The 56687-nt window shown below is 66.4% G+C and carries 54 protein-coding genes and 2 tRNA genes (2 of these 56 cut by a window edge); 24 read left to right on the top strand and 32 right to left on the bottom strand.

Going from position 1 to position 56687, the window contains the following annotated elements:
* The 5 genes from ACVOMH_RS12760 to ACVOMH_RS12780 form a co-directional block, all read left to right on the top strand.
* On the top strand, positions 1-260 hold the 3' end of the coding sequence (locus tag ACVOMH_RS12760) for a tetratricopeptide repeat protein (protein ID WP_481552200.1). Its footprint begins 784 nt before the window's first position; 260 of the gene's 1044 nt are visible here — the last part of the coding sequence; the start codon falls outside the window, past its left edge; its stop codon occupies positions 258-260.
* A 56-nt stretch (positions 261-316) separates the two neighbouring features.
* On the top strand, positions 317-1447 hold the full coding sequence (gene metX / locus ACVOMH_RS12765; RefSeq protein WP_481552201.1) for a homoserine O-acetyltransferase MetX: 1131 nt from the start codon (positions 317-319) through the stop codon (positions 1445-1447).
* A 109-nt stretch (positions 1448-1556) separates the two neighbouring features.
* Positions 1557-2414, top strand: coding sequence for a DNA ligase (locus ACVOMH_RS12770; protein WP_481524546.1), 858 nt, complete (start codon positions 1557-1559; stop codon positions 2412-2414).
* 63 nt (positions 2415-2477) lie between these two features.
* Positions 2478-3077, top strand: coding sequence for a DUF1294 domain-containing protein (locus ACVOMH_RS12775; protein WP_481524545.1), 600 nt, complete (start codon positions 2478-2480; stop codon positions 3075-3077).
* Between the two features lie 88 nt (positions 3078-3165).
* Positions 3166-3606 carry a hypothetical protein gene (locus ACVOMH_RS12780; protein ID WP_481552202.1) on the top strand — a complete coding sequence of 147 codons (441 nt, stop codon included), beginning with the start codon at positions 3166-3168 and terminating at the stop codon, positions 3604-3606.
* Here ACVOMH_RS12780 and cydC read toward each other — a convergent pair.
* Together cydC and cydD are read right to left on the bottom strand one after the other, a co-directional pair.
* Entirely contained in the window at positions 3487-5175 is a 1689-nt protein-coding gene (cydC, locus tag ACVOMH_RS12785) for a thiol reductant ABC exporter subunit CydC (RefSeq protein WP_481552203.1), read from the bottom strand. The two genes, ACVOMH_RS12780 and cydC, sit on opposite strands and share 120 nt — an antisense overlap.
* Entirely contained in the window at positions 5172-6887 is a 1716-nt protein-coding gene (cydD, locus tag ACVOMH_RS12790; protein WP_481552204.1) for a thiol reductant ABC exporter subunit CydD, read from the bottom strand. The genes cydC and cydD overlap by 4 nt, the downstream gene beginning before the upstream one ends.
* Positions 6888-7089: 202 nt before the next feature.
* Between cydD and ACVOMH_RS12795 the strand changes: the two genes are divergently transcribed.
* The 6 genes from ACVOMH_RS12795 to ACVOMH_RS12820 all read left to right on the top strand — a co-directional run bounded on the left by ACVOMH_RS12795 (position 7090) and on the right by ACVOMH_RS12820 (position 11656).
* Complete coding sequence (locus ACVOMH_RS12795) at positions 7090-8676, top strand: cytochrome ubiquinol oxidase subunit I (RefSeq protein WP_057505978.1); 1587 nt, start codon at positions 7090-7092, stop codon at positions 8674-8676.
* 15 nt (positions 8677-8691) lie between these two features.
* The gene (cydB, locus tag ACVOMH_RS12800) at positions 8692-9843 is read left to right on the top strand and encodes a cytochrome d ubiquinol oxidase subunit II (protein ID WP_481524541.1); all 1152 of its coding nucleotides are present in this window, start codon (positions 8692-8694) and stop codon (positions 9841-9843) included.
* 31 nt (positions 9844-9874) lie between these two features.
* Positions 9875-9985 carry a cytochrome bd-I oxidase subunit CydX gene (gene cydX, locus ACVOMH_RS12805; RefSeq protein WP_054659029.1) on the top strand — a complete coding sequence of 37 codons (111 nt, stop codon included), beginning with the start codon at positions 9875-9877 and terminating at the stop codon, positions 9983-9985.
* Positions 9986-10045: 60 nt separating this feature from the next.
* A tRNA-Pro gene (locus ACVOMH_RS12810) sits at positions 10046-10122 on the top strand.
* A 160-nt stretch (positions 10123-10282) separates the two neighbouring features.
* Positions 10283-10359: transfer RNA gene (locus tag ACVOMH_RS12815), tRNA-Pro, on the top strand.
* 88 nt (positions 10360-10447) lie between these two features.
* Entirely contained in the window at positions 10448-11656 is a 1209-nt protein-coding gene (locus ACVOMH_RS12820) for a CynX/NimT family MFS transporter (protein ID WP_481552205.1), read from the top strand.
* A gap of 54 nt (positions 11657-11710) precedes the next feature.
* Here ACVOMH_RS12820 and ACVOMH_RS12825 read toward each other — a convergent pair whose 3' ends face one another.
* The 11 genes from ACVOMH_RS12825 to ACVOMH_RS12875 form a co-directional block, all read right to left on the bottom strand.
* Positions 11711-12967: a glutamate-5-semialdehyde dehydrogenase gene (locus ACVOMH_RS12825; RefSeq protein ID WP_481552206.1), complete on the bottom strand. Its 1257-nt coding sequence runs from the start codon at positions 12965-12967 to the stop codon at positions 11711-11713.
* Positions 12968-13000: 33 nt separating this feature from the next.
* Positions 13001-14173, bottom strand: coding sequence for a glutamate 5-kinase (gene proB, locus ACVOMH_RS12830; RefSeq protein WP_057505977.1), 1173 nt, complete (start codon positions 14171-14173; stop codon positions 13001-13003).
* Positions 14154-14411, bottom strand: coding sequence for a YciI family protein (locus tag ACVOMH_RS12835; RefSeq protein WP_054661045.1), 258 nt, complete (start codon positions 14409-14411; stop codon positions 14154-14156). The genes proB and ACVOMH_RS12835 overlap by 20 nt, the downstream gene beginning before the upstream one ends.
* A gap of 107 nt (positions 14412-14518) precedes the next feature.
* On the bottom strand, positions 14519-15817 hold the full coding sequence (locus ACVOMH_RS12840) for an argininosuccinate lyase (RefSeq protein WP_057505976.1): 1299 nt from the start codon (positions 15815-15817) through the stop codon (positions 14519-14521).
* 29 nt (positions 15818-15846) lie between these two features.
* Positions 15847-16800, bottom strand: coding sequence for an N-acetyl-gamma-glutamyl-phosphate reductase (argC, locus tag ACVOMH_RS12845; RefSeq protein ID WP_481552207.1), 954 nt, complete (start codon positions 16798-16800; stop codon positions 15847-15849).
* Positions 16797-17405, bottom strand: a complete 609-nt coding sequence (locus ACVOMH_RS12850) for a GNAT family N-acetyltransferase (RefSeq protein ID WP_481524535.1) — start codon at positions 17403-17405, stop codon at positions 16797-16799. Before ACVOMH_RS12850 ends, argC begins: the two co-directional genes overlap by 4 nt.
* A gap of 3 nt (positions 17406-17408) precedes the next feature.
* Positions 17409-18737: an acetylglutamate kinase gene (locus ACVOMH_RS12855; protein WP_481552208.1), complete on the bottom strand. Its 1329-nt coding sequence runs from the start codon at positions 18735-18737 to the stop codon at positions 17409-17411.
* Between the two features lie 68 nt (positions 18738-18805).
* Positions 18806-19903: an acetylornithine deacetylase gene (locus tag ACVOMH_RS12860; RefSeq protein ID WP_481552209.1), complete on the bottom strand. Its 1098-nt coding sequence runs from the start codon at positions 19901-19903 to the stop codon at positions 18806-18808.
* Between the two features lie 93 nt (positions 19904-19996).
* Entirely contained in the window at positions 19997-21193 is a 1197-nt protein-coding gene (locus tag ACVOMH_RS12865) for an argininosuccinate synthase (RefSeq protein WP_054657559.1), read from the bottom strand.
* A gap of 73 nt (positions 21194-21266) precedes the next feature.
* Complete coding sequence (locus ACVOMH_RS12870) at positions 21267-22274, bottom strand: N-acetylornithine carbamoyltransferase (RefSeq protein WP_054657561.1); 1008 nt, start codon at positions 22272-22274, stop codon at positions 21267-21269.
* 303 nt (positions 22275-22577) lie between these two features.
* A complete protein-coding gene (locus tag ACVOMH_RS12875) occupies positions 22578-23144 on the bottom strand; it encodes a hypothetical protein (protein ID WP_481552210.1) in 567 nt (188 codons plus the stop codon).
* A gap of 163 nt (positions 23145-23307) precedes the next feature.
* Here ACVOMH_RS12875 and cysS point away from each other — a divergent pair, with 163 nt between their 5' ends.
* The 3 genes from cysS to ACVOMH_RS12890 are packed head-to-tail and all read left to right on the top strand — an operon-like array spanning position 23308 to position 26393.
* A complete protein-coding gene (gene cysS / locus ACVOMH_RS12880) occupies positions 23308-24675 on the top strand; it encodes a cysteine--tRNA ligase (protein WP_481524531.1) in 1368 nt (455 codons plus the stop codon).
* Between the two features lie 39 nt (positions 24676-24714).
* Entirely contained in the window at positions 24715-25155 is a 441-nt protein-coding gene (locus ACVOMH_RS12885; RefSeq protein ID WP_481524530.1) for a SufE family protein, read from the top strand.
* Positions 25152-26393 (top strand): MFS transporter, encoded by a 1242-nt coding sequence (locus ACVOMH_RS12890; protein WP_481552211.1) that lies wholly within the window; start codon positions 25152-25154, stop codon positions 26391-26393. Before ACVOMH_RS12885 ends, ACVOMH_RS12890 begins: the two co-directional genes overlap by 4 nt.
* Before the next feature lie 3 nt (positions 26394-26396).
* On the opposite strand, the gene ACVOMH_RS12895 is transcribed toward ACVOMH_RS12890, so the two are convergent.
* Together ACVOMH_RS12895 and dksA are read right to left on the bottom strand one after the other, a co-directional pair.
* Positions 26397-26855, bottom strand: coding sequence for a nucleoside deaminase (locus tag ACVOMH_RS12895; RefSeq protein ID WP_054657569.1), 459 nt, complete (start codon positions 26853-26855; stop codon positions 26397-26399).
* 69 nt (positions 26856-26924) lie between these two features.
* Entirely contained in the window at positions 26925-28091 is a 1167-nt protein-coding gene (dksA, locus tag ACVOMH_RS12900) for an RNA polymerase-binding protein DksA (RefSeq protein WP_481552212.1), read from the bottom strand.
* A gap of 277 nt (positions 28092-28368) precedes the next feature.
* Between dksA and yidD the strand changes: the two genes are divergently transcribed.
* From yidD to ACVOMH_RS12915, 3 genes are read left to right on the top strand one after another with little or no spacing between them, the layout of a single operon-like run.
* Entirely contained in the window at positions 28369-28623 is a 255-nt protein-coding gene (gene yidD / locus ACVOMH_RS12905; RefSeq protein WP_481524526.1) for a membrane protein insertion efficiency factor YidD, read from the top strand.
* A 1-nt stretch (position 28624) separates the two neighbouring features.
* Positions 28625-29971, top strand: a complete 1347-nt coding sequence (locus tag ACVOMH_RS12910; RefSeq protein ID WP_481552213.1) for a dihydroorotase — start codon at positions 28625-28627, stop codon at positions 29969-29971.
* Complete coding sequence (locus ACVOMH_RS12915) at positions 29971-30822, top strand: M23 family metallopeptidase (RefSeq protein WP_481552214.1); 852 nt, start codon at positions 29971-29973, stop codon at positions 30820-30822. The genes ACVOMH_RS12910 and ACVOMH_RS12915 overlap by 1 nt, the downstream gene beginning before the upstream one ends.
* Positions 30823-30930: 108 nt before the next feature.
* On the opposite strand, the gene ACVOMH_RS12920 is transcribed toward ACVOMH_RS12915, so the two are convergent.
* From ACVOMH_RS12920 to efp, 5 genes are all read right to left on the bottom strand, one after another.
* Complete coding sequence (locus ACVOMH_RS12920; protein WP_481552215.1) at positions 30931-31614, bottom strand: phytoene/squalene synthase family protein; 684 nt, start codon at positions 31612-31614, stop codon at positions 30931-30933.
* Between the two features lie 21 nt (positions 31615-31635).
* Positions 31636-32325: a phosphoglycolate phosphatase gene (locus ACVOMH_RS12925; RefSeq protein ID WP_481552216.1), complete on the bottom strand. Its 690-nt coding sequence runs from the start codon at positions 32323-32325 to the stop codon at positions 31636-31638.
* Positions 32322-33044 carry a bifunctional 2-polyprenyl-6-hydroxyphenol methylase/3-demethylubiquinol 3-O-methyltransferase UbiG gene (gene ubiG, locus ACVOMH_RS12930; RefSeq protein ID WP_481524522.1) on the bottom strand — a complete coding sequence of 241 codons (723 nt, stop codon included), beginning with the start codon at positions 33042-33044 and terminating at the stop codon, positions 32322-32324. The genes ACVOMH_RS12925 and ubiG overlap by 4 nt, the downstream gene beginning before the upstream one ends.
* A 43-nt stretch (positions 33045-33087) precedes the next feature.
* Entirely contained in the window at positions 33088-34425 is a 1338-nt protein-coding gene (locus ACVOMH_RS12935; RefSeq protein ID WP_481552217.1) for a TRZ/ATZ family hydrolase, read from the bottom strand.
* A 118-nt stretch (positions 34426-34543) separates the two neighbouring features.
* Positions 34544-35110: an elongation factor P gene (gene efp, locus ACVOMH_RS12940; RefSeq protein WP_054658693.1), complete on the bottom strand. Its 567-nt coding sequence runs from the start codon at positions 35108-35110 to the stop codon at positions 34544-34546.
* A gap of 100 nt (positions 35111-35210) precedes the next feature.
* On the opposite strand from efp, the gene epmB reads away from it, so the two are divergent.
* Complete coding sequence (epmB, locus tag ACVOMH_RS12945) at positions 35211-36239, top strand: EF-P beta-lysylation protein EpmB (protein WP_481552218.1); 1029 nt, start codon at positions 35211-35213, stop codon at positions 36237-36239.
* Between the two features lies 1 nt (position 36240).
* On the opposite strand, the gene ACVOMH_RS12950 is transcribed toward epmB, so the two are convergent.
* From ACVOMH_RS12950 to ACVOMH_RS12960, 3 genes are read right to left on the bottom strand one after another with little or no spacing between them, the layout of a single operon-like run.
* Entirely contained in the window at positions 36241-38385 is a 2145-nt protein-coding gene (locus tag ACVOMH_RS12950; RefSeq protein WP_481552219.1) for a putative bifunctional diguanylate cyclase/phosphodiesterase, read from the bottom strand.
* Positions 38382-39308: a phosphate/phosphite/phosphonate ABC transporter substrate-binding protein gene (locus ACVOMH_RS12955; RefSeq protein ID WP_481552220.1), complete on the bottom strand. Its 927-nt coding sequence runs from the start codon at positions 39306-39308 to the stop codon at positions 38382-38384. Before ACVOMH_RS12955 ends, ACVOMH_RS12950 begins: the two co-directional genes overlap by 4 nt.
* A gap of 52 nt (positions 39309-39360) precedes the next feature.
* On the bottom strand, positions 39361-40131 hold the full coding sequence (locus ACVOMH_RS12960; protein ID WP_481552221.1) for an RNA methyltransferase: 771 nt from the start codon (positions 40129-40131) through the stop codon (positions 39361-39363).
* Positions 40132-40249: 118 nt separating this feature from the next.
* On the opposite strand from ACVOMH_RS12960, the gene ACVOMH_RS12965 reads away from it, so the two are divergent.
* Positions 40250-41077 (top strand): inositol monophosphatase family protein, encoded by an 828-nt coding sequence (locus ACVOMH_RS12965; RefSeq protein ID WP_054658991.1) that lies wholly within the window; start codon positions 40250-40252, stop codon positions 41075-41077.
* Positions 41078-41285: 208 nt separating this feature from the next.
* On the opposite strand, the gene htpX is transcribed toward ACVOMH_RS12965, so the two are convergent.
* Positions 41286-42152 (bottom strand): protease HtpX, encoded by an 867-nt coding sequence (gene htpX, locus ACVOMH_RS12970; protein ID WP_054658990.1) that lies wholly within the window; start codon positions 42150-42152, stop codon positions 41286-41288.
* Positions 42153-42244: 92 nt separating this feature from the next.
* Here htpX and gluQRS point away from each other — a divergent pair, with 92 nt between their 5' ends.
* The 3 genes from gluQRS (at position 42245) to phaR (ending at position 44594) form a co-directional block, all read left to right on the top strand.
* On the top strand, positions 42245-43132 hold the full coding sequence (gene gluQRS / locus ACVOMH_RS12975; RefSeq protein WP_481552222.1) for a tRNA glutamyl-Q(34) synthetase GluQRS: 888 nt from the start codon (positions 42245-42247) through the stop codon (positions 43130-43132).
* 56 nt (positions 43133-43188) lie between these two features.
* On the top strand, positions 43189-43929 hold the full coding sequence (phbB, locus tag ACVOMH_RS12980; protein WP_054658988.1) for a beta-ketoacyl-ACP reductase: 741 nt from the start codon (positions 43189-43191) through the stop codon (positions 43927-43929).
* Positions 43930-44075: 146 nt separating this feature from the next.
* Positions 44076-44594, top strand: a complete 519-nt coding sequence (phaR, locus tag ACVOMH_RS12985) for a polyhydroxyalkanoate synthesis repressor PhaR (protein WP_054658987.1) — start codon at positions 44076-44078, stop codon at positions 44592-44594.
* 58 nt (positions 44595-44652) lie between these two features.
* On the opposite strand, the gene ACVOMH_RS12990 is transcribed toward phaR, so the two are convergent.
* The 6 genes from ACVOMH_RS12990 to ACVOMH_RS13015 all read right to left on the bottom strand — a co-directional run bounded on the left by ACVOMH_RS12990 (position 44653) and on the right by ACVOMH_RS13015 (position 52237).
* A complete protein-coding gene (locus tag ACVOMH_RS12990) occupies positions 44653-45606 on the bottom strand; it encodes a TraB/GumN family protein (protein WP_481552223.1) in 954 nt (317 codons plus the stop codon).
* Positions 45603-46544, bottom strand: a complete 942-nt coding sequence (locus ACVOMH_RS12995; RefSeq protein ID WP_481552224.1) for a DUF1684 domain-containing protein — start codon at positions 46542-46544, stop codon at positions 45603-45605. The genes ACVOMH_RS12990 and ACVOMH_RS12995 overlap by 4 nt, the downstream gene beginning before the upstream one ends.
* Positions 46545-46546: 2 nt before the next feature.
* Positions 46547-48409, bottom strand: a complete 1863-nt coding sequence (mutL, locus tag ACVOMH_RS13000; protein ID WP_481552225.1) for a DNA mismatch repair endonuclease MutL — start codon at positions 48407-48409, stop codon at positions 46547-46549.
* Positions 48410-48613: 204 nt separating this feature from the next.
* The gene (locus tag ACVOMH_RS13005) at positions 48614-50176 is read right to left on the bottom strand and encodes an N-acetylmuramoyl-L-alanine amidase (protein WP_481552226.1); all 1563 of its coding nucleotides are present in this window, start codon (positions 50174-50176) and stop codon (positions 48614-48616) included.
* A 79-nt stretch (positions 50177-50255) separates the two neighbouring features.
* Positions 50256-50735 (bottom strand): tRNA (adenosine(37)-N6)-threonylcarbamoyltransferase complex ATPase subunit type 1 TsaE, encoded by a 480-nt coding sequence (gene tsaE, locus ACVOMH_RS13010; protein WP_481552227.1) that lies wholly within the window; start codon positions 50733-50735, stop codon positions 50256-50258.
* 8 nt (positions 50736-50743) lie between these two features.
* Positions 50744-52237, bottom strand: a complete 1494-nt coding sequence (locus ACVOMH_RS13015) for an NAD(P)H-hydrate dehydratase (protein WP_481552228.1) — start codon at positions 52235-52237, stop codon at positions 50744-50746.
* Positions 52238-52260: 23 nt separating this feature from the next.
* Here ACVOMH_RS13015 and queG point away from each other — a divergent pair, with 23 nt between their 5' ends.
* The gene (queG, locus tag ACVOMH_RS13020; RefSeq protein WP_481552229.1) at positions 52261-53349 is read left to right on the top strand and encodes a tRNA epoxyqueuosine(34) reductase QueG; all 1089 of its coding nucleotides are present in this window, start codon (positions 52261-52263) and stop codon (positions 53347-53349) included.
* Positions 53350-53408: 59 nt separating this feature from the next.
* Entirely contained in the window at positions 53409-54755 is a 1347-nt protein-coding gene (gene xseA, locus ACVOMH_RS13025) for an exodeoxyribonuclease VII large subunit (RefSeq protein ID WP_481552230.1), read from the top strand.
* A 77-nt stretch (positions 54756-54832) separates the two neighbouring features.
* Here the strand turns inward: xseA and ACVOMH_RS13030 are convergent, their stop codons facing one another.
* Positions 54833-55747 (bottom strand): M48 family metallopeptidase, encoded by a 915-nt coding sequence (locus tag ACVOMH_RS13030; protein ID WP_481552231.1) that lies wholly within the window; start codon positions 55745-55747, stop codon positions 54833-54835.
* Between the two features lie 66 nt (positions 55748-55813).
* Positions 55814-56687 carry the 3' portion of a formylglycine-generating enzyme family protein gene (locus ACVOMH_RS13035; RefSeq protein ID WP_481552232.1) on the bottom strand. Its footprint extends 986 nt past the window's final position, so only the last 874 of its 1860 coding nucleotides appear in the window; the start codon falls outside the window, past its right edge; the stop codon is at positions 55814-55816.

Below are 56687 nucleotides of genomic sequence, written 5' to 3' on the forward strand. Positions count from 1 at the left end.
TGCCGGTGGCGGTGGAGCGCCACCCGGCCCCACAACAACCGCTGACCGTGGTCCTGGACGACACCGACAGCCCGATGCCGACTGCAAAGCTGTCGTCGCTGACGGAAGTGGAGGTATTCGCGCGGCTGTCACAAAGCGGCACCGCAATCCGCCAAAACGGCGATATCGAATCGGCACCGGTGATCGTCACGTTGCCGGCCGACGCCCCGGTGGACCTGCTGCTCGACCTCCCCTCGCACGGAGCGGGCATAGGCAGATAACCCGGGGTCATGTCGCGCATCCAAGACACGGACGCCAAGCCCGGTAAAATCAGCCGATGACCGAATTCATTCCGCCCGGCAGCCGCTTCCATCCGCTGCCCTCGCCCTTTCCGATGAAGCGCGGTGGCCAGCTGCACGGCGCCCGGATCGCCTTTGAAACCTGGGGCACACTGGCCGCAGATGCCGGCAACGCCGTACTGATCGTCACCGGCCTGTCTCCCGATGCCCACGCCGCCAGCAACCCGGCCAATCCAGCCACCGGCTGGTGGGAGCCGATGCTCGGCCCGGGCAAGCCGATCGACACCGACCGCTGGTACGTGATCTGCGTCAACTCGCTGGGCAGCTGCAAGGGCTCCACCGGCCCGGCCTCGCTCAATCCCGCCACCGGCCAGCGCTATGGCTTGTCCTTTCCCGAGCTGTCGATCGAAGACATCGCCAATGCCGCGGCGGAGGTGGTCAAATCCCTCGGCATCACCCGGCTGGCCTGCCTGATCGGCAACTCCATGGGCGGCATGACCGCGCTGGCCCTGCTGCTGCTGCACCCGGGCATCGCCCGTTCGCACATCAACATTTCCGGCAGCGCGCAGGCCCTGCCGTTCTCCATCGCGATCCGCTCGCTGCAGCGCGAAGCCATCCGCCTGGATCCGGCCTGGAATGGCGGTGATTACAATGAAGCGCACTACCCGGAGTCGGGTATGCGCATGGCCCGCAAGCTGGGCGTGATCACCTACCGCTCTGCGCTGGAGTGGGACGGCCGCTTTGGCCGGGTAAGGCTGGACTCGGAGGATCCCGGCCACAGCGACGATGACCCGTTCGGGCTGGAATTCCAGGTGGAAAGCTACCTGGAGGGACACGCGCGCCGTTTCGTCCGCCATTTCGACCCGAACTGCTACCTCTATCTGGGCCGGTCGATGGACTGGTTCGACCTGGCCGAGTACGCCGACGGCGACGTGCTGGCCGGGCTGGCGAAGATCCAGGTGCCGTGCGCCCTGGCCATCGGCGCCAACACCGACATCCTGTTCCCGGTGCAACAGCAGCAGCAGATCGCCGACGGCCTGCGGGCCGGTGGGGCACAGGCACAGTTCATCGGGATGGAATCGCCGCAGGGCCACGATGCGTTCCTGGTCGACTACGACCGCTTCGGCCCGGCCGTACGCGGTTTCCTGGATACGCTGCCGGCCGCCTGACCGACAGCACTGAGCCGGCGATTCCTACACACGCGTCGGCCTGGCGCCGATAGCCACCGCCTTGATCACGCTCCACTGTGGCAGTCCTCGCCCTTCCCCCGGGACCGCCATGGCTCGACTGCTCCTTCTGCTGTTATGCGCCTGTCTGCTGCCTGCTGACGCCCGCGCCGGCACTGCCCCGCCCTTGATGCTGGCCGGGCAGTGGCGCGACGGCACCGATCCGGCGCCATACTGGATCAGTGAAAAGCTCGACGGCGTGCGCGCCCGCTGGGATGGCAAGGCCTTGTGGACGCGTGCCGGCAACCGCATCAGCGCTCCGCCCGGATTCACCCGCGGCTGGCCGCAACAGCCACTGGATGGCGAACTGTGGATCGCCCGCGGCCGTTTCGACGAGGTCAGCGCCATCATCCGCACCACCCCGGCCCGTCCACAGGAGTGGCGTGCGATCCGCTTCATGGCCTTCGACCTGCCCGCGCACCCGGGTACGTTCTCGCAACGGCTGGCGGCGCTGCAGGTGCTGGTTCGGGCCACAGACAGACCCGGCCTCGCATTGATCCCGCAGCAGAGGATGGCCAACACCGCCCACCTGCAGCGCCTGCTGCAATCGGTGGTTGCCGCCGACGGCGAGGGTCTGATGCTCCACCACCAGAACAACCGCTACCTGCCCGGCCGCAGCGAAGGCCTGCTCAAGCTCAAGCCATGGCAGGACGCCGAAGCCTGGGTGGTCGGGCATGTGCCCGGCAAGGGCAAGTACAGCGGCATGCTCGGCGCATTGCTGGTACAGCGCAGCGACGGCGCCCGCTTCCGCATCGGCAGCGGGCTGAAGGATGCGCAGCGCGCCAATCCGCCCGGCATCGGCACCCTGGTGACCTACCGTTACAACGGCTACACCGCCACCGGCCTGCCGCGCTTCGCGCGCTTCCTGCGGGTGCGCGACGAGGCACCACCGCCCGAGCCGGGGCGTTGAGCGCTTCACAACACCTCGCCGCTGCGATCCAATACCGGCACTGCTACTCGTGCGATACAACGGATGCGCTATCAAGGACGGCTGCAGGACTGGAATGACGACAAGGGCTTTGGTTTCGTCAGCCCCAACGGGGGCGGCGAACGCGCCTTCGTCCATATCAAGGCCTTCGAACGCGGCACACCGCGCCCGCTGGAAGGCCAGCTGATCAGTTACCAGCCCAAGCGCGACGAGCGTGGGCGTCTGGCGGCCACCGCCATCCGCTTCGCCGCTACCGGTAGACCCCCTGCAGCGCCGAAGCAGTCAGCCCGGCGCCTGCCCCGCACCGCCCTGGGCTTGATTGCCCTGTCGATACCGGTGCTGGGCGGGGTAACCCGACTGCTTCCCGGTTGGATCGCCGGGACCATCGTGGGCCTGAGCCTGCTGGCGCTGGCGTTCTATGCCTACGACAAAAGTGCCGCGCAACGCGGCGACCAGCGCACCCCGGAAAGCACCTTGCACCTGATCGCCCTGTTCGGCGGCTGGCCCGGCGCGCTGCTGGCGCAGGGACTGTTCCGCCACAAATCCAGCAAGCGCAGTTTCCAGCAGGTGTTCTGGGTAACGGTGGGGCTCCATCTGACCGCGCTGGCTGCAGTATTCAGCGGCTGGCTGCCCAGCCTCGTTTGAGCCACGGCGCAGCGCCCTGCTATCGTTCACCGGCCTCACCCAGGCAACACCCGGTTCTACATCCCCTCTTCCGTGGAGACAGAGGTATATGCAGGACGCAACGAACGTACTCAAGCATCGGACCGACACCATCGTGCTGCTGGGCATGGTGCTGGCATTGACCCTCCACTGGTCACTGCTGCCACTGGCGCTCATCGCCTTCGGCATCATGGACCTGCGCCGCAACGAAACGCTGGCTGCCATTTCCATTGGCTGCGGCGCGCTGCTGCTTTTGGGTGGCATCGGCTACGCACTGGGCAAACAGGCCGCATTGCGCGACAACCTGCTCTGCCAGCAAACCCCACCGCAATGCCCGAGGGCCCCGGCCCTCACCGTTTTCGAATCGGCTTTCCGCAGCGCCCCGCCGTACTCAGCGCGCGGGGACTTCGGCGTTGGTCAGCGGCTGCAGTTGTCCGTGCTGAAGACGGTATTCCCGGTGCACCACGCCATCGGGCAACGGATCATGGGTGATCATCAGCAAACTGCGTGAGCCCAGCGCGGCGGCCAGATCAAGCAACAACGCGTGCGCGGTGTCCACGTCCAATCCTTCGGTGGGCTCATCGAGCACCATCAGCGGCGTATCGCGCAGCAGCGCGCGGGCCAGCGCCAGACGGCGCGCCTGACCGGCCGACATGGTCGCACCGTTTTCGCCGACCCACGCTGACAGCCCCCCCTGCTGCTGCGCCCAGGCGCTCAGCCGTACCTGTTCCAGCACCGACCACATTGCCGCGTCATCGGCCTGTGGATCGCCCAATCGCAGGTTCTCGCTGATGGAGCCGGCAAATACCGGCGCGCCCTGCGGCAACCAGGCCACCTTTCGATGCCACGCCTCCTGGGCGACATCGCGCAGATCCACGCCGCCGTAGCGCACGGCCCCTTGGCGAGGGTCCCACAGGCGCAGCAGCAACGCCGACAACGTGGTCTTGCCACACCCACTGTCGCCGCGGATGGCCACACGCTCACCCGGCCGCAGTCGCAACTCCACCCCGTCGAGCAACTGCCGGGACTCCCCGGGCCAATGGAAAACCACCTGTTCGAAGGACACCTCTGCCGGCGTGTCCGGCAAAGCCCGGGGCTGGGCGGGATCTTCCACCGCCGGGGCCTGGTCCACGATCTGACGCAGGCGCTGGCCGGCCACGCGTGCCGACTGCAGCGACTGCCAGGCCAGACTGCTGCCCGCGGCCACTTCCAGCAAGGCCAAGGTGAGGAACACCAGCGCCGCAGCCAGCGGCCCGCTCACCTGACCGCCCTCGAATGCGTGCAGCGCCAGCCACAGCATCGCCAGCAGCCCCACTCCGGCGCAGGCCGAATGCAGCACATTGCCAGCGATCAAGCGACGACGACGACGCCGGTCGCGAGCGGCAACCTGCAGTGCGGCGGCATCCACACGTGCGATCCAATCCCCCTGCGCCTGCAGCGCGGTCAGATCCGCCACACCTTCCAGCCCTTCGTACGCCAGCGTGCGCAACGACGCCCGCGTCTGCGCGCGTTCCATTTCGCCATGCTCACCATGGCGCACGGCCAGCACCGGCACGCCGATCCCGATCGCCCCCGCGATGGCGACCAGCAACATGGCCGCCGGCCAGTAGATCAGCGCTGCCGCGACGACGCTGGCCAGCACGATGCCGAGCAGCGCCAGCAGCGGTCCGGCAGCCCGCACCATCACTCCATCCACTTCGCTGATGTCTGAAACCAGCCGGGCCAGCAGTTCGCCGGTACGGCTGCCGCCCAGCCGCGCCGGCGCCAGCGGCAAGGCGCGACGGAAGAACCACACACGCAGATCGCGGGCGATACGCAGCGTCACATCGTGACCGACCAGTTTTTCGAAATAGCGCGATACGATCCGCGCCATCGTCAGCCCGCGGATACCCGCCGACGGCGAGAAAAAGTTGAAGGTGGCGCCCATCCCCGCCACACCGGCCAGCGCCGCACCGGTGAGGAAACCACCGGACAACCCGAGCAGGCCGACGCCGGCCAGCATCGTGGTCAGCAGCAGCACTACCGCCAGCAGCAAACGCCAGCGATGCCGGGCGAACACCTCTCGCATGCTGTCGTTCATGCCTGCACCTGCGCGGGTACGGCACGATCGGGGTGCAAACGCACCACCGCATCGGCCCAGCGCATCGCCGCCGCGCTGTGGGTCGCCATCACCACGGTGCGTCCACGTGCATGGATGGCCAGCGCCTGCAACAGGGCGGCTTCGGTTTCAGGATCAAGAAATGCGGTGGGCTCATCAAGCAGCAGCAGATCCGGATCGCGCAACAACAGGCGCGCCAGACCGATGCGTCGGGCCTCCCCCCCGGACAGGCCGAAGCCGCGCTCACCGATCACCGTGTCCAGCCCGTGTGGCAGCTCCCGGGCAAAACGCATGACCTGCGCCGCTTCGGCCGCCGCCTGCAGACGGGCATCGCTGGCGGTCGGGTCGGCCAGCCGCAGGTTGTCCGCAATCGAGCCATGGAACAGGTACGGACGCTGCCCCGCATAGCCCACCCGCATCTGGCCGCGGCGCAGGATGCGTCCTTCGCGCGGTGGCAGCCAGCCCGCCAGCGCTTCGAGCAAGGTGCTTTTGCCGCAGCCGGAGGGCCCCACCAGAGCAAGATGCTGGCCCTGGTCGATGCTCAGCGAGAACCCGGACATCACGTCGTGGCGCGCGCCTTGCGGTCGCAGCTTCAGGTTCTGCAGCGTCAGCAACGGGGCGTGCAACTGGACCGGCTCGGGCGGCAGCGCAGGTTCCGAGGGCACCGGGGCAACCGGCAAGTCGTCCTGCAACAGCCGCTCCACCTCGGCCGCGGCCGCCAGCGCGTTGGCACGGTCGTGGTAATGCGCGGCCAGGCGCCGCAAGGGGGCGTAGAACTCCGGGGCCAGCAGCAGGCAGAACATGCCGGTTCCCAGCGTCGGCACCGTAGCGTGCAACGACATCAGGCCCAGATAACTGAGCCCCAGATACAGCGCCACCATCGCCACACTGACCGAGGCGAAAAATTCCAGCACGGTGGAAGACAGAAACGCGATCCGCAGGACTTTCATGGTGCGCTCGCGCACGCCCTCGGCCGCCACGGCGATGCCGCCGAGCTCGGCGTCGCCACGCCCATACAGGCGCAGCAGGCCCAGCCCCTTGATGCGGTCGGCGAAGTGGCCACTCATCCGCGCCAGTTCTCCCAGTTGCGCGCGACCGGCCGCCTCGGCGCCCCAGCCCACCAGCATCATGAAAAACGGAACCAGCGGCGCGGTACACACCAGGATCACCGCCACCACCCAGTCCACCCAGCCCACGGCCAGTACGATCAGCAGCGGCACCACCACCACTTCCGTACGGACCGGTTGGAAACCGGCGTAGTAGCCTTCGATGGCATCGCCGTGACTGAGCAGCAGCTCACTCAGCTCACCGGTGCGCTGCCGGCGCAACCACAAGGGACCCCGTTCCATCAGACGCCTGTACACTTTTTCCCGAAGCGCCAGCCTGGCCGCGTCCGCCACATCGCCGGCCGCGCTCTGGGCCAGCCCCCCGAGCAGACTGCGGAACAGCAGGACCAGCGCCAGCAGGCCGAACACCGCGGCGGTCTGCGCCAGCGGACGATGCTCCACCACGATGCTCTGGATCAGCCAGGCGATGGCCGCCGCCTGTCCGATCAGCAGGGCGCCGGAGGCACAGATCGCGAACGCGGCCAGCCGCTGCCGCGAACGGGCGCCTTCGGCCAGTCCGGCCAGCCACTGCTGTTGCTGACGACGCTGCTGACGCTGCGCCTCAGCAGGATGTGTACTCTCACTCAAGACCGGCAACCTGCCTGAAAAAAACCTGTCCGATTGTAGACACGCCTTGCACCCACTGCCGGAGGCCTACCTTCGCCGCTGCATCACCACGCCACATTGATTCAGATCAAGGCAGGCGACAGTATGAACAGGGAGTATCACACATCGTAGAACCCCCCTCCTGACATAACATGATGCCCATATCCCACGAGGTAGAACGGCCATGATCGACTCGACCGTCGTAGAGCTGTCGCGGCTGCAATTTGCGCTGACCGCGATGTACCACTTCCTGTTCGTCCCACTCACGCTGGGTCTTTCCTTCATGATCGCGATCATGGAAAGCGTGTACGTCATGACCGGCAAGGAGGTCTGGCGGCGCATGACCCTGTTCTGGGGCGTGCTGTTCGGCATCAACTTCGCCATGGGTGTCGGTACCGGCATCGTGATGGAGTTCCAGTTCGGCATGAACTGGTCCTATTACAGCCACTACGTGGGTGACATCTTCGGTGCGCCGCTGGCGATCGAAGGATTGATGGCCTTCTTCCTCGAAGCCACCTTCATCGGCCTGTTCTTCTTCGGCTGGAACCGGCTGACCAAGGTGCAGCATCTGGCGGTGACCTGGCTGATGGCGCTGGGCACCAACCTGTCGGCACTGTGGATCCTGATCGCCAACGGCTGGATGCAGTACCCGGTGGGTGCGGTGTTCAACCCGGAAACGATGCGCATGGAGGTGGTGGATTTTGCCGCCGTGCTGCTCAACCCGGTGGCGCAGGCCAAGTTCGTGCACACCGTGTCGGCCGGCTACGTCACCGGCGCGATGTTCGTGATGTCGATCTCGGCATTCTTCATGCTGCGCGGCAAGCACCGCGATCTGGCCCGCCGCTCGTTTGCCGTCGCGGCCGCCTTCGGCCTGCTGGCCTCGATCTCGGTCGCCGTGCTGGGTGACGAATCCGGTTACGCCACCGCGGAAAACCAGAAGATGAAGCTGGCCGCCATTGAAGGCATGTGGCACACCTATCCGGCACCGGCGCCGTTCACCGCATTCGGCATTCCGAACCAGCAGGAGCAGCGCAACGACTTCGAGGTCAAGATTCCCTATGTGATGGGCCTGATCGCAACGCGTTCGCTGGATCAGGAAATCCCGGGCATCCTGGACCTGGTCAAGCAGGCCGAGGAGCGGGTCAAAGGCGGGCAGATCGCCTATGCCGCGCTCAATCGCATCCGCGCCGACAAGAACGACGTTGAAGCACGCGAAGTGTTCGACCGTCACTGGCAGGACCTGGGCCACGGCCTGCTGCTCAAGCGCTATCGCGACGATATCGCCAACGCCACGCCGGAGGAGATCTCGCAGGCGGCACTGGACACCGTGCCCACCGTCGCACCGCTGTTCTGGACCTTCCGCATCATGGTTGGCCTGGGCGTGTACATGATCGGCTTCTTCGCCCTGGCGTTCTATTTCTCGTGCCGCAACAACTTCGAAGACAAGCGCACGTTCCTAAAGGTCGCCCTGCTGTCGTTGCCGGCCCCGTGGATCGCCATTGAATGTGGCTGGTTCATCGCCGAGTACGGCCGTCAGCCGTGGGCGGTGGATGGCGTGCTGCCGACGTTCTATGCGGCCTCCGGACTGGCGGTCTACGAGATCCTGGCCACGCTGATCGGCTTCACCGCGCTGTACACGGTGCTGCTGGTCATCGAAGTCAAGCTGATGCTCAAGGCCATCCGCAAGGGTCCGGACGACATCCTGCCGTCGCTGCAGGAACCGGCCGCCGTCCCCCATCACGCCCGCGCCTCCGGCAACGGCCAGGCATAAGGCAGGAGAACACTCATGGAATTCATTCTTCTGGACTACACGACACTGCGCGTGATCTGGTGGCTGCTGCTGGGCGTGCTGCTGATCGGCTTCGCGGTGATGGACGGCTTCGATCTTGGCGTTGGCACCTTGCTGCCGTTCGTGGCCAAGACCGATGAGGAGCGCCGCCTGGTGATCAACACCATCGGACCGGTATGGGAAGGCAACCAGGTATGGCTGGTGCTCGGTGGCGGTGCGATCTTCGCCGCCTGGCCGCCGCTGTATGCGGTCAGTTTCTCCGGGTTCTACCTGGCGATGTTCCTGATCCTGTTCGCCCTGATCCTGCGCCCGGTCGGCTTCAAGTACCGCGGCAAAATGCCCAGCCAGCGCTGGCGCGACAACTGGGACAGGGCGCTGTTTGTCGGTGGTTTCATCCCGGCACTGATCATGGGCGTGGCAGTCGGCAATGTGCTGCTGGGCGTGCCGTTCCATTTCGACGACACCCAGCGCGTGTTCTACACGGGCAACCTGCTGGGCCTGCTGACCCCGTTTGCTCTGCTGGCCGGCCTGGTCAGTGTGGCGATGCTGGTTTCGCACGGTGCGGCCATGCTGGTACTCAAGACCAGCGGCCCGGTCGCGGACCGCTCGGCCCGCATCGGCAGCATCGCCGCCATCGCCTCGTTCGTGCTGTTCGCCCTGGCCGGCGCCTGGGTCGCATTCGGCCTGCCGGGCTACCAGGTCACCTCGCAGATGGTCAGCGATGGCGCCAGCAATCCGCTGCTGAAGACGGCCGAGTTCTCCGCGGCCGGCGGCTGGCTGCACAACTACCGCACCATGCCGGCCACCATCCTGGCTCCGGTCGTGGGCCTGCTGGGTGCATTGGCCAGCGCGGTACTGCTGCGCAAGCATCGCGGCGGCCTGGCATTCATCGCCTCGGGCGCTTCCATTGCCGGCATCATCTTCACCGTCGGCTTTGCGATCTTCCCGTTCCTGCTGCCCTCCTCCACCCAGCCCGGCTCCAGCCTGACGGTGTGGGATGCCTCCTCCAGCCACCTGACGCTGTGGATCATGCTGCTGGCCACGGTGATCTTCCTGCCCATCATCATCGGCTACACCACCTGGGTGTACCGCGTGCTCAAGGGCAAGACGACGCTGGAAGAGATGGGTGAAAACCCGAACGCCTACTGATCCGCAACGACAACAATCAAGGAGTCAACTCATGTGGTATTTCGCCTGGATTCTCGGTGCGGGCCTGGCATCGACCGTCGCCATCCTCAATGGCATGTGGTTTGAAGCCCGCGAAGATCGCCGCAAGGCAGAGAACCGTTAAAAAATAGCGTTTTGCTATTGCCATAAGCCCGGACTGAGCGTATCTTTCCGGGCTCCTTCACGGGGTGTAGCTCAGTCTGGTAGAGCGCTACGTTCGGGACGTAGAGGTCGCAGGTTCGAATCCTGTCTCCCCGACCAGAAGGTCGCAAGAAGGCCTGGAAAACGGCAACGTTTACCAGGCTTTTTTGTCACCGGGATTGTCCTGTCCCGGCAGTCACGCGCCACGTCATGCAGACGCGTTAACTGAACAAAAAAACTTGCAAGACATGAGGGTCACCGCTATCATGAGCGGCTCCTTCGGGGTGTAGCTCAGTCTGGTAGAGCGCTACGTTCGGGACGTAGAGGTCGCAGGTTCGAATCCTGTCTCCCCGACCAATTCGACAAAAGCCGGCCCTAGGCCGGCTTTTGTTTTTGGCGGTTTCCGAAGCGATACACCGCTTCCCGCCCGCGCTGGAGTCAGCCCGTGTCCGCATCCAACCTTCCACAACCGTCCACATCCCTGTTCAAGGGGCGACTGCTGGCCTTCGCCGCCATCGTGCTGGTCGCCGCGAACCTGCGCAGCGCGGTCACCTCGCTGACCCCGCTGCTGGACCGCCTGGGCCACGTTTTTGATTTCGGCAGCACCATGACCGGCGTGCTGGGCATGATGCCGACCGCGGCCTTCGCCGTATTCGGCCTGGCCACACCGCGTATCACCCGCACCATCGGCCTGGAGCGCACCGCGATACTGGCCATGGTGTTGGCCACCGCCGGCCTGCTAGTACGCGCCTTCGCCGACAACGTCGGCGTGCTGATGCTCGGCTCGGCCATCGCGCTGGCCGGCATGGGCATGGGCAATGTGGTGGTACCGCCCCTGGTCAAGCGCTACTTCGCCGATCGGGTCGGCACACTGAGCACGATCTACATCACCGTCCTGCAGGCCGGCACGATGGTGCCGGCGCTGCTGGCCGTACCGGTCGCCAACCAGTTCGACTGGCGCATCTCGCTGGGCATGTGGTCGCTGCTGTCCGCGGCCGCGGTACTGCCCTGGCTTCTGCTGGCGCGCACCGCGCCGCGCATCGAGACCACAACCAGCGGTCCCGCACACGCCACCGGCCAGGTCTGGAAAACCTCACTCGGCTGGGGCATGGCGCTGATGTTCGGCATGACCTCGCTGGGCACCTATTCGCTGTTCACCTGGCTGCCGAAGGTGATGGTCGAAGCCGGCGCCAGCGAATCACTCGGCGGCGTGATGGTCGCGGTCTACTCGGCGATCGGTCTGGCCCCGTCGCTGCTGGTCCCGGCCCTGGCGGTGCGCATGCGCAACCCCTTCCCGATCGCGGTGATGGTGTTCGTGCTGAACATGATCGCCTTCGCCGGCCTGCTGCTGGCGCCGATGCGTGCCCCCTGGCTGTGGGCGATCATCGCCGGACTCGGGCCGTCCACCTTCCCGCTGGGGCTGACCCTGATCAACCTGCGCACCCGCACCCAGGCCGGCTCGGCGGCACTGTCCGGCTTCATGCAAGGCGTGGGTTACAGCCTGGCCAGCCTTGGGCCGCTGCTGTTCGGCTGGCTGCACGGCATCAGTGACGGCTGGGCGTGGTCATTCGCCTTCCTGGCACTGTGTTCGACCGTGCTACTGGTCGCCGCATGGTTCGCCTGCAAGCCGCAGCAGCTGGAAGACCACTGGTAAATCCGGCGCCGGCTGTGCCGCACCGGAACTGCCGGCAGAGCTCCCGGACGGGTCTCAGACCAGCGGGTGTCGCACCTGGCCTTCGCCGCGCACCACAAAACGCTCCACCGTCAGCGCCTCCAGCCCCATCGGGCCATAGGAATGCAGGCGCGTGGTGGAAATGCCGATTTCCGCTCCCAGCCCCAGTTCCCCGCCGTCGGAAAAGCGCGACGAGGCATTGACCATCACCACTGCCGAGCGCAGGGCATGCATGAACGCCTCGCCATGGGCAGGGTCCGCGGTAGCGATGACTTCGGTGTGATCGGAGGTATAGCGCTGGATATGCGCAATCGCCGCCGCCATATCGGGCACCACGCGAATGGCCAGAACCAGATCCAGGTACTCGGCGGCGTAGTCATCCTCCGTGGCCGGCAACACCTCCGGCAACAGCGCCTGCGTGGCCATATCGCCGCGCAACTCGACGCCGCGCGCACGCAACGCGGCCGCGGCCAACGGCAGGAAGCGCGGTGCGATATCCGCATGCACCAGCAAGGTCTCCAGCGAGTTGCAGGCGGCCGGACGCGACACCTTGCCGTCGATCAGCAGATCCAGCGCCAGCTGCAGGTCGGCACTGTCATCGACAAACAGGTGGCACACGCCCTTGTAGTGCTTGATCACCGGCACGCGCGCGTGTTCGGCGACAAAGCGGATCAGCCCCTCGCCGCCACGCGGAATCGCCAGATCGATGATGTCGTTGAGCTGCAGCAGTTCTAGCATGGTTTCGCGACGCAGATCCTCGACCAGGGTCAGCGCCGCTTCGGCCACACCGGCCTCGCGCAACGCGCGCCGGAGACTGGCAGCAATCGCGGTGTTGGAGTGGATCGCCTCCGAACCGCCGCGCAGGATCACGCCATTGCCGGCCTTGATGCATAGCGCCGCGGCATCGGCAGTCACATTCGGGCGCGCTTCGTAGATCATCGCGATCACTCCCAGCGGCACCCGCACCTTCTGCACGCGGATGCCATTGGGGCGTACGTAATCCCGCGTGACCTCGCCGACCGGATCCGGCAACGCCGCCACTTCGCGCAGCGCATCGGCGACCCCTGCCAGACGCGCAGGGGTGAGCGCCAGCCGGTCCAGCATCGCGCTGCCCACGCCCTTGGCGCGCGCGGCGGCCAGGTCTTCCCCGTTCGCAGCAAGAATCACCACCGCATCGGCCTCCAGCGCATCGGCCATGGCCAGCAGCAGCGCGCTGCGCGCCTGCGTTGACAGCTGCCCCAGGTGTTGGGCGGCGGCGCGACATTGCAGCGCCAGGGTGCGGATATCACTCATGGTCATTCCCGAAGCGGATTCGAAGCCGGAGGATCACAGCAACACCATGTCGTCACGGTGGATCACGTTGTCGCCGTAGTTGTAGCCGAGGATGCTTTCAATCTCGCGCGTATGGTGATGGCTGATACGGCGGATGTCGGTCGCCGAATACTGGCTGATCCCACGCGCGATGCAATGCGTATCCCCGTTATCTTGCAGTCGCACTTCGACCATATCGCCGCGGCGGAACTCGCCCTCGGCCCCACTCACACCGCCAGGCAGCAGCGAGGCCCCCTTCTCGCGCAGCGCGCGCGCGGCGCCAGCATCGACCAGGATCGCGCCCGGCTCGACCGGCGCATGCCTCAGCCAGTATTTGCGCGCGGCGATCCGCGATTGACCGGCATACAGGCGCGTACCACGCAGGCGGCCCTGGGCCAGTCCACGCACCACATCGCCATCGCGGCCATTGAACAGGAAGGTGTCGATACCGGCAGCGCCGGCCTTGGCCGCGGCCTGCAGTTTGGTGTGCATACCACCAGTGCCGACCGCGCTGCCGCTGCCACCGGCCATGGCCAGGATCCCCGGCGTCAGCTCATGCACCTCGTTGATGGGCTCCGCCTGCGGATTGCTGCGCGGATCTGCGCTGTACAGGCCATCGATATCGGTGGCGATGAACAGCGCATCGGCATCGACCAGTGCGGCAACGATCGCGGCGAGGTTGTCGTTGTCACCGAGTTTGAGCTCATCCACCGACACAGTGTCGTTTTCGTTGACCACCGGCAGCGCGCCCAACGCCAACAACTCGTGGAGCGTGGCACGTGCGTTGAGATAGCGACGGCGGTTGCGCAGGTCATCGTGCGTCAACAGCACCTGCGCCACGGGACGCTCGAAGAAGCGCTGCCACAGCGCGATCAGCTGCGCCTGCCCCAGCGCCGCCAGCGCCTGGCGTGCGGCCATCGCCGCACCGGCTTCGGCCGCCTTGGGCAGGATCGCGCGGCCGGCGGCCACCGCACCGGAGGACACGATCACCACCTCACGCCCGGCCAGCACATTGGCCGACACGAACTGCGCCAGACCAAGCGCGAAACGCGGCGTCAGACCACCGCCGTCCGCGGCCAGCAAGCTGCTGCCGATCTTGAGCACCGCGCGGCGCCACGGCGGCAGCGGCTGTTCGATAAATGCCGGGGGCGAGGTCTGGCTCATGGGGTCAGCGTGTGTTCCATTCATGGATGGTGAGTTCGGAGCTGTTGTGAACCGCCAGCGGATCACGGGCGACGATGGCCTTGGCCTCGTCCAGATCGGCCACGTTCTGCAGCACATAGGCGCCACCGCTGCCGTCACTGAATCCTCCGGTGACATACAGGCGGCCCTGGCCCCTCAGGTCATCCAGGAACGCCTTGTGGGGCGCGATCACCGCGTTGTCGAACGACGGCCTGCGCAGGGCCATCACCAGATACAGCCTCATTCCGCTCTCCTTTGCCGGCTATGACAGCACGCTAGCCATGCGTTCGTCGCACTTGCTTTCTTCTAGAACCAATACGGGCGCCTGTGGGGCGCCCGCATCGTGTCGACTCAGCCCTGCAGCGCCTGCCAGCGCGTCCCCAGCTCGTCCAGCCGCAGGTCCGCCGCGGCACCGGGTGAAACACGGGCGGCCAGACTGCCCTCGGGGGTACGCCCCTGCCCTGCGCTGTCGGCGGCCTCGGCAGCGGCCTTGTAGGCGTCGCGGAACGGCACACCGGCCACCGCGGCTTCCACCGCCACATCGGTGGCATACATACCCGAATCGATCGCGGCACGGATGTTGTCATCGCGCCAATCCAGATTGGACAGCAGCGCCGGCAGCAGCTCCAGTGCCGCCAGTCCACGACCGAAGCCGTGCACGATGGCACCCTTGGAGTTCTGCAGGTCGCGCTGGTAACCGGACGGCAGCGACAGCAGCTGCTCAATCTCGGTACGTGCGGCGGCGACGCTGGCATGGGTGGCCCGCATCAGCTCGATCACGTCGGGATTGCGTTTGTTCGGCATGATCGAGCTGCCGGTGGTGTACTGCGCCGGCAGCGCGACAAAAGCGAACTCACCGGTGGTGAACAGCGACAGATCCCAGGCGATGCGGCGCAGATCCAGGGTGGCGCCACCCAGCGCTTCCAGCGCGGCCAGTTCGAACTTGCCACGCGACAGCTGCGCGTAGATCGGGCTGATCTGCATCCGCGAGAATTCCAGCGCGGCGGTGGTGTGTTCGCGGTCCAGTGGCAGGTTGACGCCGTAGCCGGCGGCCGTGCCCAGCGGGTTGGTATCGATCAACGCGCGGGTGTCGCGGGCGCGGATGGCGTTGTCGATGAAGGCCTCGGCCCAGCCGGCCCACCACATGCCCGCCGAGGACACCACGGCGCGCTGGATATGGGTATAGCCCGGCAACGGCTGCCGCTGTTCGGCGGCGGCGCGGTCCAAGGCCACCTTGGCGACCTCGACGCTGATCTGCGCAACGCGTTCGAGCTTCTCCTTCAGCCACAGACGCGTGGCCACAAGGATCTGGTCGTTGCGGCTGCGCCCGGTATGGATCTTGCGGCCGGCATCACCCAGACGCTCGGTCAGGCGTGCCTCGATGGCCGAGTGGCAATCCTCGTACTGCTCGTCCAGCACGAAGGCGCCGCTGCGGAAATCCTCGGCCAGCACCACCAGTTCGCGCTTGAGCGCCGCCAGTTCATCGGCACTGAGAATACCGATGTGCTGCAGCCCTTCAGCATGGGCGGTGCTGGCCTGGATGTCGTGCAGGAAGAACTCGCGATCGAGGATCACGTCGTCGCCGGCGAGGAAGGTCTGGATCTTGGCGTCAACCGCGACACCGGGTTTCTGCCAGAGCAGGTTGGTCATGGGGATATCCCGTCAGTTGTGCGAGAGGTTCAGTGCGGAATGGCGGTCAGCTCATCCAGCCCCAAAGCCCGGTTGAGGTTCTGCAAGGCCTGGCTGGCCGCGCCCTTGAGCAGGTTGTCGATGGTCGCCACCACCACCACCCGCTTGTTGCCCGGCGCCAGGGTGAAGCCACCGATCTGCACGCCGTGCGTGCCGGCAATGCGGCTGACCCACGGCGCCTCATCGACCACCTCCACCAGCGGCTCGTTGGCATAGCGCTGCTGATACAGCGCGACGATCTCTTCGCGGCTGCGCGGCTGCTGCAGCCACAGATTCACGGTCATGGTGATGCCGCGGAAGTGCGGGGCCACATGCGGCATGAATTCCACCGGCACACCGAGCTGGGTCGACACCTCGCGCTCGTGCACGTGGTTGGTCAACGCATACGGCATCAGGTTGTCGCGCAGCAGTTCGGGATTGTTCTTGTCCGAGGGCGTGGTACCGGCACCGGACCAGCCGGACACGCCGAAGCAGGTCGGCGGGCCGGCCAGCTGTGACAGCAGCGGCGTGATCGCCAGCTGCATGGCGGTGGCGTAGCAGCCCGGATTGCTGATGCGCTTGTGCCCGACATAGCGCCCACGGGTCAGCTCCGGCAGGCCGTAGTACCAGCTGTTGTCGAAGCGGTAATCGGCTGAAAGATCGACGATCATCGTGTCTGGCCGGGCCGCGTCAAGCGCGGTCACAAACGGTTCGGCTTTGCCGTTGGGCAGCGCCAGCACCACCGCGTCCACGCCCTTGGCGGCCACCGCATCGGCATCCAGGTTTTCGTAGCGCAGCTCGCCACAATAGGCGGCGTTATGGTCGGCCACGCGCTGGCCAGCCAGCTCGCGCGAAGACACGAACGCCAGCTCGATCCGCGGATGCGCGGCCACCAGCTTGATCAGCTCGGTGCCGGTGTAGCCGCGGGCGCCAACGATGCCCAGGGAGAATTTCTTGTCAGTCATGAGTGCGAATCCAGAAGGAACTGCAGGTGGGCTTTCACCGCCGGCCATTCCGAGTCGATGATGGAAAACACCACGGTGTCGCGGCGCGACCCGTCAGCGTGACGCTTGTGGTTGCGCAGCACACCATCTTGCTTGGCACCGAGCCGGGCAATGGCATTGCGCGAGGCCTGGTTGAACCAGCTGGTCTCGAAGCCGACGCTGATACAGCCCAGGGTTTCGAAGGCGTGCCGCAGCAACAGCAGCTTGGCCTCGGTATTCAGCCCGGTGCGCTGGACGCTGGGGTGATACCAGGTGTAGCCGATATTCAGCCTAGGCACATCCGCGTCCAGCGCGTATAAGCGTGTGCTGCCCACAATCTCACCGCGGGCGTTGCCGACCGCAAAGGCCAGCGCCCTGCCCTGCACCTGCGCCTCGAGTGCCGCAGTGACATAACGTGCGGCATCCTCCGGCGCGGGCACATTGGTGTACCAGCAGCGCGACAGCTCGCCCTCACCCAGCGCCCGCTGCAACGCAGGCACGTGCGCCATCTGCAACGGCTCCAGCGTTACGTGCCGGCCCCGCAGGGTCGGCACGGTGCTCCACGCAGTGGCTGAGTGCGACAGCATCACTCAGCCTTGGAGGCTCGGTTTGCGTTCGGCGCAGTGCTTCACATAGCCCTTGATGCTGTCGAAATCGTCGGCGCCAAACCAGAACACCTTCCAGTGATCGAGCTTGTAGCAGCCATCGGATTCGGAATAGTAGAAATGGTTGACCGGGTTGCCGTTACGCGAGCGCCAGAACAGCTGCGGGGTTTCCTCCAGCATCACATTCCAGACCGCACGCCCGAGCCCCTCACCCTGTGCGTCGTCCAGCACGGCGAACTTGTCCAGGTACACGCCCTCGGCCTCATCAGTGAGGATCACCGCGGTGCGGTAGTGCTCGCTGACATAGGCGCGCAGCAGCCTGGTCTTCTCGAAGTAGTCCGGCACCAGCGTACGGCCGAAGCTGGATTCGATCAGCGTCTTCAGCCGCGCGGCGTCGAGCTGATCCCACGATGTGGCCTTGAGCACCTTCTCGCCGCGACGCACCAGCGTGCCCGAGCCCTTGTGGGTGAACAGCTCCTTGGCCAGATCGGCCGGACGCGTGATCGACACCGAGGACTCCTCCGGCAAGCGGTCCAGCAGGTCCTTGATCTGCTCGATCTTGACCCGCATGCCACCGTGGATCCACGGCTGCGCCATCAGCTGGTCGTACTCGGTGGACAGGTTGATCGAATCGATCACCCGGCCCTCGGCATCGAGCAGGCCACCGGTACCGGTCAGGAAGATGATCTTGTACGGCTGCAGCTCCTGCACCAGTTCATTGGCGGCAAAATCCGCGTTGATGTTGAGGATCTGCCCGCTCGGGGTTTCGCCCAGCGAGGTGATCACCGGGATCGAACCGGCCTTCAGGCTCGCCTCGATCGGCGCCAGGTTCACCGCCTTGACCTCGCCGACCAGACCGTAGGTATCGCGGTCGAGGTATTCGGCCTCGAACACGCCACCGGTGATCGAGGTCGCACGTGCGCCATTCTGCTGCAGGGCTTCCACCAGCTTCAGGTTAGAGCTCTGGAACACCTTGCGCACGATCGCCAGCGCTTCGGGCGAGGTCACCCGCAAGCCGTCGATGGTGTGCTTCTCGATTCCGGCCGCCGACAATTCGGCATCCAGCTGCGGGCCGGCGCCGTGCAGCACGATCGGGGTCAGGCCGACCTCCTGCAGGAACGACAACGACGAGGTCAGCGCTTCCAGATCGTCGCGCAATACCGCGCCACCGACCTTGACCACGGCAAAGCGCTTGGCATCGAGCTGCGAGAACCGTTTCAGGTACTGGCTGATCTCCTTGGCGCTGGCCATGCTCGAGAGCAGGCGCACGATGGTCTGGCGGGTTTGGCGGTGGGGTTGCATGGCAGGGGACATGTCTTGCTTCATCGGGGCGACCGCGGTCGCAGGGGAGAATCCGGCGCAGCCGCGCCGGGTCACGTGCTTCAGGCGCCGCGCTGCAGGATCCGCAGCACCGACTCCGCATAACGCTGCAACTGTTCCAGCGTGACGAACTCGTCGGCGGTATGGGCCTGGGCGATATCGCCCGGGCCATACACCATCGTGGTGTAGCCACCGGCCGAGAACAGCGAGGCCTCGGTCCAGAAATCCACCGCATTGCCGATCGGCAGGCCCAGCTCGTCGGCGACGTCGCGGGCGGCCAGGCGGCGTTCCTCGGCACGGGCGATATCACCGGACGGCAGGCTCGGGCCCCGGAAGGTTTCCTCGAAGTGCGCCGCCGACGGCTCGGCAAAGCCGGCGAAAGTGGCCAGCAACCCGTCGATGTCCATCGACGGCAACGGACGGAAACCGAAACGCAGCTCGGCCTCGGGCGCGATCATGTTGGCCTTGATCCCCCCTTCGACGCGGCCGATGTTGAAGCGCAGCCCGGTCAGGCCACCGAAGCGTGCATGCGCCAGCGACTCGACATGTTCCAGCGCTTTTCCGCCCCAACGCATGGCCTGATGCAGCGCGCTGGCCGACGGATCCTGCTTGCCCGAAGCATGGCCCGCACGACCGGCAAATTTCATCAGCACGGAGCTGATCCCCCGATGGGCCAGCACCGCTTCGCTCATGGTCGGCTCGGCGACGATCACCGCTTCATAGGGGATGCCACGGGCCAGGAAGGCGGCGATACAACGCGGATCATTGGCTTCCTCGTCGCTGGAGAACAGGAACGCCGCATCGCCATCGGTCAGGTTGGCGGCGGCCACCAGCGCGGCGGCGGCGCCCTTGATGTCGCATACCCCCAGGCCGACCACGCGGTCGTCCAGGCGCCGCATCACATGCGGATCGGCCGACCAGTGCGGTGAATCCGGCACCGTGTCCAGATGCACATTGAACAGGTACTTGGGCGTGCCACGCACCGCGTAGAAACTGACCGCACCGGCACCGTGGTCGATCACCTCGACATTGAAGCCCGGCAGGTTGGCGCGCAGGTAATCGAAGATGCCACCGGTGGTGATGGCACGCGGCGGATTGCGGGTGTCAAACGACACCAGCGCCTGCAGGTGGTCCAGCGTCGTGTCAAGCAACTGCGTCATGGGCATTCAAACCGGAAGAAAGCAGTGGAAGCCCGGCGCAAGTGAGCCGGGCGGAAACAACAGCGGGCACCGCCAAGCGGCGCCCGTCGCGGATCAGCGATTGACCTGCGCGTACAACGTGGAGCTCATGCCAAACAGCTTGATGAAGCCTTCGGCTTCTTCCACGCCCCAATCGGCCGACTGCGCGTAGGTCGCGCCCTTGGCGTTGAGCAGGTGCTCGGACTTCACCGCCACCGCATCGACGCGGCCGCCGCGGGTTTCCAGCACCACCTCGCCATTGACTTTGGCCTGCGAGGACTTCAGGAACGCCTCGATGTCGGTCTTGAGCGGGTCGTGGTAGAAGCCTTCATACACCAGCTCCACCCACTTGCGCGCCACGTCCGGCTTGAAACGGTTCTGCTGCTTGGTCAGCACGGCGTCTTCCAGCGCGCGGTGCGCGGCCAGCAGCGAGACCAGGCCCGGCGCTTCGAACACGATGCGGCCCTTCAGGCCGATCACGGTGTCGCCGGTGTACACGCCACGGCCCACGCCGTACGGGGCGAACATCTTGTTGAGGCGGGCCAGGATCTGCTCACCCGGCAGTGCCTTGCCGTCCAGCGCGACGGCCTCGCCCTCGACGAACTTCAGGGTCACGGTCAGCGGTTCGATCGGCCAGGCGCTGCGCGGCGCGCACCAGCCGCGGGCGCCTTCGCCCGGCGCTTCCCAACGGTCGATCTCGCCGCCGGACATGGTCAGGCCCAGCAGGTTCTCGTTGATGGTGTAGGCCTGCTGTTTGGCACGCACGCCGAAGCCACGCTCTTCCAGGTACTTCTGCTCGTAGGCACGGGTCTGGGTGTGTTCTTTCTGGATTTCGCGGATCGGCGCGACGATCACGTAATCACCCAGCGCCTTCACTGCCAGATCGAAGCGGACCTGGTCGTTGCCCATGCCGGTGCAGCCGTGGGCGATGATGTTGGTGCCCAGCTCGGCGGCGCGCTTGAGCGCGGCGTCCACGATCAGGTAACGGTCCGACACCAGCAGCGGGTACTGGCCCTGGTAGCCCTCGCCGGCCCACACGAACGGCTTGACGAAGCCCTCCCAGATTGCCGGGCCACCGTCGACGGTGACATGGCTGCTGACGCCCAGCTCGGCGGCACGCTTCTCGATGAAGTCGCGCTCTTCGTCGTCCACGCCGCCGGTGTCGGCGAACACGGTGTGCACGTTGTAGCCACGCTCCTGCAGGTAGGGCACGCAGAAGCTGGTGTCGAGGCCGCCGGAGAAGGCGAGGACGATGTCTTTCTTGGAGGTCATGTCAGTTGCTCGTGAAGCGGACCGGCGGCCCGCCATGGGGGAGGAAAGCGGAAAGGTTGCAGGAGGTCCGGATTCAGCGCACCAGCGCCGACATGATGGCCTTCTGCACGTGCAGGCGGTTTTCGGCTTCGTTGATGGCGATGCACTGCGGCGAGTCCATCACACCGTCGGTGGCCTTGACGTTGCGGCGCAGCGGCAGGCAGTGGCTGAACACGCCATTGTTGGTCAGCGCCATCTTGGCCTCATCGACGATGAAGTGCTTGTACTGGTCGCGGATCGGCTGCTCCGGGGCCCAGTTGCCGAAGAACGGCAGCGCTCCCCAGCTCTTGGCGTAGACCACATCGGCGCCGGCATAGGCGCTGGCAATGTCGTGGCTGACCTGCAGCGAACCACCGCTCTCGGCCACGTTCTGCTCGGCCCAGCCCATGTAGCGCTCATCCAGGATGTAGTCCGGGGTCGGGCACAGCAGGGTCACGTCCATGCCCATGCGCGTGGCGATGGTCAGCGCCGAATTGGCCACGGCGGTGTTGAGCGGCTTGGGATGGTAGGTCCAGGTCAGCACATACTTCTTGCCGCGCAGGTCGGTGGTGCCGAAATGTTCCTGCAGCGCCAGGATGTGCGCCAGTTCCTGGCACGGATGGGTGATGGTCTCCATGTTGATGACCGGCACCGGCGAATACCTGGCAAAGCTCTTGAGCACCTGGTCCTCGCGGTCCTTGCTCCAGTCCACGAATTTCGGGAACGCACGCACGCCGATCAGGTCCACATAACGGCCCAGCACCTTGGCCACTTCGGCGATGTGTTCTTCGGTATCCCCGTCCATGACGGTACCGAGGTTGAACTCGATCGGCCAAGCGTCCTTGCCCGGCTGCAGCACCACCGCATGCCCACCCAGCTGAAACGCGCCCAGCTCGAAGCTGGTACGGGTGCGCATGGACGGATTGAAGAACACCAGGGCGATCGATTTACCCTTCAGGTCATCACCCAGCTTGTGTTGTTTGAACAACGCCGCCTGGGTGAGCAGTGCGTCCAGTTCGGCGCGGCTCCAGTCCTGGGTGTTCAAGAAGTGCTTCAGAGACATCGATCTTTCCTTCGCTGCGGGGAAATCCGTCGTTACCGGCGGAAGGTGCGCGGACGCGCAATTCATTACGCTTGAAACTTTTCATGGATCGGAAACGAAAAAACCCAGCCTGGGCTGGGTTTTCCGAACAGACAGCACGAAGCTCCGGTTACCCAGCGAAATTGTGGGGTTCCGGTCGGCGGGCACGCGACGTCATACCGGAGGCCATCCGGGCGGCGCTGATACCAAGCTGGGCGTCATTCGATTTCATCGGCGCGCATGGTCGCACGCACGCCGGGGGGGCGCAAGTGTCGCAACGCAACATCAAGGATTGCCTGCAGCCTGTTCAACCATCGAGCCGATATCCGGGGTGATGGAGACCCGCAGTTTCAAGCGGTTTCCCGGATCCTCCGGCAGGCGCGAGCGGAATTTGACGCCCTTGTAGACATAGTCCACGTCATAGGCGATAGGCCGGCGGAATTCACGGCCCACCTCGACGATCTTGCACTCCGGGGTCAGCATCGCGGCATGCCGGCTGGTGTCATGGATGCGCGGCGCCTCGGCGGTGTCTTCCGCGCTTTCTTCACGATTGACGAAAATACCCCGTACCGAGTCCCAGAAGCGGCGAAAACCGCCCTTGCTCTCCTCCCCCTTCACCTGCACCGGCGCAAGCGTGCGCGTGGCGACAGGTTCGCAATGCTCTTCGGTGCGGGTTGCGCGCAGGGTCTGGAACACCGGTTCGACATTGAGCACCTGGGCATAGTCGTAGCGCACATTCTCAACCACCACGACGCGGTTGCGGCCATCGACCTCGGAAGCTTCCTGCGCCCGTGCCGAGGCGACAAAAAAAGCCAGCAGGCAGAGGACGGACAAAAACGGCGCGGGATTCATCAACACTCGCAGCGGGAAGAGTCGGGTCACGATCGATAGTGTAGGCAGCCAAGCCGACGCTGGCCTGAACATAACCCGTCCACGACCCGATTGCCCAGCCCGGACGTGCCCCACCGTGCCGGGACCGCTAGAATTGCGCGGTTCGTTTCTCCCCCGGATACCCATGACCCTGCGCCTGCACAACAACCTGACGCGGCAGCTGGAGCCCTTCGCTCCGCTCGACCCCACCGCCCCGACCCTGTATGTGTGTGGCCCCACGGTCTACAACTACGTGCACATCGGCAACGCCCGCGGCCCGGTGGTCTTTGGCGTACTGGCCGACCTGCTGCGCCGCCGCTACGGGCATCTGCGTTACGCGCGCAACATCACCGACGTGGACGACAAGATCAATGCCGCCGCCAAGGAACAGGGTGTGCCGATCTCGGCCATCACCGACCGTTTCGCGGCCGCCTACCGCGAGGACATGGCCGCGCTGGGCGTGGTGCCGCCGGATATCGAGCCCGAGGCCACTGCGCACATCCCGCACATCATCACGATGATCGAAGGCCTGATCGGCAGCGGCCACGCCTACGCCGCCGAGGGTCACGTGCTGTTCTCGGTGGGCAGTTTCAAGGACTACGGCAAGCTCTCGCGCCGCGATCCTGACGAAATGCTGGCCGGCGCCCGCGTCGATGTGGCGCCCTACAAGCGCGATCCGGGGGACTTCGTGCTGTGGAAACCGTCCACCGACGACCTGCCCGGCTGGGAATCGCCGTGGGGCCGTGGCCGCCCGGGCTGGCACATCGAGTGTTCGGCGATGGCCGCCGCCCATCTGGGCCCGACCATCGATATCCACGCCGGCGGCGTGGATCTGCAGTTTCCGCACCACGAAAACGAGATCGCGCAAAGCGAATGCGCGCATGGCGGAAAGACCTTCGCCCGCTTCTGGCTGCACAACGGCATGCTCAACTTCGGCGGCGCCAAGATGAGCAAGTCGCTGGGCAACATTGAACGCGTGCACGATCTGGTGCAGCAGCATCCGCCGGAAGCGCTGCGCTATGCGCTGCTGTCGGCCCACTACCGGCAGCCGCTGGACTGGTCGGACGCACTGATCGAGCAGTCGGTACGGACGTTGGACCGTCTGTACGGCACGCTGCGCGATCTGGCCGATGTGGACGCCATGGCCACCATCCCATCCAGCGTCGAAGCCGCGCTGGACGATGACCTCAACACGCCGCTGGCCTTGGCCGAAGTGGCCCGCATCGCCAGCGACGCGCGCAGGGCCGAATCCGCCGGGGAAAAGGCTCGCCTGAAGGCCGAGCTGCTCGGCGCCGGTCTGGCGCTGGGTCTGCTGCAGCAGGCACCGGCCGACTGGTTCAGCCGCGGCACCGATGCCGGCGATGATGCCCGCATCCAGGCCCTGATCGATGAACGCATCGCCGCCAAGCAGGCTCGCGACTTCGCCCGCGCCGATGCCATCCGCGACCAGCTGGCCGCCGAGAACATCGTGCTGGAAGACACCCCGCAGGGCGTGCGCTGGAAGCGCGGCTGAGTCGCCGCCCCCTGCCCTGACCGACAACCGGATACTGAAGTGATTGATACCCCGTTTCCGCTCGAACCCACCGCCGCCGATGCCCAGGCCACGATCGCCGAAGAGTTCTCCTTCTTCGGGGACTGGTCCGAACGCTACCAGTACCTGATCGATCTGGGCCGCAAGCTGCCCACCTTCCCGGAGGAATGGAAGAGTGAGGAGCATCGCCTGCACGGCTGCCAGTCAATGGTGTGGATCGTTCCGGAAGGCAACGCCGAGAAGCTGGTCTTCCATGCGGTCAGTGATTCGGCCATCGTCTCGGGCCTGATCTACCTGGCACTGCGCGTCTACTCCGGCCGCTCGGCCGCGGAAATCCTGGCCACCGCCCCGGACTACGTCGCCGCTATCGGCCTGGCCAAACACCTGTCACCCACCCGCAGCAACGGCCTGGCCGCCATGCTGGCCTTCATCCGGGATACCGCCCAAGCGCAGCAGCAGTGAGCGCTGTAACGGACAGCAGCCCTGGCGCGATCCTGCGCCAGCCCGGCTTCGCCCAGCTGCTGGCCTACCGCATCACGGCGATGCTGTCCTACCAGATCGTCGCGATCACGGTCGGCTGGCACATCTACGAGATCACCCGCAATCCATTTTCACTGGGGCTGATCGGTCTGGCCGAAGTGCTGCCCTACTTCTGCGTGGCGCCGTTTGCCGGCCACCTGGTCGACCATCTGCCGCGGCGCAAGCTGGGCATGGCCGCCAGCCTCGGCCTGATCGCCACCGCTGCGGTGCTGGTGATGGTGACCAACGGCTGGCTTCCGTTCAAAGGCACCTGGCCGATCTACCTGGCCATCGCCCTGACCGGCATGGTGCGCGCCTTCCTCTCGCCGGTCTACAACGCCCTGTTCGCCCGGGTGCTCGCGCGTGGGCAGTTCGCACGCGGCGCCGGCTTCGGCAGCGTGGTGTTCCAGGCCGGCATGGTGCTTGGCCCCGCCCTGGGCGGCCTCCTCGTGGCCTGGGGCGGCAAGAGCCTGTCCTATGGCGTGGCTGCGGTGATGGCGACACTGGCGCTGCTCGCACTGGCATCGCTGCGCGTCAGCGAACCGGCGCCGCCGCAGTCGCGCGCACCGATCTTCGCCAGCATCGCCGAGGGCGCGCGCTTCGTGCTGGGCAACCAGATCATGCTCGGCGCGATGGCGCTGGACATGTTCTCGGTACTGCTCGGCGGTGTCGTCGCGATGCTGCCGGCCTTCATCCGGGAAATCCTGCATCACGGTCCGGAAGGCCTGGGCATCCTGCGCGCGGCGCCGGCGCTGGGCTCGATCTGCGTCGGACTATGGCTTGCCCGCCGCCCGTTGCAACGCCATGCCGGACGGGTCCTGCTGTTGGCCGTGGCCGGCTTTGGCCTGTGCGTGATCGGCTTCGGGCTGTCACAACACTTCTGGCTGTCCGCGGCCATCCTGCTGTTCTACGGTGCCTTCGACGGCGTCTCGGTGGTGGTGCGTTCGACCATCCTGCAGCTGGCCACTCCCGACGAGATGCGCGGTCGCGTCTCCTCGATCAACGGCCTGTTCATCAGCTCATCCAATGAACTGGGCGCGCTCTATGCCGGCAGCATGGCGCGCCTGCTCGGGCTGGTGCCTGCCGCGGTGATCGGCGGCTGCGCGGTACTGGGCGTGGCCGGCATCACCGCATGGAAAGCGCCGCAATTGCGGCGCCTGGACCTGCGTGACCTGCAATAAGCCTCAGGCCTGCGCCCGGGCCCATTCGGCATAGAGCCCCTCCTCCCCCGCCGGCGGCAACGACTGCAACCCCGAGTCCACTGCGGCCGGGCCCGCCGCCAGACGCGCGTAGACCGCAGCGGTCGACAATCCGAACGGCTGCGCGTCCTCGTTGGAGTAGGCGAACCATGCCCGCTCGATGCCGCACAGGTACATCGCCGCCAGACACATCGGGCACGGATGGCCGCTGGCGTAGATCACACACCCCTCCAGCCGCGGGCTTTGCAGGCGCGCACTGGCGTGGCGGATCGCCCGCATCTCGGCGTGATCGGTGGGATCGTGACTGGCGTGGATGCTGTTGGCCGCCTCGGCCAGCACCTGCCCGTCCTTGACCAGTACCGCGCCAAACGGGCGCCCGCCCGCGGCGATGTTGTCGCGGGCCAGCGCCACCGCGCGACGCATGAAAACTTCGGCATCAGACATTGCGTCTCTCCTCAACAAGGAAACCCCGCCGTGGCGGGGTTCCGGATGGCATCAGCGGTGCGGCGGGACTTATTCGCCCTGCTGCTTCTGCAGATGCTCCCAGCGCTCCTGCGCATCGATCGTGCGCTCGGCGGTGAGACGGGCTTCCAGCCGGTCCAGGCCGATTTCCTCGCCGGTATCCACGCAGTAGCCGTAATCACCGGCTTCCAGACGCTTGAGCGTGCTGTCGATCTTGCCGATCAGTTTGCGGTAGCGGTCACGGGTACGCAGCTCGAGCGAGTTCTCGGTCTCGCGCGTGGCACGCTCGGCCTCGTCACCGATATCACGCACTTCTTCGCGCAGGTTCTCGATGGTCTGCTTGGATTCCTCGACCAGATCAGCGCGCCAGTCCTGCAGACGCTGGCGGAAATATTCCTGCTGCAGCGCGCTCATGTATTCCTCATCCGCCGACGGCTTGTAGCCCTCCGGCAGGATCGGACGACCGGTGGCGTCATCGACTTTGTATTCCACCACCTTGTACTTGCTGCGCGGAGCCGGAGCGGCCGAGCGTGCGGTGACGGCCACGGCGACCTTGCCGACCGGACGGACGGCAATAGGCGCAGCGGACTTGACGGGGGCCTTGACGGAATTTTTTACGTGGGATTTCGGTGCAGACACGGGATTCTTGGATTGCGGGGTCTTGGTCGCAGGCGACGGCTTGGCGGCAACCGGTTGGGTAACCGGAGCTGCGGCCGTCTTGGCGACGTTGACCGGGACAGACTTGGCCGTCACCGGCTTGGAAGCCGGCTTCGGTACGGACTTGGCCGCGGGCTTGGCGACGGGGGTTTTGACTGCCTTGGCCACGGCGGGCTTGGCAGGCACTTTCTTGGCAACAGGAGCTGGAGCGGGCTTGCTGGCGACCTTTTTGACCGGCGCGGCGACCGGCTTGGCCACCTTCTTGACGGCCTTCTTGGCTGCCGGTGCCGCCTTCTTGGCTACCACCTTCTTGACCGGAGCCGCCTTGGCTACGGTCTTCTTGGCGGGAGCCTTCTTGACCGGCGCCTTCTTGGCTACCACCTTCTTTGCTACCACCTTCTTTGCTACCACTTTTTTGGCGGACGCCTTCTTGGCTGCCGGCTTGGCGGCCTTGGTGACCGGCTTCTTCGCAACTGGCTTGGACACCGCCTTCGTTACTGCAGGCTTGGCGGTTTTCTTGGCGGCCTTGACGGCCTTCTTTGCAGTTTTTTTAGCAGCCACGAAACGCTCTTCCTTGTTTCCCCCGGGGCCCGGGAAAGCGGGCCTTTATAGCCTACCCGACCAGCAGCGGCAACCGCGCCAGCCCGTTCAATCTGAACGGATGCTCGACACGTGCAGAATCGGTTCGATGGTGTCACCGGACCGTTCGCGCAGTTCGGAACCTGACCAAGCGCATCAGCGCGCCCGGCGGGCCGCTGAAGCAGCAACGCCGCATCGGCAACCCTCGCGCATCCTGCGACAAATCCTGCGGCAATGCCAACTGGCATATCATTAACGGGTGATCGGCCGCCTTCTCATTGCCGTACTGCGCTTGTACAAGCGCCTCATCAGCCCCCTGCTCGGGCCGCGCTGCCGTTTTGTCCCCAGTTGCTCCGAATATGGGATGGAAGCCATCTCCGTCCATGGCCCGTTGCGTGGCTGCTGGTTGACGCTGCGGCGGCTGGGGCGTTGCCACCCGTTCCATCCGGGCGGCCTCGACCCCGTCCCCAAGCGCGCCGACGCCCCCTCTTGCCGCTGCACAGGAAAACACTGACATGCCCTCCACGCTCATCCGCAATGCCCGCATGGTCAACGAAGGCCGCACCTTCGACGGCGACCTGCGCATCGAGAACGACCGCATCGCGCAGATCGGCAGCGGCCTGACCCCGCGTGACGGCGAGCAGGTGGTGGATGCGGCCGGGCGCTGGCTGCTGCCGGGCATGATCGATGACCAGGTGCACTTCCGCGAACCGGGCCTGACACACAAGGGTGACATCGCCAGCGAATCGGCCGCGGCCGTGGCCGGCGGCCTGACCAGCTTCATGGACATGCCCAACACCAACCCGCCGACCCTGGATTCGACCATCCTCGAAGCCAAGTACGAACTGGCCAAGGGCCGGGCCTGGGCCAATTACGGTTTCTATCACGGCGCCAGCAACGACAACCTCGATGCGATCCGCGCCTTGGACCCGAAGAAGGCACCAGGCGTGAAGGTGTTCATGGGGGCCTCCACCGGCAACATGCTGGTCGACAACCCGGAAACCCTGGACGCGATCTTCCGCGAATGCCCGACCCCGATCATCACGCATTGCGAAGACACGCCGATGATCGACGCCAACCTGAAGGCCTTCCAGGAAAAGTACGGCGACGCGCTGACCCCGGAGATGCACCCGGATATCCGCTCGCGTGAGGCCTGCATCAAGTCGACCCGACTGGCCATGTCGCTGGCGCGCAAGCACGGCACCCGCCTGCACGTGCTGCATATCTCCACCGCCGATGAGCTGGCGCTGTTCGAGAAGGGTCCGCTGATCCGTGCCGATGGCAGCCGCAAGCAGATCACCGCCGAGACCTGCGTGCACTTCCTGCACTTCGCCCGCCCCGATTACGCGACCAAGGGCAACCTGATCAAGTGCAACCCGGCGATCAAGGACGTGTCCGACCGCGAGGCGATCACCGCTGCGCTGGCCGACGACGTGCTGGACGTGCTGGCCACCGACCACGCCCCGCATACCTGGGAAGAGAAGCAGAAGCCCTACGCACAGGCACCGTCCGGCCTGCCGCTGGTGCAGTACGCGCTGGTCGCGGCGCTGGAACGCGTGCACGAAGGCAAGCTGAGCCGCGAACAGGTGGTGCAGAAGTTCGCCCACGCCCCGGCCCAACTGTTCGATGTCGAAGAACGCGGCTTCCTGCGCGAGGGTTATTTCGCCGACCTGGTGCTAGTCGAGGACGTGCCGTTCACGGTCAAGCGCGAGGACGTGCTGTCCAAGTGCGGCTGGTCGCCGTTTGAAGGCACCACCTTCCGCTCGCGCATCGCCTCCACCTGGGTCAACGGCCAGCGGGTGTGGGATGGCAGCAAGCTGGTCGGTGCACCGGCCGGCCAGCGCATGACCTACGATCGTTGATGCGCAAGGTATTTCTGTTCGGGGCGCTGCTGCTGGCCACGCCCCTGTTCACCGCACCGGCGGCACAGGCGCAGGATGACATCGGCAACCTGCTCGACAGCCGCGTGGTGTTCCCGGCCAGCGTTTCGCAGGGCGCGATGGTGATCGGCAAGGTGCCGGCCGGCAGCACGGTCCGCTATGCCGGCCGCGAGCTGCGGGTCAGCAGCTATGGCAGCGTGGTGTTCGGTGTTGGACGCGATGAAAAGGGCCCGTTGCAGGTACAGGTGCAGCGCCCGGAGGGCGGCAGCGAGACCATTTCAATCGCGGTGACTGCGCGTGACTGGCCGACCGAGCACGTCAACGGCGTACCGCCGAAGACGGTGAATCCGCCGCCGGCCATCGCCGAACGTATTGCCCGCGAGCAGGCACTGGTGACCGAATCGCGCAAGCGTGACGACAACCGTACCGACTTCACCCAGACCTTCCTCTGGCCGGTGCAGGGCCGGATCAGTGGCCGCTTCGGCAATGCCCGCGTCTACAACGGGCAGCCCGGCAGCGGTCATTCCGGAATGGATATCGCCGCGCCTACCGGTACCCCGGTCAAGGCCCCGGCGGCCGGCATCGTGACGTTTGCGGGCCCCGACCTGTACCTGACCGGCGGCACCCTGGTGCTGGACCATGGCTTCGGCATCAGCTCCAACTTCCTGCACCTGTCGCGGATCGATGTGAAGGTCGGTGACCGCATCGCACAGGGCCAGACCATTGCCGCCGTAGGCGCGACCGGCCGCGCGACCGGCCCGCATCTGCATTGGGGGATGAACTGGTTCGACACACGCATCGATCCACTGCTTGTGCTGGAACGCGGCAAGTAACCGCCGATCATTCACCACACGGGCACGCGGCAGCGCGCCCGCGCACTCACGCCACTGAACGCCCGCGGACGCGGGGCGGCGCGTGCGTCGTGATTTGACACACAACGCTCAACCGCGCGCAGCCCACCAGCTGCGCCACAACAGTCCCGCCGGGCTGGGCTGATACTCGCCACCGCGCAGGCAGGCCTGCAGGCGGCCACGCGCCAGGGCCGCGTAGATGCGGCGCGGTCGCGGACCGGCCACACGGGCCCGCCAGCCGGCCTGCAGCACCTTCTCCCACGCCGCTTCGCCACTAAATTCCTGCGGCGCGGCGGCCACGCCCAACTCCTGCACACGTTGCGCCAGGGTCTGCGTCAGCACCGCATCGGCGGCAGCCGGCAGCGACGCCGTGTTGAACACGGCCGCTTCCACCGCGGCAACGGCCGCAGCATAGGCCGACAGACTGCTGCGCGCCTGCGCCGCGTCAGCCGGACGTGCACGGGCAGCGATCAGGCCCGGCAAGGCGTCAGCCAACTGCGCCCAGGGCGCACGCACCGGCTCCAGCACCCGCCCCAGCGGATGCCGCGAACGCTGCGTGTTCCAGCTGCGCAGCTCCTCGCCCCACCAGGCCAGCTTGGCATCGACCGGCGTGGTATCACCGGTTGTATTGAGCATGTCATCGAACTCCTGCAGCAGCGCGAACCACGCCACCGCACGGGCACGATCGGCCTCATCGACGAAACGCTCCACGAAGGTCCATTCCGGCCACCGCGCACGCCATTTGTCCAGGAAGCTGTCCAGCGCACTACTCACGTCATACCTCGAATAATTGGATCAGACCGAAGCCCGATAAACGGCCGGCCACGCCGCCGGCTGGCACAGTTCATGTGGCAGCGTGCAGATGCGGTTGGCCTCCCAGGTAGCCGGGTCATCGTCGTCCAGCCGGTACCCCCACAGCGCCGCCACCGAGGGCATCCCGGCTGCACGGGCGGCGACGATATCGCGCTCGTCATCGCCCACGTAGACACAGCTCGTCACGGCCATACCGATGCGTTGCGCCGCCACCTGCAATGGCAGCGGGTGCGGCTTGCGTTCGGCCAGCGTGTCCCCGCCGATCAGTACTGCGCAACGTTGCTCCCAGCCCAGCTGCGGCACGATCAGCCGCGCCAGATACTCCGGCTTGTTGGTGACAATGCCCCAGCGGGCACCGGCCTGTTCCAACGCCTCGAGCATCGGCTCGATACCGTCGAACAGGCGCGCGTACTGGCCGATCAGCGACTCGTAGATGTCCAGGAATTCCGGGATCAGCGCATGCCGCTCGCTCTCTGCCATCTGCGGGAAGGCCACTTCCAGCATCGCCCGCGAGCCTTTGGACACTACCGGCCGCAGCTGCTCCGGAGCCACCGGCGGCATCTGTCGCGCCTCGCGCATACGGTTGGCGGTGGCGACGAAATCCGGTGCACTGTCCAGCAAGGTGCCGTCCAGATCGAACAGCACCGCCGCCGGAAACGCCGCCGAAGTCATGCCTGTTCCGGTTTGACCGCGTAGGCCAGGTAATTGATGTCGGTGCGGCTGCTCAGGCGGGCGCGGTTGCGCCACGGCTCGTAGGCCATGCCGGACACGTCCTGCAGCGACAGGTCGGCCTCGCGCAACCATGCGCCCAGCTCGGCCGGCTTGATGAATTCCTGGTAGTGGTGCGTGCCCTTGGGCAGCAACCGGGCAATGTACTCGGCGCCGACAATGGCCACCGCAAAGGCCGCCGCGGTGCGGTTGATGGTGGACAGGAACAGCTTGCCGCCCGGACGCAGCAGGCGCTGGCAGGCGGCGATGATCGCGCCCGGGTCCGGCACGTGCTCGAGCATTTCCATGCAGGTGACCACGTCGAACGCACCGGGCTGCTCGGCGGCCAGATCCTCGGCGGCCTGCACCCGGTAATCGACCTGCACGCCCGACTCCAGACCATGCAGGCGCGCGACCTTGACCAGTTCCGGCGCCAGATCGATCGCGGTGACATTCGCGCCTTCTTTGGCCAGCGCCTCGCTGAGCAGGCCGCCGCCGCAGCCGATGTCCAGCACCTTGGCGCCGCGCAGCATGACGCGATCGGAAACGTATTTCAGCCGCACCGGGTTGAGCGCGTGCAGCGGCTTTTGCGGGCCATCCGCATCCCACCAGCGGTTGGCCAGCGCGGCGAACTTGTCCAGTTCGGCCTGATCGAAATTGGTGGAGCTGGAAGCTGCGCTCATATCGGTTTCCTGTTGCGGCCGCGCGTGGCGGCCGGTTGCGCGGTCAGGCGCGGATGGTACGGATGCGGTCGCGCCACTGGCGCGCATTGGCGGTGATCGCGGCAATGTCCATATCGACCAGCTGACGCTGGACCAGCTTCGGTTTGCCTGCAATCCAGACATCGCTGACCTGGTGGCGACCGGCGGCATACACCAGCTGCGACAGCACGTGATGCAGGGGTTGGGTCTCCAGCGCCGACAGGTCCACGCAGGCCAGATCGGCCTGTTTGCCGACCTCGATCGAGCCGATGCGGTCGGCAAAGCCCAGCGCGCGTGCGCCGCCCAGCGTGGCCGCACGCAACGTGGTCGCCGCATCCAGCGCGGTGGCATCGTTGGCCACGGCCTTGGCCAGGATCGCCGCGGTGCGGTTCTCGCTGAACATATCCAGATCGTTGTTGCTGGCGCAGCCGTCGGTACCGATGGCCAGGTTCACGCCGGCCTTTGCCAGTGCGCAGGCCGGGCAGAAGCCCGAGGCCAGCTTCAGATTCGATTCCGGACAATGCACCACGCTGACACCGCGTTCGGCGCACAGGTGGATCTCGGCCTCGGTCAGCTGGGTCATATGCACCGCGATCAGGCGCTCGTTGACCAGCCCCAACCGGTCCAGCCGCGCCAGCGGGCGCTGGCCGTGAAGCTTGATCGAGTCGCTGACTTCCTGCGCGGTTTCATGCGTATGCAGATGCACCCGCATATCGAGCTGGTCGGACAGCATCCGCACCCGCTCGAAGTTGGCATCGTTCACCGTATAGGGCGCGTGTGGCGCAAACGCGGTGCCGATCAGCGCATCGCCGCGCCAGGCATCGTGCAGCTCGCCGGCACGGGCGAAGTATTCGTCATCGCTCCTGGCCCAGGCGCTGGGGAAGTCGATGATCACCGAGCCCACCAGCGCGCGGAAGCCATGCTGCCGGTACACCGCAGCCTGCACGTCGGCGAAGAAGTAGTTCTCGTTGGCGCAGGTGGTGCCACCGCGCAGCATCTCGGCAATGGCCAGACGGGTGCCATCGGCGACGAACTCCGGTCCGATCACCGCCGCTTCCACCGGCCAGATGTGCTCGCGCAGCCACGTCATCAACGGCAGGTCGTCGGCCACGCCACGCAGCAGCGTCATCGGGTTGTGCGTGTGCGCATTGACCAGGCCCGGGATCAGCGCCGCTTCCGGGCGCGACACCACTTCTTTGGCTCTGAATCGCTGGCGCGCTTCGGCGCGCGGCAACACCGCCACGATCGTGCCATCGGCCACCGCCACGGCGTGGTCTTCCAGCACCACCGCATGCGGCTCGATCGGCACCACGTAACCGGCTTCGATCAGAAGATCACATGGCTGGGGTTGCACTTCACTCACGGTCATCACCACCTACAGGACAGGTTCCGGCGGACGCCGGATGCGAACAGGCGCCGCATCCCCCACACCTGCAGCGCGGAGCTGTGGGTGAAGGGTGGCGGCGCCTGCATCGTGTTGCTTACTTGACGCGCGCGGAGTATTCGCCCGAACGCGTATCAACCTTGATGATTTCATCCTGGTTGACGAACAGCGGCACGCGGACCACCGCCCCGGTCTCCAGCGTGGCCGGCTTGCCGCCGCCACCGGAGGTGTCACCCCGCACGCCCGGATCGGTCTCGGTGATCTTCAGTTCGACGAAGTTCGGCGGCTGCACGAAGATCGGCTGGCCGTTGAACAGCGTGACCACGCAGTCCTCCTCACCCTTGAGCCACTTCTCGGCGCCGCCCATGCCGGCCTTGTCGGCCTGCACCTGTTCGAAGGATTCCGGATCCATGAAGTGCCAGTACTCGCCATCGGCGTACAGGAAGCGCATGTCGGTATCGACCACATCCGCGGCTTCCAGATCGTCGGTCGCCTTCATGGTGATTTCCTGCACGCGGCCGGACCGGATCAGACGGTACTTGACGCGCGTGAACGCCTGGCCCTTGCCCGGCTTGACGTATTCGGTATCGGTGATGACCGCTGGTTCGTTATTGACCAGGATCTTCATCCCGTTCTTGACGTCATTCATGCCGTAAGTGGCCATACTGAAACTCCTGGAAAAGACGAAACCGCCGCGGGGAGCGGCCGGCCGGATTAGAATGGAACGCCCGCCGTCAGGTGGGGCATCTGTTTTCTGACCGCCAATGATAACCGCAGCCCCCGCCCTCACTCCAGAAAAAGCCGTCATCCCCTTGCCCGCGCTCCGCTGGCAGGAGCACTGGCGGCAGGCCATCCGCGACCCGGCCCAGCTGCTGGCGGCGCTGGCGCTGGATCCCCGGGACCTGGGAGTTTCGGCCGAGGCACTGGCGCAGTTCCCGCTGCGGGTACCGCGCAGCTTTGTGGCGCGGATGCGGCGCGCGGACCCGTCCGATCCGCTGTTGCGGCAGGTGCTGCCGATTGACGCGGAAATGCAGGTCGTCCCCGGATTCAGTTTCGATGCGGTCGGCGATGGGGCCGCCAAGAAGGCCACCGGCGTGATCCAGAAGTACCGTGGCCGCGCCCTGCTGGTCGCCACCGGCAGCTGCGCCATCCATTGCCGCTACTGCTTCCGCCGCCATTTCGACTATGCCGGGGAGAACGCCGCCCGCAACGGCTGGGAAGACGCGGTAGCCGCGATCGCCGCCGATCCCTCGATCGACGAGATCATCCTCTCCGGCGGCGATCCGCTGTCGCTGACCACCGCCAAACTGGCCGAACTGACCACCGCCCTGGCAGGCATCGCGCACATCAGGCGGCTGCGCATCCACAGCCGCCTGCCGGTGGTGATGCCCGAGCGGGTGGATGAGGAGCTGGTGCAGTGGCTGGACCAGCTCCCGTGGCCGGTGGCGTTCGTGATCCACGCCAACCATGCGCAGGAATTCGACACGGCGGTGGATGCCGCGCTCGCCCGCCTGCGCGGCACCGGCGCCCAGCTGCTGAACCAGGCCGTGCTGCTGCGCGGGGTCAATGACGACCTGGATGCCCTGGCCGCATTGAGCGAACGCAGCTTTGCCGCCGGGGTATTGCCGTATTACCTGCATCAACTGGACCGGGTGCAGGGTGTGGCCCATTTCGAAGTCAGCGACGAGCGCGCCACCGCCCTGCATGCCGGGCTGATGGCCCGGCTGTCAGGCTACCTGGTGCCGAAACTGGTGCGCGAACTTCCCGGCGATACCAGCAAACGCCCACTCTGATTCAGCAGGACTCGATGACGGTCGCGTCGATCAGGCGCACCAGATCGTCCGTCTCCAGCGGGCGGCTCAGCCAGTAGCCCTGGGCCAGATCGCAGCCACGCTGCTCCAGCAGATCGAACTGGCCCTGCTGCTCGATACCCTCGGCCACCACGGTGATGCCCAGCGCGTGGGCCATGGCGATGATCGCCGTGGTCAGCGCCAGGTCATCCGGATCGCGCTGCAGGTCGGCGACAAAACTGCGGTCGATCTTGACCCCGTCCACCGGCACCTGGCGCAGATGGCTCAAGCCGGAGAAGCCGGTGCCGAAATCATCCAGCCACACCTTCACGCCGGTGCGATGCAGCTTTTCCAGCAAAGAGGCGGCCAGCATCTCATCGCCGATCACCGCCGTTTCGGTCAGCTCCAGATGCAAGCGCGAAGCGGCCAAGCCGGAACTGCGCAGACACCGCCCCACCTCGCCGATCAGATCGCCATTGCGCAACTGTCGCGGTGAAATGTTGACGGAGACAAACAGCTCCTCGCCGGACGCATTGCGCGGCCACTGCCGTGCCTGGTGGCAGGCCGCGTCCAGCACCTTGGGCCCGAGCTGCTGGATCAGCCCGCTTTGCTCGGCCACATCGATGAAGACCGTCGGTGGAATGGCCCCCAGCACCGGATGCTGCCAGCGCAGCAGCACTTCAGCGCCCACCAGCATGCGGTCGCGGGTACGGAATATCGGCTGATAGACCAGTCGCAGCTCGCCCCGATCCCATGCTCCGCGCAACTCCTGCTCCAGATGCAGGCGCCGCTCCACGGCGTGATCCATCGCCCGGTTGTAGTAGCGGAAACAGTTCTTGCCGGCCATCTTGGCCTGGTACATGGCGATGTCGCCGTTCTTGAGCAGCGCACTGGCATCACCGGCATCCTCCGGGAACAAGGTGATGCCAATGGAGCTGCCCAGGAAAATCTCGCGCCCCTGCACATTCAGCGCCTGTCCCAGATCACACACCAGGCGCTCGGCCAGCCGCGTGGCGGTACTGCCCGCCGCGCCACGGCCATCGCCGATCAGGATCACGAACTCATCACCACCAAAGCGCGCCAGCAGCGCCTCATCGTCGCCCTCCTGCTCCAGCGCGCCGGCGATGCGCTGGGCGAACTGCAGCAGCGCCTCGTCGCCCGCCTCGTGCCCCAGGGTGTCATTGACCCGCTTGAACTCATCGATATCGACAAACAGCAGGGCCAGGGCACCACCGGAGGCGCGCGCGCCCAGCAGGCGGTGATCGAGCGCCTCGCGAAACGCCAGCCGGTTGGTCAGCCCGGTCAGCGCATCGGTGTAGGCCATCTGCCGCACTTCCCGGTCATGCTTGGCAATGCTCTGGCTCATGCGGCCGAACGTGCGGATCAGCTCTCCCACCTCGCCGCCGAGCCGGGTGCTCTGCGCCTGCACCTGGTAATCGCCGGCCTCGATCTGTCGCGCCGCACTGCCCAGCCAGCGGATCGGGCGCACCAGCGTGCGCTGCACGTACAAGCCCATCACGCAGGCAAAACCGATCAGCGCCGCCATCAGCAACAGTCCCCACCCCAGCTGCCGACGCCCGCTCTCGCGCATGCGCAGCTCAAGCATCTGCAGGGCCTCGGCCTCTTGCGTCTGCATCTGCGACAGGCCCATCCCCAGCCGCAACCCGCCAATCGGCTGCCCGCCAATGCGGATTGGCAGATCCACCTCCAGCACCGACGGCGATTCCTGCACCCGCAGCGCCGTGGCGGCGATCGCGCCCTGTGCCAGCGGGTCCTGCATCTGCCGCCCGTAGCTGGCCACGTCCATCGAACCGTCGTGGATCAAACGCCCCTCCGGATCATGCACCAGCACATAGCTGACCGCCTTCTGGCTGACGGTGTTGCGCACCACCGCGCCGATCGCATCCAGATCCGAATAGTACAGCGGATTCACCAGCGCCTCCACCAACGACTCGGCCAGCGCCACGCCCTGCTTGCGAACGCCCTGCTGCAGAACCTGTGCCACCACGTCGCCGCTGATCCGCAACACCTCGCGCTGCGTCGCGGCCTGCCGCGCCAGTATCAACGCCACAATCGCAGCGACCACCAGCAAGGCTCCGGCCATCGCGAGCAGGAAGCGCGCCTGCAATCCGAAGCGGATCTGTTTCATTCCACCTCCATCCGCACACGTACCAGACCGGCACGCAGGCGGGCCAGTGCACGCTGATTGGCAGGGTCCACGGCGTGGAAGCCGGTCGTGCCGAAAAACTTGTGCAGCGCCACCCTGGCCTGCGGATCCCGGCTGGCCTCCAGCAGCACCTCTTGCAACCGCCGGCGCACCATCGGGTCCAGATCCCGCCGCACCATTTCCAGCGCACGCGGCAGCGGTTCGCTGCGATGGATCACCCGCAGGTCCATACGGAACGCTGGCGGCACACTGCGCGCGTCCTCCCAGTCCAGGTTGCTGATCACGCCGGCATCGACCAGACGCTTGTGCACATAGGTGGAGATGTTCAATTCCGACCGGGCAAAGACATAGCCCACCGAGTCGGCGGCGGGCACATCCTTCGGGCTGAGGAGTATTTCCGGCTGCACGCCGTGATCGAGCAAGGTCATCGCCGGCACCAGGTAGGCGCTGGTGGAGAGCACGCTCTGCATCGCCAGCGTGCGACCGCGCAGGTCCTCCAACCGGGTGACCGGGCTGTCGCGGCGGACGAAGAACACACTCCGATAGCTGCTGACGCCGTTGCGCTCGGTCAGCAGCAACGGCCGCGCGCCGGCACGCTGCTCCAGTGCCATGCCGGTACCCGAGGTCTCGGTAACCCAGTCCACCCGGCCACGACGCAGGTAGCTGGCCATCTGCTGGGCATCCTTGGCCATCAGTATCCGGCCCTCACGGATCCCCACATCACGCATGCGCGGGACGACGTAGTCCAGCAGAGGCTTCAGCTGGTCATAGTGGGCCTTCGGATCATCGCTGATCCGCCCCAGTACCAGCACCGAACGCTCCATCGCCGCTGCCGCGATTGGCTGCAGTGCAGCCAATGCCAGCGCGGCTCCCCACAGCCATCGCAGCACACCCAAAACGGCCACTCCCCTGTTGACCGTCCAAGCGTACCGGAAATCATGAAGCGTGATTCACCTCTCAGTCATGTCGCTGTGCGGCCAGCCGCGCCATGCGCTGCGCATCGGAGAGGATGCCGCGCAGCAGCCGCACTTCCTGCTCGCTCAATTCGGCCTTCATGAACAGGCGCCGCAACTTGCGCATCGCCGATTCCGGCGCACGGCCCTTGTGGAAATCGATCTGGTCCAGGGTATCGCCCAGCTGCCCGAACAGGCCTTCGACCTGCGAATGGCTGGCCGGCGTATCGTCCTGACCGGGGGGCTGATCGGCCGCTGCCAGCGGCGCGCCCCGGGGGCTTTCCAGCGCCGCCATACGCACCTCGTAGGCCAGCACCTGCACTGCAGCCGCCAGATTCAGCGAGCTGAACCCGGGATCCGACGGAATATGCACGGCGGCGTGGCACAGCTGCAGCTCGTCATTGGTCAGCCCCGTGCGCTCGCGACCGAACACGAACGCCACCTCCGCCGGTTCCCCCGCCTTGGCGACGGCCCGCTGCCCGGCGACTTCCGGCAGCAGCTCTTCCAGCTGCACCCGGCGCGCGCGCGCGGTGCAGCCCAGCACCAGGCGGCAATCGGCCACGGCCTCGGCCAGGGTGCCAAATACAGGGGCATCCCCCAGGACATCCTCGGCCCCGGCCGAACGGCGGAACGCGACGTCATCCAGCGGGTTCTCCGGGGCCACCAGCACCAGCCTCGACAGCCCCATGGTCTTCATGGCCCGGGCCGCCGCACCGATATTGCCCGGATGCTGGGTGCCGACAAGAACAAAACGAATATGAGCGGAAGCAGACATGGCGGTAAAAAAATCAGGAGCTGGACAGCCGTAGATGGTAAACTGCGCGACGGCCTTTGCGCCGACCTGCTCTTTTCCCCCGCCAATCCGATCTCTGCCTTCACGGGAGCCTTTCGCCATGCAGAAACCCGCCGTAACCGTCATGGTCAAGGCCGCACGCCTCGCCGGCAACGTCCTGCTCCGCAACATCAACAAGCTTGAAGCCCTGAACGTGGTACAGAAGGGTCGGATGGATTACGCCAGCGAAGTCGATGGCGATGCGGAAAAGGTCATCGTCAAGGAACTCAAGCGCGCCTACCCCGAATACGGCATTTTCGGCGAGGAAGGCGGCATCCAGGGCGTCAACCGCTTCATGTGGGTGATCGACCCGCTCGACGGCACCAGCAATTACCTGCGCGGCTTCCCGCACTACTGCGTCTCCATCGCCCTGGTCGAAAACGGCGAGCCGATCGACGCGGTGATTTTCGACCCGCTGCGCAACGAACTGTTCACTGCCAGCCGTGGCAATGGCGCCGTGCTCAACGACCGCCGTATCCGCGTGGCGGAGCGCAAGGATCTGGAAGGCACGATGATCCACACCGGTTTCGCGCCGCGTGAGCGCGCCCGTGCCAGCACCCAGCTCAAGACCGTCGACACCCTGCTGGTGCAGGCCGAAGACGTACGCCGCACCGGTTCGGCCGCATTGGACCTGGCCTATGTGGCCTGTGGCCGTGCCGATGCCTATTTCGAGGCCGGTGTGAAAGCCTGGGACATCGCCGCCGGCGTCCTGCTGGTCCGCGAAGCCGGTGGCAAGGTCTGCAACTACCGCGGCGCGACGCTGGCCCGCATGGATTCACGCGGCCCGGAAACCCAACAGGTGGTAGCCGGCAACATCAAGGTGTGCGAGGCGCTGCAGAAGGTGATCGTCAACACCGGCTACGCCGCTGAATTCGATCCGAAGTTCTGATCGAGACCGCTTGCGCGTTGATGAAACGGCACCCGCAAGGGTGCCGTTTTTGCTTGGGGTGTACGCATCCCTCCGGCGGGCGCAGCCAACCACACCGCGCTCCCGAAGCCGGCGCCGCGTGTCGCGACAATCCCATTGCCACTGCGGCGCCAATACGAAAAACGCCCGGCATTGCCGGGCGTTCTCGCCAGAGGGTGCCAGAAGCCGGTCAGGCCACCGTCGAGGCCCGCAGCGCGGCGATGCGCTCATCCAGCGGCGGATGGCTCAGGAACAGCTTCTTGGCGGTGGAGCCGGCGATGCCGAACGCGGCGATCTGCGTGGGCAGCGTGCTCTGGCCGTGATTGAGCTTGAGCCGCTCCAGCGCGGCGATCATCTTCTGCCGGCCGGCCAGCGAGGCCCCGCCCTGGTCGGCGCGGAATTCGCGATGACGCGAGAACCACATCGCAATCACCGTCGCACCCAGGCCGAACACCATCTCCAGCACGAACACGATGATGTAGTAGGCAAAGCCACGACCACCGCCTTCGCGATTGCCCGACAGCGCGCTGTCGATGACGCCGCCGACCACGCGGGCCAGCACGATCACAAAGGTGTTCAGCACGCCCTGCAGCAGCGCCATGGTGATCATGTCGCCGTTGGCGACGTGGGCGATTTCGTGGCCCAGCACGGCCTCGGCCTCGTCCTCGCTCATGTTGTGCAGCAGGCCGGTGGAGACCGCCACCAGTGCGTTGTTGCGGTTGGCGCCGGTGGCGAATGCGTTGATTTCCGGCGCGTCGTACACCGCCACTTCCGGCATGCCGATGCCCGCCGCCTTGGCCTGGCGGGCCACCGTATCCAGCAGCCAGCGCTCGGTCGGGTTGCGCGGCTCGGTGATCACCACCGCGCCGGTGCCGCGTTTGGCCATGAACTTGGAGAGCAGCAGCGAGATGATCGAGCCGCCGAAGCCGAAGATGGCCGCCATGACCAGCAGGCCACTCATCTGCGAGGGATTCACGCCCGAAACGGACATGACAACACTGGCTAGGACCAGCACCGCCAGGTTGGTCAGAAGAAACAGCCCAATACGGGTAAACATGGGAAACATATCCGTGAGGATGGGAATGGCGTTAAATCTGCGGCGCGTACTGCTTGAATTCAAGCACCAATGTGACGGACGATTCAGTTTCGATGTCCTCCTCTGTTTACCGCGGCCGCTTCGCGCCCTCACCGACCGGTCCGCTCCACCTGGGATCCCTGTTGGCCGCCTTTGGCAGCTGGCTGCTGGCCCGCCATGCAGCAGGCCAATGGCTGGTGCGGATCGAGGACGTGGACCCGCCCCGCGAGGTTGCCGGTGCGGCCGACCTGCAACTGGCCACCCTCACGGCTTTCGGCCTGGTGTCCGACGCGCCGGTGCAGTACCAGAGCAGGCGGCACCCCCTCTATCGCGCGGCGATCAACACTCTTCTCGCACAACGCAAGGCCTTCTACTGCCACTGCAGCAGGGCCGACCTGGGCGTGCAACATGGCATCCACCGCCATTGCGTGGCCAGCCAGATGCGCCCCCATCCGGCCATCCGTCTGCGCGTGCCGGACGGCAGCCGCATCGCCTTCGAAGATGCCCTGCAAGGCCGGATTGAACAGCAGGTGGATAGGGAGGTCGGTGACTTCGTCCTGCTGCGTGCCGATGGCTGCTGGGCGTACCAGCTGGCGGTGGTGGTGGACGACGCAGACCAGGGCATCACCCACGTGGTGCGTGGCGCCGACCTGATCGACTCCACGCCGCGGCAGATCCTGCTGCAACGGGCGCTGGGCCTGCCGACACCCGCTTACCTGCACCTGCCGCTGGTAATGGGCACCGACGGCCACAAGCTCTCAAAGTCCCTGGCCGCGTTGCCGGTGAACGCCGATCAGCCGTTGCCGGTATTGCGCTGGCTGTGGGCGGCACTGGGCCAGCAGCCGGCCAGGATCGAGGCGGCGGTCACGCTGCCGGAGCTGCTGCAACAGGCCGTTGCGGGGTTTGAACCGGCACAGCTGCGCAAGAGCGGCTTGATCGCCGTCGATTCGCACCCGGCGTGAGCCCGGTTTCATTAGAATCACCCGCTCCCCTGCGAATACGCCCTGGAGCACATCCCATGACATCCCGCGTTGCACTGGTCACCGGTGGTACCGGCGGCATCGGTTCCGCCATCTGCCAGCGTCTTGCCGACCAGGGACACCGGGTCGCCAGCAATTTCCGCAATGCCGAAAAGGCGCAGCAGTGGCAGCAGAAGATGCAGGCCAAGGGATATGACATCGCGCTGTTCGAAGGCGACGTGGCCGACCCCGCCAGCGGTCGCAGGCTGATCGATTCGGTGGAGGCGGCGCTGGGTCCGGTGGAGATCCTGATCAACAACGCCGGCATCACCCGCGACACCACCTTCCATCGCATGAGTGCCGAGCAGTGGCACGACGTGATCAACACCAACCTCAACTCGGTGTTCAACGTCACCCGCCCGGTGATTGAAGGCATGCGCAAACGCGGCTGGGGCCGGGTGATCCAGATCAGCTCGATCAACGGCCTGAAGGGCCAGTACGGCCAGGCCAACTACGCCGCAGCCAAGGCCGGCATGCACGGCTTCACCATTTCCCTGGCACGCGAGAACGCCGGTTTCGGCATCACCGTCAACACCATTTCCCCCGGCTATGTGGCCACCGACATGGTGATGGCGGTGCCCGAGGAGGTCCGCGCCAAAATCATCGCCGACATCCCCACCGGGCGCCTGGGCAAGCCGGAGGAGATCGCCTACGCGGTGGCGTTTCTGGTGGCCGAAGAGGCAGCCTGGATCACCGGCTCGAACCTGGATATCAACGGCGGCCACCACATGGGCTGGTAAGCCTCCACACAGTGCTGCACGATGACCGCATTCCTTGCTGCGCAACAAATAACAATTCGCCGGCCTTTGCAACCCGTACGTTTGGCGGTTGCAAGCCCTGCTGCACTGCGCCATGCTGCGCCCATACCGTGACGAGTGACTGCTTAATGGCTGCGACCCGCATCATCAAGAAGTATCCCAACCGTCGGCTCTACGACACCGAGATTTCCAGCTACATCACCATCGAAGATGTGCGGCAGCTGATCCTGGATGGCGAGACCTTTGAAGTCCGTGACGCCAAGAGCGGTGAAGACCTGACCCGCTCGGTCCTGTTGCAGATCATCGCCGACAAGGAGCAGGACGGTGAGCCGATGCTGTCCACGCAGCTGTTGAGCCAGTTGATCCGTTTTTACGGCGATTCGTTGCAGGGCTTCATGGGCAACTATCTGGAGCGCAGCATGCAGGTGTTCCTGGACCAGCAGCAGCAGTTCCGCCAGCAGATGGGCAACCTGCTCGGGCAGACGCCGTGGGCGATGATGAACCAGCTCACCGAGCGCAACCTGGAGCTGTGGCAGGAATTCCAGCGCAACATGGGAGGCGGTTTCGGTCGCCCTCCGGCCGCCTCCAACAAGCCGGCCGATCCACCGCCAGGCGCCACGGGCAACAAATCGCGCAGCAGCCGCTGACCCGCATCAAAAAGGCCGACGCAAGCGTCGGCCTTTTTGTATCTGATCTGCAGATGATTCACCGCTTGGCCGGCTTGCACGCCGAACAGATCCGCTCGACCTTGTAGCCGCGCGCGCGCAGCTTCTCGACCACGCCATCACTGCCGAGCAGGTGCAACGCGCCTACCACCACCAGCGTGTCGCCCTGCCCTTGCTGCAACCAGGGCTGCAGCAAGGGCAGCCAGGCATCGTTGCGATCCACATTGATCCGCCGGTACAGCTCCGGATACTGCCGCTTCATCTGCGCGGCCATATCGCGCCACAACACCCCGTCATCGCCGCGACGCCAGGCATCATGCAGTCGCCGGCTTTGCGCATCCCCCTCATCGGCCTGCTCCAGCGCTTCGCGCAGCAACTGGCGCTGCTCCTCGACGCTCATGCCGTCGAGCAAGCTGATCTGCGCGGCGGCGCTCTCCAGTCCATCGGCCGGCTTGCCGGCCTTCGCGGCGCGCTCCATCAGATGCCGGTCCAGGCCTGATTGCGGATCCAGCCCCTGCCGGGCCATCTGCGCGATGCTGATGGTCAGGCCCACAAACCATGGCTTGAGGCCTGCCAGCCGCTCGACGGGCATGTTGTTATCGGCCGCCCAGGCCTGCAGCTGCTGCCAGGTGGAGTCATCAAGATCATCCTTGAGCTGGCGCCCGTCACGTCGCAGCGCCGCCTGCAGCATCTGCGTTGCCAGCTGCGGCGAGCCCATCTCCTCGGGCGAGAGCTCGAACAGCAGCCGTCGGGAAGCGGAAAACGCCGCGTCCACGTCCGCCGACACGGGATAGTCGGTGGGTTTGAGCATGTGGAAGGAACCCAGCAGGTACACCGCGCTGCCTTGCGCGCCACTGACCTTCCACAGCAACGGCACCGGTGGTGCCTGCGCCGCCTTCGCAACCGGCTCGGCCTGCCGGGCGATTGCAGCCAATGGCGCAACCAGCAGCATCGTGGTTGCCAGCAGCAGCCCCGCGCGCGTCATCCATTTCATCCTGCCGTCTCCTGCTTGGGTTTCACATAGGCTTTCTCGCCCGCCTCGACCAGCAGGTCCATGCGATTCTCCGGCGGCGGCAATGGACAGGTCGCAAACGGCGTGAACGCACACGGCGGGTTGTAGGCGCGATTGAAGTCGATTATCACCTGGCTGTTAGCATCCGGCACCTCCAGGTTGATGTAACGGCCGGCGGCATAGCTGCCACGGCCACTGGTGCGGTCGGCGAAAATGATCTGCAGCGGCCGGCCGGGTTCGCCCAGCGCCTCCAGCCGCCAGGTGCGGCCATCACGCTCGAATTCGACCGCGCCGGCGTTGGCCTGCTGCGTGGTTGTCCCGGTGATATCGACGATCGGCAGACTTTTGCCGGCATCATGCGGCACGAAGCGGGCGGTGATACGCCAGCCCGGATCCTGCGCCCAATAGTCCAGATGGCCAAAGCCCGCACGCGCCGGCGCATCGGCATGTTTGACCCGCAGCGCATAGCGGCTGCCACGATGGATCAGGCTCAACGTGCCTTTGCCGTCATCGAACTGGATCAACGTCGGCTCGGCGGCGTCATCGCTGTGGAAGCGGATGCGGCCTTTCACCGGCACCCCGTCCACCTGCAGGCTTACGCCCGGCTCAGGGGTGAACCACAGCGCCTCGCCTTCGCGGGACACCATGCCCATGCGCGGCGGCCCCACCGCCAGGCGGATGCCGCTGGTGCTGCCACTGCCGATGTAATGCGCCTTGAGCTCCAGCCAGTGCAGGCCGACCAGGCTGGTCCAGCCATCGACCGTCAGCAGCTCGGTCAGGCGCTGCTCCCGCCACAACTGGTTGTCACGCACGAACCCGGCATCGGGCTTCGGCGCGGTGTGCCCGCGGTCCTCGTCCTTGCCGCCGCAACCGGCCAACAGCATCGCGGCGATCAGTGCCGCGCCCCCCCAATGTTTCATCTTCAACGCCCCCGCAGGAACCAGCGATCAATTTCAGCCAGAGAAAAGCGCGCCCAGGTCGGACGGCCGTGATTGCATTGCCCGGAACGCTCGGTGATTTCCATATCGCGCAACAGCGCGTTCATTTCCGGCAAGCTCAGCCGCCGGTTGGCGCGTACCGCGCCATGGCAGGCCATCGTCGAGAGCAGCTCGTCGCGGGCACTGGCGATACGCCGGCTCTGGCCGTGCTCGCGCAGATCGGTGAGCACGTCGCGCAACAGGCCTTCCGGCTCGGCATTGGCCAGCAACGCCGGAATGCTGCGCACATGCAGCGAACCCGGCCCGGAGCGGGTGATCTCGAAGCCGAGTTCGGCCAGCGTGGCCGCTTCGCGCTCGGCGGTATCGGCATCGCGCTCGCCCACCGCCAGGGTGATCGGCACCAGCAACGGCTGCGCGTGCAGGCCGATACCGTCATGGGCGGCTTTCAGGCGTTCGTAGCCGATACGTTCGTGCGCGGCATGCATGTCCACCACGATCAGCCCTTCGGCGTTCTCGGCCAGGATATAGATGCCGTGCAGCTGGGCGATGGCGTAGCCCAACGGCGGCACGCCACTGTCGCCGGCGGTCGGCAGCAAAGCCGGACCAGCCTCGCCGACGGCCGGCACAATGCCGGCTGCAGGCGAGGAGTAGAGCGCCGCATAGGCCGAAGGCGCCTCGGCCACCTGCAGGCCAAGCGGCGATTGACGTGCCTGCCAGTTGCCACTGCTTCCCGCACCCGCGCTGCCCGGTGGACGGCCCAGCACGTAGCCGCCGCCATAACCTGCCGGCGCGGCCCCCTGCCCGACCGCATCGGCCGGATGCGACGGCGCGATCGCACCGGGTTCCATGCCCGCGCGGGTTTCCGCCAGCGCCTCCTTGAGCGTGCGATAGACGAAATCGTGGATCAGCCGCGCGTCGCGGAAACGCACCTCGTGCTTGGCCGGGTGCACATTGACGTCCACCCGCGCCGGATCCAGTTCCAGAAACAGCACATACGCCGGCTGCCGGCCGTGATAGAGCACGTCGCCATAAGCCATCTTCACCCCATGGCTGACACTGCGGTCGCGCACCGGGCGACCGTTAACGTACAGGTACTGCTGGTCGGCACTGGCGCGCGAATACTGCGGCTGGGCGATCCAGCCGTGCAGGCGCAGGCCGGCGGCGCTGTGGTCCACCCGCAACGCCTGCCGGGCGAAATCCTCGCCCAGTGTCTCGGCGAGGCGGACATCCGAATACAGGTCGCCGGGCTTGTAGCGGCGCGAGGCCTTGCCGTTGTGCGAGACCCGCAGCTCGACATCCGGCCGCGCCAATGCCAGCGAACGCAGCCACTCTTCGATATGCCCCAGCTCGGTGCGCTCGGCACGCAGGAACTTGCGCCGTGCCGGCACGTTGTAGAACAGCTCGCGCACCTCCACGGTGGTGCCCGGCGCATGCGCACGCGGCATCACTTCACCCAGCGTGCCGCCTTCGATCTGCAAGGCGGCGCCATGCTCATCAGCGGCGCGCCGCGAGGCCAGGGTGAAGCGGCTGACCGAGGCGATCGATGGCAACGCCTCCCCGCGGAAACCCAGTGTCGCCACCGATTCGAGATCATCCAGGCTGGCGATCTTGCTGGTGGCATGGCGCGACACCGCCAGCGGCAACTGCTCGGCGGCAATGCCACCGCCGTTGTCACGGATGCGGATCAGGCGCACCCCGCCTTCTTCAAGATCGATATCGACGCGGGTGGCACCGGCGTCGAGCGCGTTCTCGACCAGTTCCTTGACCACCGATGCGGGCCGTTCGACCACTTCGCCGGCGGCGATCTGGTTGATCAGGATCTCCGGCAGCGGACGGATCGAGTTCATACCGCACCGCCGGTAGCGCACGCCACGATCAAGGTCGATGAGGGAAGTCGCGAGGAAATCAGGCTGACATCATGCATGCGCAGATGATAGCCGAGCCCGGCCAGCCCGCCGCGCCGCAAGCGGGCTTTGCAGCCCTGTCGGCAGCGCCATTAAACGGCAAACGGCCGCCCGAAGGCAGCCGTTTGAACAGACACCGGCGAAGGCTTACTTGCTGCCGCCGGCCACGGTGCCGGCGGAGGCATCCATTTCCGCCTGGGCGCGGGCGGCGAACAGCGTACCCGGCGGCGGTTGGCGACTGAAGAAAGTGTGCACGCCATCCAGCACCGCGCTGGCGATACTGCGCTGGTAGGCCGGATCGATCAGGCGGCGCTCCTCATCCGGATTGGAGATGAAGGCCGTTTCCACCAGCATCGCCGGCATATCCGAGGTCCGCAGCACGGCGAAGTTGGCCCGCTCGATGTTCGGCTTGTGATTTTTGCCGATGCGCTTGAGGCCACTGAGCACGTGATTGCCCGCGTCCTCGGAGGCCTTCATGTTGCCACTCTGGGCCAGATCCAGCAGCACGTTGGCCAGGGTGCCTTCGGTGCGGTTGAGGCTGACGCCGCCGATCAGGTCGGCCGCGTTTTCCTTGTCCGCCAGCCAGCGGGCGCGCTGCGAGGACGCGCCCTTGGTGGAGAGCACATACACCGAGGACCCGGTGGCCGAGCGGTTTTCAGCCGCATCGGCGTGGATCGAGATGAAGATGTCGGCCTTGGCCGCACGGGCCCGCTGGGCGCGGTGCGGCAACGGGATGAATACGTCGGTATCGCGGGTCAGGAACGCGCGTAGTCCGGGCGTGGCATTGACCTGCCGCGCCAGTTCACGCGCCACGGCCAAGGTCACGTCCTTCTCGCGCTTGCCGGTCGGGCCGATCGCACCGGGATCCTGGCCACCATGTCCGGGGTCGATCGCCACCACCAGGGCGCGCATACCCGGCTGCATGCGGATACGCGAGGCATCGCTGGGCATCACGGGGCGCGGCGCCGTTGCGGCAGCCACCTCCGGTGCGGCCGCAGCAGCGGCTTGCGCGGCCGGGACGGGGCCCGGCTTGCCAGTGGCAATGGTGGTGGGGACGGCTGCGCCCTGGCCATTGAGAATCGCCGCCGGCGATGAGGGTTGGCTCTGCGGCGCGCTGACGGCGACAGGTGCAGGGGTTGCATTGACAACCACGGCCGGCGCAGGCGAGGTGGCCTGCTGGCGCACCGCGGCGGTCAGTACGGCGGTAGCCCGGGCGGCCTCGGCACGGGGATCCACACTGTTTTGTACTGGCGTGCTGGCGGGTGCCGCGGGCGCAACTGGCGCAGAACTCGCGGCCACAGCGCGCGCCGGTGCTTCGCCCGGCCATTCGATCAGCAACGTGGACTCTGCGCCCTGCCCCTGCATCCGGGGCTTGAACGGCGCGACCGACTCGGCCAGATCGAACACCACCCGGAACGTGCCCGGAGTCGGAGTGCCGGTACGCACCGCGGTGACCACGCCGGTCGCAGCGGGCAGCTTGAGGTCACGTACAGCGCTGGAATCCGGAAAATCGACGACCAGGCGGTTCGGTGCGGACAGGCTCAGGGTCTTGTAGCTGCCACCACCGGCCAGCTGGATTTCGGCCCGGGTGCCGGTACTACCGCTGTGCAGCCCTACCCCACGGACCTCGCCCGCCCACGCAGGCACCGCAGCCAGGCAGAGCCCGACGACAGCAAGCGACAGTGCGAACAGCGGGTTTCCCGTAGTCATGCCCGGATTCAATCACCGCATTCCGGCAATTGCAATACTTTTCCTTTAATAATCCGCCACCTGCCGCACCTTTCTGTTGTCAGAGGGCAGGAAGCGACTGCAAGTCGGCTATTTCGCTCAACCGCTGCAGCCACGATTCACCGGTCGGGCTGTGTGCCCGCAACCGGGCGCGGCGACCGTGGCCGGCGATTTCCAGCCCGATCACCAGATCCACCGGCGGCAGGCCGCCGGCCCCGCGCTCGGGCCATTCGACCAGCCACAGATCGGCGCTGCCTTCGTCCAGCCCGAGAAAATCCAGCTCGCCCGCATTGCCGATCCGGTACAGGTCCAGATGCCACGCCTCGCCGGTTGCCAGCGGATAACGCTCGATCAGGGTGTAGGTGGGGCTGCGGATCGCGCCCTGTACCCCCAGGGCACGCAACAGCGCGCGCGCCAGGGTGGATTTGCCCGCGCCCAGGTCGCCTTGCAGATGGACCACCGCCTGTGCCGGCCGGGTCTGCGCCAACGCCTGCCCTAGCCGGTCGGTGCTTTCGCTGTCAGGAAGAATCAGTTCGATCATGGTCGCCATTATGGATTGGCCAGCGCCCGCAGGTGCGGCAACAGATCACGCGGCAGCAGCCCGCGCTCCCCGTCCAGTGCGGCCACATCCCCGTCCAGTGCGGCCACGTCCCCGGCCAGTGCATGCAGCAGGGCACCGGTGCTGGCGGCATCGAACAACGCCAGGCCCTGCGCGCACAACGCGGCAATGACGCCGGTCAAAAGATCCCCCATGCCCCCCACCGCCATGCCCGGGTTGCCGGCGGCGATCACTCGCGGCAATTGCCCGGGGCTGGCCACCACAGTACCGGCGCCCTTGAGTACCACGACCGCCGAGTAACGCCCGGCCAGCGCCTGCGCCGCGGCGAAGCGATCATGCTGCACGCTGGCGGTATCGGTTCCCAGCAAGCGCGCGGCCTCGCCCGGATGCGGGGTCAGGATGGCCTGCGGCAGCGGACGTGGCTCGAGTGCGAGCAGATTCAAGGCATCGGCATCGACCACCAGCCGCTTGCCGCTGGCCAGCACCGCCGCGTACAGCGCCTGCGCCCACGCGTCCTGGCCCAGCCCGGGCCCCAATGCCACCACGCTCGCACGCGCCAGCAGAGCATCCAGCCCGGCGATATTTTCTATGCCATGTGCCATCGCCTCCGGGCACCGTGCCAGCAGCGGCGCCACATGCACGCCACGGGTCGCCACGCTGGTCAGGCCCGCACCACTGCGCAAGGCCGCCTCGGCCGCCAGCATCACCGCGCCACCTGCACCGTGGTTGCCGCCCACGCACAGCACATGCCCGGACTCGCCCTTGTGGGTATTGAGCCGCCGCCGCGGCAGGTACTGCGACAGCGCCGGTTTCGACCAGCGCTGCACGCTGGCAGCGATACCGTCCAGCGCCGGCGGCGGCAAGTCCAGATCCGCCAGCAGCCGTTGGCCCGCAAACTCCAGGGCCGTTCCGGTGTACAAACCGCGGTGCGCGACGATGAACTGCAGCACCCGCCCGGCGCGGACCGCTTCACCCGGAACCTTGCCACTGTCGGCATCCACACCACTGGGCACATCCAGCGCCAGTACCGACACGCCGGCGGCGTTGATCGCCGCGATCAGCGCCGCATCCGCCGCCTCCGGCGCACGGCTGAAGCCGATCCCGTACAGCGCATCGACAATCAACTCGGCCTGCCGCAGGCAATCGGGCGATACCTCGACGTGACCGCCGATAGCCAGATAATCGGTACAGGCACGCTGGGCCAGCGCGCTACGTGGAGCGGCACCGCGCGGATGCAACACGCTGACTTCGCGCCCGGACTGGCGCGCCAGACGCGCCAGCACGTATCCATCGCCACCGTTGTTGCCCGGGCCGCACACCACCACGAGCCGCCGCGCCTGCGGCCAATGCTGCAACGCACACTGCCAGGCCGCCTGTCCGGCACGCTGCATCAACACATAGCCATCGCCGCCCAGCAGCGCGGTGGCCTGGACATCAATGCGCCGGGCGGCGACGGTATCGAACAGTTCGACAGGCTCGTCCATGCCCCGGATTCTATACTTGCCACATGTCTGAAGCCGCTTTCACCGTCAATCCGGCGCAGCTGTCGCTGCGCATCCGCCAGCTCGCCCGCGAGGCGGGTTTCCAGCGCTGTGGCATCAGCGGCATCGCGCTGGGCGAGGATGAGGCGCACCTGGCCGACTGGCTGGGCCAGGGGCTGTACGGAACGATGGAATGGATGGCCCGCCATGGCACGATGCGCGCCCGGCCACAGGAGCTGCTGCCCGGCACGGTGCGGGTGATCTCGGTGGGGCTGGATTACGGCCACAAGGACGATGCCGCGGCCTGGGCCACGCTCGATGATGCCGAGCGCGCCTATGTCGCCCGCTACGCGCTGGGCCGCGACTACCACAAGCTGATGCGCAACCGCCTGCAGAAGCTGGCCGAACGCATCGCCGGCGAGATCGGCCCGTTCGGCTACCGGGTGTTCGTCGATTCGGCGCCGGTGCTGGAACGCGCCCTGGCGCGCAATGCCGGACTGGGCTGGATCGGCAAACACACCTGCCTGATCGACCGCAACGGCGGCTCGTGGTTCTTCCTCGGCGAGATCTACGTGGACCTGCCGTTGCCGGTGGATGCGCCGGCCAGTGCGCATTGCGGCACCTGCACGCGCTGCATCGACGTCTGCCCGACCGCCGCCATCATCGCCCCGCACCGGTTGGACGCGCGCCGCTGCATCTCCTACCTGACCATCGAACATGAAGGCGCCATTCCGCTGGAAATGCGTCCACTGATGGGCAACCGCATCTACGGCTGCGATGACTGCCAGCTGGTCTGCCCGTGGAACAAGTTCGCCCGTCGCACCGACGAGCCGGATTTCCGCGCCCGCAACAACCTCGACACCGCCACCTTGCCGGAGCTGTTTGCCTGGGAGGAAGACGAATTCCTGCGCCGCACCGAAGGCAGCCCGATCCGCCGCAGCGGCCATGAGCGCTGGCTGCGCAATATCGCAGTGGCGTTGGGCAATGCCGCGCCCTCACGCGACGCGAAACAGGCATTGGAGCAACGTCGCGAGCACGCCTCCGCCCTGGTCCGCGAGCACGTGCAGTGGGCACTGCAGCGTCACACCGAAAGCGCCGGCATCGGACCGCCGTGAGTCGCAAGCCGCTTCCATGCGACCATGACCGCCCGCTTCAACGCTCCAACGCCTGATCCATGGAACGCAGTGCCGACATCCTGACCCCCAACCAGCTCAACACGCTGGCGCGCGACCTGCTGGAAAGCGCGTTTCCGCTGGTATGGGTGGAAGGCGAGCTGGGCAATGTCAGCCGGCCAGCCTCCGGACACCTGTATTTCACCCTGAAGGACGCCCGCGCGCAGGTGCGTGCGGCGATGTTCAAGCCCAAGAGCCAGTGGCTGAAATTTGTGCCACGCGAAGGCCTGCGCGTGCTGGTGCGCGGCCGGCTCACTCTGTATGAAGCACGCGGCGACTACCAGCTGATCCTGGATCACATGGAAGAAGCCGGCGAAGGCGCGTTGCGTCGCGCCTATGACGAGCTGAAAGCGCGGCTGGAAGCCGAAGGCCTGTTTAATGCGGCACGCAAGCGCCCGCTGCCGGCCCATGTGCGACGCCTGGCGGTGATCACCTCGCCCAGTGGCGCGGCGGTGCGCGACGTGCTGAGCGTGCTGGCCCGACGCTTTCCGCTGCTGGAGGTGGAACTGCTGCCCTCGCTGGTGCAGGGCGACACCGCCGCCGCGCAGATCACCTCGCTGCTGCGCAAGGCCGATGCCAGCGGCCGCTACGACGTGATCCTGCTGACCCGCGGCGGCGGCTCACTGGAAGATCTGTGGGCATTCAACGACGAACAGCTGGCACGCACCATTGCCGCCAGCAACACGCCGGTGGTCTCGGCGGTGGGCCATGAAACGGATTTCAGCCTGACGGATTTCGCCGCCGACCTGCGGGCCCCCACCCCTTCGGTGGCCGCCGAGCTGCTGGTGCCGGACCAGCGTGATCTCACCGTGCGCCTGCGCCGGCTGGCGCAGCGTCTGACCCAGCTGCAGACGCATGCGCTGGGCCAAGCGATGCAGCGCGCCGACCGTGCCGCGCTGCGGCTGCAGACGCACAGCCCGCAGGCCCGACTGGACCTGCTGCGCCACCGGCAGGAGGCTGCGTTCGCCCGCCTGGATGCGGGCTGGCGACAGCAGAAGGAGCGCCGCCAGGCCCGCCTTGCCAACAGCGCCGCGATCCTGCGCGCCACCCAGCCGCAACGCCGGCTGGCCGCGCTCACGGAAAGACTGGCTGCGCTGGCGCCACGCGCGCAGGCGGCAATGGCGCGGCAGCTGCAGCGTGATGCGCTGCGTCTGCGCGGCATCGCCCGCTCACTGGAGGCGGTCAGCCCACTGGCCACCGTGGCCCGCGGCTATTCAATCCTCACCCGCAGCGACGATGGCGCACTGGTGCGCAGCGTCGATCAGCTCCAGCCCGGGGACCGTGTGCAGGCCCGGCTGGCCGACGGCCACGTGCCTTTGCGCGTGGAATCCGGCAACAGCAACCACTGAGCCCGCCGCGCGGTGCCGAAACACGGAACGCCGGCATTGCGGCCCGGCGTTCTGCATTGCGTGGCGGCGAACCGGGCTTACTGCCGCACCGCGCGCTCTTCGCTGCAGAACTGCTGGCGATAGGCCATCGCCTTGGGAATCAACGCCTGCAGATTCTGGATGCGGGTACCCGGATTGGGGTGGGTGGAGGAGAACTCCGGCGGCGCCTGACCGCCACTGGCCTGGCCCATGCGCTGCCACAGTGGCACCGCCTCTTCCGGGTTGAAACAGGCTGCCGCGGCCAGCATCAGCCCCACTTCATCGGCCTGGGTTTCATGCGAGCGTGCGTACGGCAGCAGATACCCGTAGCCCATCGCCGACATCATCATCTGTTGCTGCTGTGCATCCATACCGCTGGCCGCGCCCGCCATCTGCCCGATCTGGGTCAGCTTCTGCTGGGCCATGCGCTGGGCACCGTGGCGCAGCAACGCATGGGCGATTTCGTGGCCCATCACCACCGCCAGCGCGTCGCTGTTCTGCGCCACCGGAATCAGCCCGGTATACACCGCCATCTTGCCGCCGGGCAGGCAGAACGCGTTGGCCTCATCGGACTGCAGCACGTTCACTTCCCAATCGAAATCGCGCGCGAAGTGCTGCGGCTGCAGACCGTGCTCCTGCGCCAGCGCGGTTTCCACCACATCCACCTTGGCGATCAGGCGCCGGGCGATCTCCCGCACCTGCTGTGAGATCTGCGCGTTCGGATCAACCGGCCGTTCCTGCGACAGGATTTCCTGATAGGCCTGCAACCCCAGCGCCTTCTCTTCACTGGCGTCGAGCGAGCTGTCGATCAGCACCTTCTCGCCGGTGTACGGGTCCACCGAGCGGTTGCCCAGGTAATAGCAGCCGCCATAGATGGCGAAGCCCAGCAGCACTACCCAGCGGATATTGCCGAACAGCCCGCCACCGCGGCGCTGCCGGCGGTTGCCCTGACTGCCGAAAGGATCCTGTCGCATGTGGAAGTTCCCGTGAGAAGCGGTTGGTCGGGGCCGATGGTAACCCGCACCACCGCACCGGCCACGTCAAATGCCGCGCACCAGCCGGAAGCCGATCCGGGCCGAGGTCACATCCGAATCCTGCGACTGCCGCCATGCCGCCCGCGTCTGTTCCGGCGCATTGGCCCAGTTGCCACCGCGGATCACCCGTTGCCGGCAGCCGGGGTTGTACCAGGCCGCACCGTCGGCTGGCGCACGGCGGTAGCTGGCGTGCCAGCAGTCGGCCACCCATTCACTGAGATTTCCGGCCATGTCATGCAATCCCCAGCCATTGGGCTGGAAGCTGGCTGTCGGCGCCGCCCCCCAGAAGCCGTCGCCATAGCCGACGAAGGCGTTGTTCCAGTGGCGTCCGCTGGGCGAAACATCCTCGCTGCCGGTGAAGTTGCCCGACAACGGCGGCGGCACCCCGGCATTACCCCACGGGTAACGGCCGCTGGTTCCGGCCCGCAGCGCATACTCGAATTCGGCCTCACTGGGCAAGCGGTAATAGCGCCCGGTCTGTTCGGACAGCCACGCGGCGTAGGCCTCGGCGTCGCGCACGCTGACATGCATCACCGGGTTGCCAGGCTTGGCCGGCGCACCGTTGTAGTCCGAACGCCAGTCCACGCCACTGCGTCGGACAAAATTGCCGCTGCGCTCGTCATAGACCACCGAATGGCCGCGCCGGGTGGCCCGCGGGCGCGCCTTGGCCGCCTCGACGAAGCGGCCGAATTCGGCCACGGTCACTTCGGTGATCGACAGGGCAAAGCCGCGATCAAAGCGCACGTAATGCTGCGGACGTTCGGCATCGCTGGCGCCCGGTTCGGCATCGCCCGCGCCCATCTGGAAGCCCCCATGCGGAACCACGATCATCTGCGGCCCGCGTCCGCCTCCCTGCAAGGCATCGGAAAACACCTGCCCG

The organism is Stenotrophomonas sp. STEN013, assembly GCF_056760355.1.

What these genes read in the sequence shown, in the direction of transcription:
- metX (WP_481552201.1), top strand. Translation starts at nt 317, where the DNA reads ATGACCGAATTCATTCCGCCCGGCAGCCGCTTCCATCCGCTGCCCTCG.
- ACVOMH_RS12770 (WP_481524546.1), top strand. Translation starts at nt 1,557, where the DNA reads ATGGCTCGACTGCTCCTTCTGCTGTTATGCGCCTGTCTGCTGCCTGCT.
- ACVOMH_RS12775 (WP_481524545.1), top strand. Translation starts at nt 2,478, where the DNA reads ATGCGCTATCAAGGACGGCTGCAGGACTGGAATGACGACAAGGGCTTT.
- ACVOMH_RS12780 (WP_481552202.1), top strand. Translation starts at nt 3,166, where the DNA reads ATGCAGGACGCAACGAACGTACTCAAGCATCGGACCGACACCATCGTG.
- cydC (WP_481552203.1), bottom strand. Translation starts at nt 5,175, where the DNA reads ATGAACGACAGCATGCGAGAGGTGTTCGCCCGGCATCGCTGGCGTTTG.
- ACVOMH_RS12795 (WP_057505978.1), top strand. Translation starts at nt 7,090, where the DNA reads ATGATCGACTCGACCGTCGTAGAGCTGTCGCGGCTGCAATTTGCGCTG.
- cydB (WP_481524541.1), top strand. Translation starts at nt 8,692, where the DNA reads ATGGAATTCATTCTTCTGGACTACACGACACTGCGCGTGATCTGGTGG.
- cydX (WP_054659029.1), top strand. Translation starts at nt 9,875, where the DNA reads ATGTGGTATTTCGCCTGGATTCTCGGTGCGGGCCTGGCATCGACCGTC.
- ACVOMH_RS12825 (WP_481552206.1), bottom strand. Translation starts at nt 12,967, where the DNA reads ATGAGTGATATCCGCACCCTGGCGCTGCAATGTCGCGCCGCCGCCCAA.
- proB (WP_057505977.1), bottom strand. Translation starts at nt 14,173, where the DNA reads ATGAATGGAACACACGCTGACCCCATGAGCCAGACCTCGCCCCCGGCA.
- ACVOMH_RS12835 (WP_054661045.1), bottom strand. Translation starts at nt 14,411, where the DNA reads ATGAGGCTGTATCTGGTGATGGCCCTGCGCAGGCCGTCGTTCGACAAC.
- ACVOMH_RS12840 (WP_057505976.1), bottom strand. Translation starts at nt 15,817, where the DNA reads ATGACCAACCTGCTCTGGCAGAAACCCGGTGTCGCGGTTGACGCCAAG.
- argC (WP_481552207.1), bottom strand. Translation starts at nt 16,800, where the DNA reads ATGACTGACAAGAAATTCTCCCTGGGCATCGTTGGCGCCCGCGGCTAC.
- ACVOMH_RS12850 (WP_481524535.1), bottom strand. Translation starts at nt 17,405, where the DNA reads ATGCTGTCGCACTCAGCCACTGCGTGGAGCACCGTGCCGACCCTGCGG.
- ACVOMH_RS12855 (WP_481552208.1), bottom strand. Translation starts at nt 18,737, where the DNA reads ATGTCCCCTGCCATGCAACCCCACCGCCAAACCCGCCAGACCATCGTG.
- ACVOMH_RS12860 (WP_481552209.1), bottom strand. Translation starts at nt 19,903, where the DNA reads ATGACGCAGTTGCTTGACACGACGCTGGACCACCTGCAGGCGCTGGTG.
- ACVOMH_RS12865 (WP_054657559.1), bottom strand. Translation starts at nt 21,193, where the DNA reads ATGACCTCCAAGAAAGACATCGTCCTCGCCTTCTCCGGCGGCCTCGAC.
- ACVOMH_RS12870 (WP_054657561.1), bottom strand. Translation starts at nt 22,274, where the DNA reads ATGTCTCTGAAGCACTTCTTGAACACCCAGGACTGGAGCCGCGCCGAA.
- ACVOMH_RS12875 (WP_481552210.1), bottom strand. Translation starts at nt 23,144, where the DNA reads ATGAATCCCGCGCCGTTTTTGTCCGTCCTCTGCCTGCTGGCTTTTTTT.
- cysS (WP_481524531.1), top strand. Translation starts at nt 23,308, where the DNA reads ATGACCCTGCGCCTGCACAACAACCTGACGCGGCAGCTGGAGCCCTTC.
- ACVOMH_RS12895 (WP_054657569.1), bottom strand. Translation starts at nt 26,855, where the DNA reads ATGTCTGATGCCGAAGTTTTCATGCGTCGCGCGGTGGCGCTGGCCCGC.
- ACVOMH_RS12910 (WP_481552213.1), top strand. Translation starts at nt 28,625, where the DNA reads ATGCCCTCCACGCTCATCCGCAATGCCCGCATGGTCAACGAAGGCCGC.
- ACVOMH_RS12915 (WP_481552214.1), top strand. Translation starts at nt 29,971, where the DNA reads ATGCGCAAGGTATTTCTGTTCGGGGCGCTGCTGCTGGCCACGCCCCTG.
- ACVOMH_RS12925 (WP_481552216.1), bottom strand. Translation starts at nt 32,325, where the DNA reads ATGACTTCGGCGGCGTTTCCGGCGGCGGTGCTGTTCGATCTGGACGGC.
- ubiG (WP_481524522.1), bottom strand. Translation starts at nt 33,044, where the DNA reads ATGAGCGCAGCTTCCAGCTCCACCAATTTCGATCAGGCCGAACTGGAC.
- efp (WP_054658693.1), bottom strand. Translation starts at nt 35,110, where the DNA reads ATGGCCACTTACGGCATGAATGACGTCAAGAACGGGATGAAGATCCTG.
- epmB (WP_481552218.1), top strand. Translation starts at nt 35,211, where the DNA reads ATGATAACCGCAGCCCCCGCCCTCACTCCAGAAAAAGCCGTCATCCCC.
- ACVOMH_RS12950 (WP_481552219.1), bottom strand. Translation starts at nt 38,385, where the DNA reads ATGAAACAGATCCGCTTCGGATTGCAGGCGCGCTTCCTGCTCGCGATG.
- ACVOMH_RS12960 (WP_481552221.1), bottom strand. Translation starts at nt 40,131, where the DNA reads ATGTCTGCTTCCGCTCATATTCGTTTTGTTCTTGTCGGCACCCAGCAT.
- ACVOMH_RS12965 (WP_054658991.1), top strand. Translation starts at nt 40,250, where the DNA reads ATGCAGAAACCCGCCGTAACCGTCATGGTCAAGGCCGCACGCCTCGCC.
- htpX (WP_054658990.1), bottom strand. Translation starts at nt 42,152, where the DNA reads ATGTTTACCCGTATTGGGCTGTTTCTTCTGACCAACCTGGCGGTGCTG.
- gluQRS (WP_481552222.1), top strand. Translation starts at nt 42,245, where the DNA reads ATGTCCTCCTCTGTTTACCGCGGCCGCTTCGCGCCCTCACCGACCGGT.
- phbB (WP_054658988.1), top strand. Translation starts at nt 43,189, where the DNA reads ATGACATCCCGCGTTGCACTGGTCACCGGTGGTACCGGCGGCATCGGT.
- phaR (WP_054658987.1), top strand. Translation starts at nt 44,076, where the DNA reads ATGGCTGCGACCCGCATCATCAAGAAGTATCCCAACCGTCGGCTCTAC.
- ACVOMH_RS12990 (WP_481552223.1), bottom strand. Translation starts at nt 45,606, where the DNA reads ATGAAATGGATGACGCGCGCGGGGCTGCTGCTGGCAACCACGATGCTG.
- ACVOMH_RS12995 (WP_481552224.1), bottom strand. Translation starts at nt 46,544, where the DNA reads ATGAAACATTGGGGGGGCGCGGCACTGATCGCCGCGATGCTGTTGGCC.
- mutL (WP_481552225.1), bottom strand. Translation starts at nt 48,409, where the DNA reads ATGAACTCGATCCGTCCGCTGCCGGAGATCCTGATCAACCAGATCGCC.
- ACVOMH_RS13005 (WP_481552226.1), bottom strand. Translation starts at nt 50,176, where the DNA reads ATGACTACGGGAAACCCGCTGTTCGCACTGTCGCTTGCTGTCGTCGGG.
- tsaE (WP_481552227.1), bottom strand. Translation starts at nt 50,735, where the DNA reads ATGATCGAACTGATTCTTCCTGACAGCGAAAGCACCGACCGGCTAGGG.
- ACVOMH_RS13015 (WP_481552228.1), bottom strand. Translation starts at nt 52,237, where the DNA reads ATGGACGAGCCTGTCGAACTGTTCGATACCGTCGCCGCCCGGCGCATT.
- queG (WP_481552229.1), top strand. Translation starts at nt 52,261, where the DNA reads ATGTCTGAAGCCGCTTTCACCGTCAATCCGGCGCAGCTGTCGCTGCGC.
- xseA (WP_481552230.1), top strand. Translation starts at nt 53,409, where the DNA reads ATGGAACGCAGTGCCGACATCCTGACCCCCAACCAGCTCAACACGCTG.
- ACVOMH_RS13030 (WP_481552231.1), bottom strand. Translation starts at nt 55,747, where the DNA reads ATGCGACAGGATCCTTTCGGCAGTCAGGGCAACCGCCGGCAGCGCCGC.